A 57,671-nucleotide genomic window follows, 5' to 3' on the forward strand; every position below is an offset into this window, starting at 1 on the left:
ACTGTCAACGACCAATCCAAACTTTTTCCAAAAATTCTTTCAACAGGACAACAAACAAAAGGGCCGCTCAAATGCAGCCCTTTATAAAAACATTCGATTAGTTCATTCAGGTTCGTATTCGCGTATGCCATCGTCCTTGGCAAACAATACGCATGGTCCGTGAGAACCTCGCGGATCATATGCATATCCTTTGACTGCGAGCGCGTGTGTCATGTCGCGAATTCCAGCCAGACCATAAAGGTGATCGTGTAATTCAAGGAAGATGCGTTCGACACCTGTCAAATCGGCACTCTGGAGCAGATCGCGCTCAGCGCCTTCAATATCCATGACGAGAACATTGATACCGTTGCGAACGATAAATTCGTCAATATTGGTCGAGGATAGCTCTATAGCATGCTCATACGGCCCCTGCTTCTCATCCATGGATGACATCCAGAGATCGCGCCGCACATAGAAGCGAAAAGAGCAAGGTTCACCCGCAGTCAGGATGCCTTGCGAAAGCACAACATTATCGAGGCCATTGGCATCGATAACACGGCGAGCGAGCGCCGCGGTAGATGGGTTCGCCTCGAAGGCCCAAACCGACGTGTCAGAAATCCCGGCGATAATGGATGTGATAATCCCGATACCCGAGCCCAGTTCCAGCACGCGATCACCCGGCTTCACCGCCTTGAAAATGGACCGCGCTTCCTTGGCTTCATAGCTCCCGCTCGTCAAAGCCTGCCATATAACAGGCGAAACTTCGTCGGATGTGATCGGTACGTTAATCCCGTGTACTTTCAGCAATTCCTACGCCCCAAATCCCCAGTATCAGAGCATCGCGTTCGAACGAACGAACAGAGGACGCTCTGACTTATTGAATGCACTGCATCGCAACGTAACTTTGCAGTGCGATTAGCGCATGAACATAAACTGATTTGCGTTGCTTAAGCCAGCTATCTGGCCGCAACATGCTCAGCGATTTGAAGCCTGACCTACTGCCTTCGCATCCTGTCCACTGCGACCGTGAAGATGTTTGAGTTTTGAAGCGGGCATCGGCTTACCTATGAGGTAGCCTTGAACCTGATCGCATCCCAGCCGTTTCAGACACTCGAACTGCTCCTCGGTCTCAATGCCTTCTGCAATTGTTACCATTCTGAGGCTGCGCCCTACCCCCGTTACCAGTTCGACAATCGCAAGGGCATCCGGCCGTGTTGTCACCTCGCGCACGAACGACCGATCAATCTTGATCTTGTCGAATGGAAATCCACTAAGACTACCGAGCGAGGAATAGCCCGTTCCGAAATCGTCCATCGCGATCTGGATACCCAGTGCTTTCAACTGCCGAAGTGTGCTCAAGGTCTGTTCGTTTTTGTCCAGCAAAACCGATTCTGTAATCTCGAGCTCCAGCCGCTCCGCATGGAGTCCGCTTTGCTCAAGTGCGTCAACTACGCTCTCAATAAGGCTCAGGCTACGGAACTGAACAGGAGAGAGATTGACCGCAATCTTGAGTGGCTTATTCCATTGAGCGGCTTCCAGACAGGCTGTAGCGAGCACCCAGTCTCCAAGAGAGTGAATGAAACCAATTTTCTCGGCAACCGGAATGAATTCGACGGGTGATACAGAACCGCGGATAGGATGGGTCCAACGGAGCAGCGCTTCATAACCGCAGATTTCTCGCGTTATGGTGCAAGCCTGCGGCTGGTAGTAGACTTCCATTTCGCCATTCTCCAGTGCTTTCTGAAGATCGGCTTCGAATGACTTTTTTTCCCGCAAGCGCGTCTGCATCTGTGATTTGAACACACTTGCATGGCCGGGACCGAGTGCCTTCGCCTCATAGAGCGCTAGATCGGCGTGTTTGAAAAGTTCTTCCGTATCCGGTTCGCCCTGTGAGATTGCAACCCCGACGCAGGTTCCGATTTTTATTTCCAGTTCTCCGACATGGTAAGGCTGACTGATCGCCTCCATAAGACGATCCGAAAGCTCCAGAGCTTCTTCTTCCCGCAGCCCGGTTGAAAGCAGGGCAAACTCGTCTCCACCTAGCCGACACACCATGTCACCACGTTCGCCGAGCTTGGTAAGACGCCGCGCAACTGCCTGCAACAGCGCATCACCGACATCATGCCCAAGTGTATCGTTGACGTCCTTGAAACCGTCGAGATCAAGAAGAAGAATGATGGCTGACTGGCTTCCGGCCTGCGCAGCCTGTAGCCTTTTCTCCAGATCCTGCCGGAACAGGACACGATTGGGCAATCCGGTCAGAGCATCGTGATGCGCATCGTGCTCAAGCCGAAAATTCTGCGACTGCAGTTCACCCGTCGCCTGCCGGAGGTCGCTCGTCAGGCGCTGCATGCTGCCGTGGGCCCGATCAAGAAGCTTATTGTGACGAAGCAGGAGAATAACGAGCACCACGCCGCAAAGAATAAGACCTGCCGCCAACCCGGTATAGATGAGATGTAACTGACGAACTTCTGCCTGCGCGACATCGATAAGTCCGACATCATATTCAACTGCAGATGACGCCAGCGCTGTCATGGGGCCGTCAAGTGCGCTCATTGATTGCAGAAAGGTTTTGATCCCCTCGGCATCAAGCTTGTCCAATTGGACGTCGAGCGTTTGCAGGACGTCGCTCAGCTTCAAAAAAAGAGCCCGTCGCTGTGGATCGTTTTGAATGAAGGAACGCAGATTACCTTGCTGCAGCAACTCCAGTCGGCCGAGCATGATATCGAGACGAAGCCGTACTTCGTCATGCACGTCCTCGTTCAAATTCAGAGCATAACCAGCCAGAACATGTTCGAGCCGCATATACTCAGACACCGTCTGACCAACAGCCCAGGAGTCGTTATAACGCGAGAACTTCTGAAGCGCTGTCTGTCGTTCGGCAATGACATACGCAATGTACGCCGTTGCCACCACGAAACAACAGATAATAACGCCTAGAATTCGTCTCACACTTTGCCTCTATTCAACTATCAGCTTGGCAACCTGCCACGCGGAACGTGTGTAATAGGTCTGGCTTTGGAGCTGTGGGTCGCTGTCATACGGGTAGATTATAAACAATGGTCCTTTGTCGCGAACCGGCATGTAATTGCCATCTCGCTTCATGGCAAGAATAACATTGAACTTCTTGAAGTCCTCCATCGGCAGCGAGCTGACATAGTCATTCAACGCTACCGCTGTCACTTTCGTTCCCTTGGCGCCGACGAGCGTCATAAGCTTGTCCATCGATACGCCCTCGAAACGCACGCGGCCATCATACCATGGATTAGCCGTTTCTACGGTCACCAACCCGATAGCCTCCAGCATGTCCCGGTCGAATTGCGCCGTGTCGCCAACATTTTTATTCGCAATATTGCCGGATATGACCAGGATCGGCTTGCCCGTCGGCTTGGCCAACGGCTCCGCAGCGGCCCCGGATATCCACACGAAAGGCAACAGCAGACATAAAAAGAGTCGGATAAGTTTCATTACATTTCTCCATGATAAATTAGACCAATAGAGAGAATTGACTAAATCAACGTGAAGATCGCATGAGTCTTGTATTTTTTCATGTTCATATGCAATAAAAATGAAATATCGGCAGCACATGTGACGCAACGTAACTACGAATGATAGCAATTAGTGAATTGCCCTAATGTTAGATCGTTTTCATACGATAGTAACGCCTTTTATTATCTCATCGCAGATAATCGTGTTGAGGCTAAAGCCTGGTTCACCTCTCTAAAAGCAAAAAGAGCAGCGTTATTCACGCTGCTCTTTGAAGAAATTCGACGACTATCGTCTATTCAACCAGCCAATTGCCCTCCAGCCATTGGCTCCGGAACTCCGGTTGTGCTCGGAAAGCTGATCGGCAAGCCGCGCAAAACCCGCACTGCAAGGAAAGCAAAGCATTCAGCCTCTACAGCATCGCCGCGCCAGCCAAGCTTTTCGACGGGGACGAGTTCCACCTTCGCACGCTCAACCAGCATGCCCATCATGGTCGGATTGCGACGCCCACCGCCACTGACTGCGAGTCGTTTCGGCCGACGCGGTAGAATATCCAGAGCCTTGCCCACCGCAGAGGTCGTGAACGCGGTCAGGGTCGCCGCACCATCTTCCTCACCAAGTCCATCGGCCATCGCCTCGGTAAAATCGAATCGATCCAGCGACTTGGGATATGGAGCGGTCAGATAGGGGTGTTTGAGCAGTTCTGCCAGCCGCATCTCGTCTACTTTGCCCTTTGCAGCCAGTGCCCCATCGCGATCCATTTCGCCCAACCCCCGCTTCTTCATGAAGTCATTGATCGGCGCATTGGCAGGGCCAGTGTCGAATGCCACAAGCGCATCACCGCCATCCCACCATGTAATGTTGCCGACACCGCCGAGATTGAGTATCGCTGTATTGCCACTCGCATCGGCACTGCGCAACAACGCGGCATGATATACTGCCGCGAGCGGAGCACCCTGCCCGCCCGCACGTATGTCCGCTGTCCGGAAGTCGTAGGCTACTCGGGTTCCGAGCAGCTCGCTCATCAAGCCGCCATCACCAAGTTGCCGGGTGTCACCTAGCTTGCCTGCATGCGGCGCGCGATGCAGCACCGTTTGTCCATGAAAACCGACAACACCGATATCCGCCATCGACAAACCATTTTCCTCGACCAGTTCCCGCACAGCCACCGACTGCGCGCGCGTCAGCGCTTCCTCGGCCTCGGCAAATACAGCAGGCTCTGGCCCCTCAAAATTCCAGATGCGGGCCTCGGCTTGCGCCTGCTCCAGAAGATCACGAATCCAGCGCGGATAGGGTTTCAACGCATAGGCGCCGAATTCTGCAATAGTTTCACCATCGGTTCTCAAAAGAGCAACGTCGATGTTTCCATCAAGCACGGTGCCAGTCATCAGGCCGACCGCCCATATTGGCTGCATAACGTCTCCTATCCCAATGAAATTGCGTCGCCGACGCCCTGCCGCAGCGCAAGAATACCGCTGTCGGAATGGCGCGTCGGATGGATGCGGTTGGTGAGCAAGGTCCATGCCCTACCCGCTTCAAAATCGATCCACAAGCCAGTTCCCGTGAAACCAGTGTGACCGATCGTGTCCGTCGAATTGAAGTTGCCGCCTGACCAGCCTTGATAGGGTCTTTCCCAGCCATGCGTTCGGGTCGCGGACAATGGCTGGCGCATCAAGCTGATGACATTTTGAGAGGCGCCACTACCATCAAGCAAGCCAATTGCGAAATCGAGTATGGAAGCAGCCGTACCAAACAAACCCGCATGAGCAGCACCCTGCAATGCCGAACAATTGTCGTCATGCACTTCTCCGCAGAGTACGCGATTGCGCCAGGTGCAATCTTCCGTGGCCGCACTTGTTTCAGGCTCCGCCGAGAAAGCAAACCCATTGCCAGGATCCATCTCGCGAATGGTCTTGCCGTAAAGCCTTTCCATCGCAAAGCCGAGCAGGATGAAATTGATGTCCGAATAAACCGGCGTGGATTTTTGCCATTCGCGCTGCAGAATAAATGCGCGCAGCAGCTCCGGATCCCGCCCATAGGTGTAGATGGGTTCGACCGACGGAAATGGTGTCTGGTGACCAAGGCATTCGCGAAAGGTGACTTCGCGCTCCCAGGCGTCGTTATCATACTGCCTCAGATCTGGAAGCAAGCTGATCAACGGGGCATCGAGATCGATGGTTCCTTCCTCAGCCAGCGCCAAAATGCGGGGAGTTGTAAAAATCACCTTTGTCAGCGATGCGAGGTCGAACCATGTATCCGTTGTCATTGCACGTCGGGTCGGAATGACCTGTGCATAACCGGTCGCCCGGACGGCCCGATTCCCGGAGAGATCGACCATTCCAAACACCCCTCCCGGAATACGCCCTGAATCACACGCTTCCGTCAGCAGACGGAAAGCTTTTTCAAAGCGAGCCGTAAAGGCAGTATCGACAGGGTGGCGGACACTTAACTCTGCCATGATGATTATGCCTCAGTCCGGGCCATGTGATCACGGCCGTAAGTCTGCCAATGAGCCGGCATCGGTTCATAACCGAGAGGGCGAACGAGCGACGGTACTTGCCGTGTGTCGAGGGTGAAATGTTCATTGCGCCGATCAATGCTTGGAACGGCAGAGATCAGTCGCTTCGTATAGGAATGTTTCGGCGCAGAAAGAATTGATGCAGCATCGCCGATTTCCACGATCTGCCCGGCATAGACGACTGCAATGCGATGCGCGATGCGCTCTACCACCGCCATATCGTGCGATACGAACAGATAGGCAAGGCCGCGCTCCTTCTGGAGATCGATCAGTAGTTCCAGAACTTTGGCCTGCACTGAAACATCCAGCGCGGAAACGGCTTCGTCCAGCACCAGCACCGAAGGATTAAGCATCAGAGCGCGGGCGATGCAGAGCCGCTGGCGTTGCCCGCCCGAGAATTCATGCGGATATCGCTCCAGACTGTTTGCGGGCAGCCCAACCCGGTCGAGCAGATGCAGCATCTTCTGCCGCGTTTCCACCCCATCACGCCCGCCAACAGCGATAACCGGCTCTGCAAGGATGCTGTCGATACGAAGGCGCGGATTGAGTGATGCATAGGGATTCTGGAAAACCATCTGCACCGAAGAGGAGTTTCGGGCATCCATGGTGCCTTCTACACCGACTTCAAGCTTGCCGCGTGAAGCTTTGACAAGCCCAAGAATGGCCCGTGCAGTCGTCGACTTACCCGAACCGCTCTCCCCCACTACGGCGAGTGTTTCACCCGGCACAAGGTCGAAATCGACACTTTCGACAGCATGAACCGCACCGATTTTGCGGCCAAGGAAACCGCCCTTAACTGGAAACCGGACCGTCAGTCCCTCCACAGCTAGAATAGGCTTTGCACCGGGTTCTGCCGTGCGTGCATTATCGGTTCGTACCGCATTGCCGCTTTCAAAATGCGGCACAGCCTTGAGGAGGTGTTGCGTGTAAGGATGCTGCGGACGGTCGAGTACGGCACTCAGCTCACCTTGTTCGACCGCTTCGCCATGCTGCATCACCATGACCTTGTCGGCCATGCCCGCGACCAGACCAATGTCATGGGTGATGAAAATCATCGCCATGCCGGTTTCGCGCTTCAGCTCTGCGAGCAGTGCCATGATCTGCGCCTGTACCGTAACATCGAGCGCGGTGGTCGGTTCGTCGGCAATCATGAGACGTGGATTACAGGCGAGCGCCGTTGCAATCATCACCCGCTGCAACATACCGCCGGAAAGCTGGTTCGGGCAGTATTTAAGACGCCGTGCAGCGTCTGGAATGCGCACCCGATCAAGCGCGTCCCTGGCTGCAGAAGCGGCCTGTCTTCTGGTAAGCCCGCGGTGGAGACGGAACGATTCCTCAATCTGCGTGCCGATCGTGAGCACAGGATTGAGTGACGTCATCGGCTCTTGAAAGATCATGCCGATTTCTGCGCCGCGGATTTTCGTCAGCTCGGCTTCGTTCGCAGCAGCCAGATCAATGATGGTACCATCGGCACGGGTTAGCTTGATCCTTCCATCAATGATGCGACCTCCACCGAAATCCACGAGACGATTGATCGACAAAGCCGTTACAGATTTACCGGAACCGCTTTCGCCCACAATCGCCAGCGTTTCTCCGGCAGCGAGGTCGAAATTCACACCGCGTACAATCTCGTTGGCTTCGGGATTGCGGCCGAACCCGACACGAAGATTCGAGACGGACAGAAGCTTGCTCATGCGGCAACCCTCCGCATTCTCGGATCGAGAATGTCGCGCAGGGCGTCACCCAGAAGGTTGAAGCCAAGAATACCGATCATGATCGCCAGTCCCGGAAATGCCAGCAGCCATGGGGCGGTTTCCATGAGATTGCGCGCATCTGCCAGCATGAGACCAAGCGACGAAGCAGGTGGCTGCGTACCAAGTCCGAGGAAGCTCAAGCCCGCCTCTGTCAGCAGCGACCAGGCCAGCGCCAAGGTGATCTGCACGGTTAGGGGCGCAACCAGATTAAGCAGCAGATGGCGCGATAGGATATAACGGTTGCTGCTGTGAAACGTACGGGCAGCATCAACAAATTCACGCATTTTGATCGACAATGCCGGACCGCGCACAACCCGCGTGAAAATTGGAGTATAGACGATGGCAATGGCAGCAATACTCGTTCCTGTTCCCGGCCCGACAACTGCAATGATGAGAAGCGCAAGCAAAATTGCCGGGAATGCCAGAAGCACGTCCATCATACGCATGACGGTGCCGTCCCACCAGCGCCCGAACCAGGCCGCAGTCAATCCAAGAACAGTGCCAGCAAAAGCAGCAATTCCGACCGCAGAAAAGCCGACGACGAAGGATTGTGCGATGCCAGCCATCAGGCGGCTCGTTACATCGCGTCCGAAGAGATCCGTTCCCATCCAGTGGGCCGCACTTGGAGGGCGTAACCTGTCTATACGGTACTGCATCAACGGGTCATGCGGCGTGAAACCAAAATAGCCAAGGCAAGCTACAATCAGATAGACCAGCACAATGAGGCCGCCAATGCGGCCACTCGGATGAGCAAGAACGGACCGCACTATCTGCATCAGTTCTCTCCCAGACGAATGCGCGGATCGAGCGTGACGTAGAGGAGGTCAACCAGCAGATTAACGATCATGAAGTTGAAGGCGATGAAGAGAATACTGCCCTGCACCAATGCATAGTCGCGCTGCAAAATGGCATCAAGCACCATACGTCCCACCCCCGGCAAAGCATAAATCTGCTCAACCAGCACGGCCCCGCCCAGAAGATAACCAAATTCCACGCCGCTCAACGTCACGACCGGGATAAGTGCATTGGGCAACGCATGCCGCCAGATGACAGCGCGGGCCGAAGCACCTTTGCTGCGGGCTGTGCGAACATAATCATCGCTGAGAACATCCAGCATTGCCGAACGTGATATGCGTGTGACCGACGCCGCAAATGCGAAGCCGAGCGTTACGGCGGGCAAGATCATCTGCAAAAAATTCTGCCACGGATTTACCCATAGCGGCGTGAACTCGCCCATGGCGGGCAATACGCCGAAGCCTGCCGAAAGAATATAAATAAACAGGAGACCGAGAACGAAGCTTGGAGTGGACTGGCCAATCATCGCAAAAATACGGACCGCGAGATCGGACATTTTCTCATTGCGCGTGGCCGCATAAACCCCAGCTGGAAGGCCAACGAGCAAAGCAATGATCATCGACATCAATGCCAGTTGTAGCGTCAGCGGAAAGCGCTCCAGAATAATTGTCAGAACCGGCTTTCCGAATGTGACAGACACTCCCAGATTACCCTGCAACACATCACCGAGCCAGCGCCAGTACTGTGTAGTCCAGCTTTGATCGATGCCGAAATATTGCGCCAGTGATTGCCGTTGTTCGGGGGTCAGCAATCCAGCCTCCGTTCCGAGCATAGCCGTGATGGAATCGCCCGGGACCATGCGGATCGAAACGAAGACAAGGATCGACACCCCCAGCATGACCAGGGGAAATGTCAGCAGCCGACGTGTCAGATAATTCATGTCAGATTACTCACGGCCTGCCATTAAGGAAGGCAACTGAAAGCCACGCCTTCCTGATGAAAGCGTGGCGGATTTCATGACATCACTGCCCAATCTGCAGCTTGGTTACGCCGAATAGCGAACCGGTGGCGCGAGGCTCAAAACCGGTAACGTTCTTCTGGTGAGCGACATAGTTGTTGGCCGTATAAAGCCAAACCCACGGAGAAACTTCCGTAATGTGCTTTTCGAAATCGGCAAAGATGACCTTGCGTTTTTCAGGATCGGTCTCAGCTCGTCCCTTTTGCATCAGATCATCGAGCGTATCGTCGATGTACTGTGCGACCTTTTGAAGATTGCCCGCCTTGGTCCAGTAACGACCATACATCGTATATGGATCAGCCGAACCGCCGTTCAAAGCCACAGCCATGTCGAAATCACCCTTCAGCCATGTATCGACATAGACGTTGAGTTCCATCATCCGAATATCGAGCTTGATGCCTATTTCAGCAAGCTGCGACTGGAGGACCTGAGCTTCAGCCGCAGCGGTTGCCGGCTCTCCGTTTGCAGCAATGATGGTTGCCGAAAAGCCCCCCGTATAACCGGCATCCGCCATCAGCTTCTTCGCTTTTTCGATATCGCGCTTGTAGCAGAAGAGCGTGTTCGGATCGCTTGCATAGGCGGGCATGGTCAAGGGCCCCGTCACCTTGCCTTCACCAAGCAATGCTGTGTCGAGCACATCCTGGCGATCAACGGCGCAGGAAATGGCCTGACGCACGGCCAGCTCTGTCATTGGTTTGCGCGAAGGATTTAGCTGCAGCACGTGATAGGCTAGCGCCGGTGTGCGCACCAGTTCCAGCGCGCTCTCACGCGGCACCATCGTTGCGACCAGCGGGTCGTTGAGGAGAGCAAAGTCAACCTGCTTGGCGCGAAGTGCCGCAAGAATTGCTGTTTCATCTGGCAGAACACTGATGTCTATACCATCGACCGCGACTTTGCCGCCCGCCCAGTTGGGATTGGCTTTCAGCACTTCCTTGGAATTCGGCTCCCAACGCTCAAGAATGAATGGCCCTGATCCAACGGTCTTCGTGCCGACATTGCCAGCCTTGATCTCGCTTTCGGGAACTACCGCTGCATTGATGCTGGCAATGGCTGCCAATAACGGAACATCCGGTTGAGAAAGCTTGAAGACAACCGTTTCAGCGTCTGGCGTTTCAATAGCAGCTATAGAACCGAAATTGGCACGTGCCACTGCGCCTGTCTTTTCATCCAGAATGCGTTCGAAAGATGCTTTCACATCGGCTGGCGTTACCGGCTGTCCGTTCTGGAATTTCGCATTCTTGTCGAGTTTGAATGTGAGGACCTTGCCGCCATCGGAAAACTGCCAGCTTTGTGCAATGGCTGGCGCGATTTGAAGGTCCGAACCAAGACGAACAAGCGGCTCATAGATAAGTTCCAACAGGCGAATCGATGAAAATGCGGGTTGTTTGTGTGGATCGAGGCCGGTGGCATCCTGCGACCAGGCCATCCGGAGTGTTGCGGCAAATGCCGTCGAAACACCCAATCCACCAAAACTCCCAATGCTCATCGCTATTGCGGCGGCACCCGCAACAAGGCTCTTCTTGAAACTCGCTCCCATTTTCTTCCCTCGCAAATTACTGCAATGCTAATGTCCGACTGCTTCCCCGCTTCGGCTCACACTTTATTGGCATTTATTGCCTGTCTAAGAAATCCCCCAGCATTCTTTAATGCCGTTCTTGCTTCATCCACTGGCATTCCCGTGATGACTACGAGAATCGCGAGCTTAACGTCATTGTCCGTCACGGCGAGAACGCGTTTCGCCTCGCTCGCCCCACAACCGGTCGCCTGCATGACAATCCGCGACGCGCGCGCGACAAGCTTCTTGTTGGTGGCGCTGACGTCCACCATGAGATTCTCATATGTCTTACCGATTCGGATCATGCTCGCAGTGGTCAGCATATTGAGAACGAGCTTCTGCGCCGTACCGGATTTAAGACGCGTCGAACCAGTCAGTATTTCAGGCCCGACAACGGGCGATATGGCGATTTCGGCCATGGTGGCGATGGTTGAATTGGGATTGCAGGACAAAGCCACCGTTGTGGCGCCGATCGATGCCGCATAGGCCAAACCGCCTATCACATATGGCGTGCGTCCGCTGACAGCGATTCCCACAACGACATCGTGCGGAGCCAAACCGATAGCACGCAGATCAGACTCGCCTAACGACGGATCATCTTCCGCACCTTCAATTGCATGTTGCAAAGCATCTACACCACCAGCGATAAGCCCTATCACCATACCTTCCGGCACACTGAAAGTCGGCGGGCATTCCGATGCATCGAGAATGCCAAGACGTCCGCTTGTCCCAGCCCCTATATAGATCAGCCGACCGCCCGCCTGAAATGCTTCGACAATTTTATCGACGGCCTGCGCGACCTGCGGCAGCACCTTTTCAACAGCAGCGGGAACCAGACGGTCCTCGTCGTTGATACGACGCACGATTGCTAAGCTCGACAAGAGATCAATATCCATCGTGGATGGATTTCGCTCTTCTGAAACCAGCCGATCAAGCTCAGATAACAACGCCTGTTCCGTCATGCCTCTGCCTGTTTATCCGGCGGCATTCAGGATGCGGCCGCCTTATGGTTAATGAATGTTAAGATTATAAATTCCGATAGTCAATTATAAGTTGGAATAAATTATTCCTTATCGGCAACAAAGGCGATAGTACGAGCAAGAATAATCGCGCCTGAAACGGCATCGCCATCGGCAGGCTTCAGCCGCCTGCGGACATCCGGTGCCAGCCATGGCTCCAGGGGAGTAGCAAGCCCGCCAAGCATGGTAACGCACGGCGCTCCTTTTTCGAAAAGCGCCCGCACGATAGTGTCTATATGGCCCGCAGCGGCCTGGACGATACGGCGCGCCGCCGCATCACCCTGGTCCGCATGGCGCATAACCATCGGTGCCAAAGACGCATATTCCGTGGCCGTAGCGCGGTCCATCCAGACCACAGCTTCCATCGGGCTCTGATTAAAACGCCGCATGACTTCGTTGAGCAGTGGCGTTCGTTCGATCCGCCCGTCATGGGCCTGAAGTGCTTGCTGAATTGCTGACAACCCCAGAAAAGCACCACTGCCCTCGTCTGAAATGGGAAAGCCGTAACCTCCGACACGAATATCAATACCATTCACGAAGCCGAGGCCGATTGAACCGGTTCCAGCAATCACAATAGCCCCGTCGTTGCCGGAATGCGCACCGAGACAAGCGCCCTTGCCGTCGCTCATGAAATGAATACTCGAAAAAGGGTGCGGTATGGCCTGGAGCGCTTCAAGCGCGCCCTGTCTGCCTATCCCCGCGAGCCCTACACCCACATGCGTTCTCGCCAGCCTCTCCGCATCCAGCCCGGCCTCGCTAATCGCTGCGTTGAATGCCCGCGCGATAGATTCCCAAGCCTTCTCTATGCCAAGCCGCGTTGTTGCCGGGCCGGACAATCCCTGCCCCAGAATATTGCCAGCCTCATCTTCCAGCCGGGCCCTGCAGCCCGTGCCGCCGCCATCCACACCAAGATAGAAGCGATTTTTTCCTATCCCGTCCGACATCATTCTGACAGCCGTTCTATATCTGCACCGCAAAGCTTCAGTTTGCGGTCAAGCTGCTCATATCCGCGATCCAGATGATAGATGCGATTGACGACAGTTTCCCCCTCTGCAACCAAGGCCGCCAGCACAAGGGAAACTGACGCCCGCAAGTCGGTCGCCATCACCTGCGCGCCATGAAGCGGACGCCCGCCGCGCACCAGTGCGGTTGTTCCCTGTAGTTTGATGTCCGCGCCAAGCCGCATCAGTTCGGGCACATGCATGAACCGGCTTTCAAACACCGTCTCACGAAGGAGCGATGCTCCTTCGGAACAAGCTGCCAGTGCCATGAACTGGGCCTGCAGATCGGTCGGAAAACCGGGATAGGGTTCGGTCGTCAGATCGGCGCCGCGCAAGGAGCCGTTGCGTGAAATAACCAACCCGCGATCGCTTGGCCATGCACTAACTCCCATGGTTTCAAGCACCTGCACAACAGAAGCGAGGTGTTCAAGACGGGCATGCGTCAGTTCAAGCGTGCCGCCGGTAATAGCCGCCGCTACAGCATAAGTGCCTGCCTCGATGCGATCCGGTATGCCATGGTGACGTGCGGGCCGCCACGATGTATCGCCTTGAACCAAAATGCGATGCGTACCTGCTCCTTCAATCTGCGCACCCATAGTGCCCAGACATGCAGCAAGATCAGCAATTTCGGGTTCGCGAGCTGCGTTCAGTATTTCAGTTTCGCCACGAGCTGAGGTTGCCGCCATCATCGCCGTCGCCGTCGCACCGACGGAAGGCGCAGGCAAAACAATGCGACTCCCGATCAGGCCATTATCGCTCGAAGCGACAATCCAGCCGCGATCAATGGAAATATCTGCGCCAAGTGTTGCGAGCGCTTTCAGATGCATATCGACAGGACGCGCCCCGATGGCGCACCCGCCCGGCAAGGAAACACGAACTTTGCCAAGCCTCGCCAACAAAGGTGCCAGCACCAGAACCGTCGCCCGCATCCGCCTTACTGTGTCATAAGGCGTCTCTCCTACCACAAGATCTGTCGCAGTTATTGTCGTTGAATGCGGCGCGCGGGAAACCTGTGCCCCATGCGACTGCACCACATTGAGCATATTTTCGACATCACTGACCGCGGGAAGGTTTGTGAGTTCAACAGAATATGGGCTTAGCAGGGAAGCTGCGATTTGAGGCAGCGCGGCATTCTTCGCACCGGAGATATTGACCGCCCCCTGCAGGGCTCGTCCGCCGACAATTCGCAATCGTTCCATGTCTCGCCACCACATTCTCTCTTGCAGAGAGTTAGTTCATTCCGCACTATTTAACAGATTGGAATTTTATATTCCAAATCAATTTGGGTTGTCTTATGAACCAAGGCAACCGAATATCGCACCCTCCGACGCCGGAATGGGGAATAATCGCACATGTCGATCCTGCAAAAAATCAACGCCAAACTGAATGAACTGACTGTTGCAGACCGAAAGATCGGCCAGTTCATCATCGACCATCCTGAACAGGTGTTGCGGCTTTCCTCCTCTGCACTGGCGGAAGCAACTGGACGCAGCCAGTCGAGCGTCGTCAAATTTAGTCAGAAATTCGGCTTTGACGGCTATCAGGAACTTAAGCTTGCCGTCAGCGAAGCTCGGGCTAAAGAGTGGCAGGTTCCGGCGGGGATGGTCCACGGCACAATCGAGACCGGCGACAGCTATATCACGGTGCTGCAGAAGCTGATCGGCAGCAAGCTGCAATCAATGCAACAAACGATTTCCGCCAACGATGAACAAGGCATCGACGGTGCATTGCAAGCCCTGATCAGCGCCCGGCGTATCCACTTGGCTGGTGTCGGTGCATCATCGCTCGTCGCACGCGATTTCTCCTACAAGCTGATGAAACTTGGCCGCAACGTGATGCATGATAGCGATAGTCATATCCAGATGGCCAATGTCTCGACCTTGCACGAGGGTGATGTTCTGTTTGCCCTTTCCTACTCTGGAACGAGCATCGAAACCCTTCGCATTGCCGAACAGGCCAAGAAGTGGGGAGCGACCGTAATCGCTGTTACTGGCATCAACGAGAACCCGCTCAATAAAATCGCCGATATTCGCCTGTACACAGTCGCCGACGAAGAACGCGTTCGTTCATCATCAATCACGGCGCGTGACGCGCAACTGGTTCTGACGGATTTGCTTTTTATTCTGCTGTTCCAACGCCAACAGGATGCTAATGATTATGTACATAAAAGCGAAGCTGCGGTGTCTTCGTTGAAAATATGATCCGCGAGATCAGTCAATGATAGCGGCGGCCACGAGGCTTGCAAAAGCGGCAACAAATGCCACTGCGACTGCACCGACCTTCGTGAACAGGTTAAACGCATCGCCCGGCGTTTCACGGTTTGACATGTTGAGATAAACGAGCGCCGCTACGATGATACCAATCGAAAAAACGAAAGCGGAAACCCACTGCCATAACTCAGGCATGAAACCTCACAAACGATGAACCAACTTTCAAAACTGCGGACCGTTTACCCAAACTTTATTACCGCAGTGTGATCTCACTTAATGTTTCCGGTTCAGGCACGCAATGTATCACAGGCTTTCGAGCCATGAAATCATCAATTTGTGATTGCTCGATTCTCTCTCGCATTCGCCGCAGCGTTGCATTTTCACAATCGGAGGCTGTGACGCTGTCTCGATTGCCCTGAAGCAACTGTCAGCGCGGTCTACTGCACAGGCTTTTAAATGTAAGGCCCGAGAGTTGACTTTCAGACCGCGAAAGCCGTGATATATCTGCAAAGAAGCGAGCGTTGTTCAAGCACAGGCTTTGCACAGAAACAAGATCACAAAGGTATGCATAATGGCTTCACCGTCATCTTCTCCGCGAATCGAACACAAAGAACGCCTTGAGCGATTGGCACTGTTGCAAGGCAAGCTGAGCGAACGCGGAATTGGCGGTCTTCTGCTCGGACCGACTGCGAGTTTGCGTTATTACACCGGGCTTGTCTGGCATATCAGCGAGCGTTTTCTGGGTGCCCTCGTCACACCGTCGGAAGTTATTTATATCGTACCCGGCTTTGAACAGAGCCGCGTCGAGAGCCTGCCACACCTCCCGGGAGAAATCCGCGTATGGCAGGAGGAAGAGAGCAGTGCTGCACTGATAGCATCACTCATTCCGGAAGGTACCACGCTTGCGGTAGATGATGCCGTCCCGCTGTTCGTCTACAACGCTCTGAAGCGTGAATTTTCTCCCGAGCGTCTGCTCGACGGCGGAGAATTGATTCGGGAACAGCGCCTTCGCAAATCAGCCAATGAAATCGCAATTATTCAGTATGCGATGGATCTGACGCTTGAGGTTCATCGCCGGGCGCATGCGCTGATCAAGCCTGGCATTGCGGCAAGCGAAGTGGTGCGCTTTATTGATGAGCAGCACCACGCACTCGGCGCTACCGGCGGTTCGACATTCTGCATCGTCTCTTTCGGGGCGGCGACTTCGTTGCCGCATGGCGCAGATGGAGAACAATTCTATCAGCCGGGCGACGTTATCCTTGTGGATACCGGATGCCGCATCGATGGCTATCATTCGGATCTCACACGCACCTACATGCTGGATCAGCCTAGTGCGGAGTTTTCGCGCATATGGACGATCGAGCGCGAAGCGCAACAAGCCGTTTTCGATGCTGCGAAGCTTGGTGCGGCCTGCTCAACACTCGATGATGCTGCACGCGCAACGCTGGTGAAGCATGGACTGGGGCCCGATTATGCGTTGCCGGGCCTTCCGCATCGCGCCGGTCATGGCCTTGGTCTGGAGATTCACGAGGCCCCTTACATCGTCCGCGGTAATTCGCTCCCACTCGCTGAGGGCATGTGCTTTTCCAACGAGCCCATGATCGTGGTTCCGGACCAGTTCGGCATTCGTCTGGAAGATCATATCCATATGACGGCGACCGGACCGAAATGGTTCACCCAGCCGGCAAAAGGCCCAACCGAACCTTTCGCATAAAGCTGCAATCATTGCTATCGATTGCTGGGTATTCCTGCCCAGCTTTCCGATTGCTTTTCGCCAACACCAATCAGATCGATGGCTCGGGTCGCGATCTGATTGGCCACTTCATCGACTGACTGCGGTTTGAAATAGAAGGCCGGAACCGGCGGCATCACAATAGCGCCCATTTCTGTCACCGTGCACATATTGCGCAGATGAACCAGATGCAGCGGCGTTTCTCGTGCGATCAGGACCAGTCTGCGCCGTTCCTTCAAGTGAACATCGGCAGCGCGGGTGAGCAAACTATCGCTATGGCCCGTTGCGATCGCCGCGAGCGTGCGCATGGAACATGGCGCAACAATCATGCCGGCAGTTGCGACTGATCCGCTTGCGATCAGAGCACCAATATCGCTGACGGAATAACTTCTGTGCGCCAGCCTATGCAGAAGCGCATAACCGTCAGGGCCCAACTCATGACGCAAAGTCTGTTGCGCGGCGTCCGATACGACAAGATGGCTTTCGACGTCGCTCAAAGAGGAAAGCTGCTCCAGCAATTTGAGTGGGATAAGAGCGCCTGATGCGCCGGAAATGCCAACAACAACCCGCTTCATTGCATTTTTCCCTTATCTAATCCAAGCTCGTTCCACATCGCATCCACTCGCGCGATAACATCGTTGCTCATACAAAGCACCGTGCCCCATTCCCGTTCGGTTTCTGCGCCGATCTTGTTGGTCGCATCAAGGCCCAGCTTTCCGCCCAAGCCCGAGCGCGGCGATGCAAAATCGAGATAATCCACCGGCGTATCAGCAAGTGTAACGAGGTCGCGGCTCGCATCGAAACGGGTGGAAAGTGCCCACATCACATCATCCCAGTTGCGGACATTTATGTCCGGATCGACTGCGATTATAAGCTTCGTATAACTGAACTGCGGCAGCATCGACCAAAGTCCCATCATGACCCGCCGCGCCTGACCGGGATAGCGCTTGTCGATCGAAACCACCATTGCACGATAAGAACACGCCGCCGGCGGGAGCCACAAATCCGCAATTTCCGGGAACTGTTTTTGCACTATCGGCACGAACAGCTCATTCATCACTTCGCCGAGTCTGGACGGCTCGTCCGGTGGGCGGCCGGTATAGGTGGAGAGATAAACCGGATTCTTCCGCATGGTCATCGCGGTCACCTGAATGACCGGGAAACCCTCGACGCTGTTATAGTACCCGGTGTGATCGCCGTACGGGCCCTCCGGCGCGGTAACTGATGCGGAAACTCGCCCTTCAAGAATAATTTCAGCGTTGGCCGGTACCGCCAATGGCACAGTACGCGCATCGACGACGGATAGTCTGCGCCCGGCAAGCAGGCCCGAGAAAGCAAGCTCGCTCATTCCTTCGGGCAAGGGCATGACGGCGGAAAGAATCGTCGCAGGATCTGCTCCGATAGCCACCGCAACCGGCATATCCTCCCCTCGCCTTTGCCACATACGGTGATGGCGTGCACCGCCACGATGAGCGAGCCAACGCATGATCAGCTTGTCCGGGCCAAGCTTCTGCATCCGGTAAATTCCGACATTTATGTCCGATGGATCATCCGGTGCCCGCGTGATGATCAGCGGCCATGTAACAAGTGGTGCAGGCTCTCCCGGCCAGCACCACTGGATCGGCAGTAAATCGAGATTGACATCCTCGCCTTCCAGTATCGTTGCCTGAACAGGTGCGCGCCGGACGTGACGAAGACGCATATTCAATGCAGCCTTTGCCAGAGGCAGCTTGCTCCATATTTCACCTGCAGAGCGTGGCGGCTTCGGCGCACGCAGCTCTGCAAGCATCTCGGCGAGGTCAGGAACTTCCTCGGAAGAACGTCCAAGTCCCAATGCAATCCGCCGTTCGGATCCAAAAAGATTGGCCACCAGAGGCATTGAATGCAGGCGCCCATCAGCGTCGACCGGTTGTTCGAAGAGCAAAGCCGGACCATCCACCTCGAGAACGCGCTTGTGGATCTCCGTTATCTCCTGAACCAGCGATACCGGACGCTTGATCCTGACAAGATCGTTACGGTGTTCAAGTTCCGACAAAAAGCTCTGCAGGCAGTCGTAGTGTGGTGGAGAAGAAGGGGGCGTTTTCATCCCCGACTTTTGAATATCGAATTCTTTCGCCGTCTTTGATCTGAATCAAACTGCCCGCTCATTGAATCGCATAATTCTAAAATCATCTTGTAAAGCTCATCGGAGCGGAGTGATGATGAAAATACCTCCGGCTGTGGCTGTTCCAGCCCGGCTTGTTCCGCCGTTTCTGATCGCCCCTTTTGTCTCGCGTATTTTCTTTCAGGTGATGCGCGCACATCCGGGTCTATTCGAACGCCTCGGAGACTATGCGACAAAGCGTTTCCGTTTTCACCCCTCCGATATACCGTTCGCCTTCGTGATCGAGCCGGATAAACCACGCATCACAATCGTGCGCGAAGATGAAGTCACGGAAGCCGACGCAGGTATCGAAGGCCCGCTGGTTATGTTGCTCGCGCTTCTCGAAGGTAAGCTTGACGGGGATGCGCTGTTCTTCTCCCGGGATATCACCGTGACGGGTGACATGGAGGCCATGCTGGCGCTTCGCAACGCGCTAGATGACTGCAACATTGACCTTCCAGCCGACCTCGGCACAAGTGCCGGGCCGCTTGCCCCGGTCGTGCGTGGCATCGCAAATTATGTACGCAGCAAGGCCTTGGGCAAGGAAGCTACCGGATGGAACTGATTTGTCCGGCAGGCACGCCATCGGCCTTACGTGAAGCAGTAGGTGCGGGAGCCGATGCAGTTTATTGTGGCTTTCGCGACGAAACGAATGCACGCAACTTTCCCGGCCTTAACTTCAGTCGTGACGAACTGCGCGATGCGATCCAGTTTGCCCACGCTCGCAAAACACAGGTTTTTGTCGCGATCAACACGTTCATGCGCGCGGGCGACGAAAACATTTGGTATCGGGCCGTAGACGATGCCTCTGCCCTTGGCGCAGACGCGGTCATCCTCGCCGATTTCGGTTTGATGGCCTATACGGCCGAGAAACATCCAGCGCAGCGGCTTCATGTATCCGTACAGGCTTCCGCTTCCAATTCCGATGCAGTTCAGTTTCTGGTCGATGCATTCAAGGCAAAGCGTGTCGTGTTACCACGCGTTCTGACTATTGCAGACATCGCGAAACTTGGCCGCAAAATCGATTGCGAAATGGAAGTCTTCGTATTCGGTGGCTTGTGTGTGATGGCAGAAGGACGATGTTCCCTGTCTTCTTATGCCACGGGCAGATCACCCAACATGAATGGCGTTTGTTCGCCGGCGAGCCATGTCCGCTACCGTCAGGACGGACAGGAACTCGTTTCCGAGCTCGGTGACTATACGATCAATCGTTTTCCCGTGGGCGAACCCACCGGCTATCCGACACTTTGTAAAGGCCGGTTCAATATTGCAGATGAGCAGGGTTATGCATTCGAAGACCCGGTTTCGCTGGACGTTATGAACCATATAGACGAGTTACGAGCAGCGGGCGTCTCAGCGCTCAAGATTGAAGGTCGCCAGCGTGGCAAGGCTTACGTTGGCGAGGTCGTCTCCACACTTCGCCAGACACTCGCGGCAAGCCCCGAAAGCCGCGCTGCCTTGCTGTCCCGCCTCCGTCTGCTGAGCGAAGGCCAGCAGACGACTTCAGGCGCATACGACAAACGCTGGAGATAGATATGTCAGCAGCCAGTCTCAGCCTCGGTCCCGTACTCTTTCTGTGGGACGGCCCAAAATGGCGGGATTTTTATTTCCGCATCGCCGATGAAGCCCCGATATCCCACGTTACCGTAGGTGAAATCGTATGCTCCAAACGGTTCCATTTTCTGACACCTTATATGGACACTGTGATTGAGCGATTGCAGCGCGCAGGAAAAACGGTAAGCCTCGGCTCACTGGCACTTGTCATGCTTGAAAGGGAAGCAAAGCAGGTCCGTCAAACGATCAAGGAAGCTAAGCTGCCGGTGGAAGCAAACGATCTATCGGCACTGGGGCTCTTGTCCGGCACGCCGCACACAATCGGCCCGCTGGTCAATGTATACAACGCAGCAACTGCAAAAGTTCTTGCAGCACGCGGCGCGCAATCGATCTGTCTCCCGCCAGAACTACCGCTCAGCTCGATATGCGAGATCGTCAAAGCTGCACCTGATATTGCGTTCGAAATATTCACGTTCGGACGAGTACCACTGGCCATTTCAGCCCGATGCGCTCATGCGCGGTCCAAGGGACATATAAAAGACAATTGCCAGTTCGTCTGCGGTGAAGAACCCGATGGGTTGCCGGTCAAAACACTGGATAGCCAACCTTTCCTGGCGCTGAACGGCGTACAGACACTCTCACATACCTGTCAGTCTCTGCTTGAGGATTTACCTGATCTGCAAGAAGCCGGAATCAGGCGTTTCAGACTATCTCCACAGGATTGCGATATGGTGGGAGTAGCTCAAATCCATGCAGAGGTATTGAACCGCCTTATCAGTTCCGATGAAGGGATAGCACGCTTGCGAAAGGTTTATCCGGACGTGCCACTCTCGAATGGATTCCTGCACGGGAATATCGGAGCGGCCTGGATTAGCCGCCAGCGCTCAATTGCTGCAAACTAGATCGAGGTAGTTTCCACTTTCGGGAGGCGCGTTAGCTCTCGCCTTCGGCTATCGATTTCAGATGCCGGAGGTCCCGAACAAGCAATGTTTGCCTGCCACCTTCAACCCAGCCCTTGGCCTGCCACTGGCTGATGATACGCGATACCGTATGCAGGGTCGTCCCGGTCAATTCAGCGATATCCTGTCGCGAAACCGGAAAGTCGATCCGCACACCGCCGCTTTCTTTTACCCCTGCTTCACGGACAAGCCTCAGCACAGCATGGGCTACACGTGGTTCGACTTCCTGTGTCGAGATTTCCCTGATGCGGTTATGTGCAGCATCCAGCCTGCGCCCGATCGTCTGCATCGTATTGACCGCAAGCGCAGGGCTGCGTGCCATGAAATCGGTCATCATTTCCATCGGCCAGGCAAGCACAGAACTATCGACGGCTGCCAAAGGTGTGCCGGGATAATCCTTGCGCCCCAGCGCCACCGCGAAACCGAAAAGTTCTCCAGGGTTGACGACCCGCACAATAATCTGCTGGCCGTCCGCTGTAACTTGCATGACTTTCAGCCGTCCGCGCAACAATACATAGAAATGGCTTGCATCGTCACCTTGATTGAAGACGGCAGCTCCCTTGGACACAACACGCTGTGTAGACTGACTAAGAAATTGATCAAAACTCGCATCATCCATACCGGCAAAGACCGACAGGGAGCGGACATGTGTTTTATCAAGGGGGGTAGCCATCACATCCTCATTGCCGCGCCGCCGCCCGGCAGAAAAACTTGGCGTCAATATCAGCGGGTTCGCTGGCATCGCTACCAGACCAAACCCGGAATGAAAACATTAATCGCGTTTCCTGAAGGTCGATGCGTCAATAGCGAGCTTTTGCAAACGGGCGTAGAGGCTGCGGCGCGGTAGCTGCAACAGGACTGAAGCAGCCCCCACGTCACCATTGCACCGATCCAACGTCTCGCGAATAACACTGTCTTCGAAATGGTCAAGTTGCTCCGACAGTGAAAACGGGCTGGGTTCACCAATGGACTCTCGCCCTAGCCCCAACACGACCTGCTTGGCATAATTACGCAATTCCCGAACATTTCCCGACCATTCGTCTGAATTTAACCGCGCTTCCATCGCCGCATCGATAGTAGGTCGGGGCTGCCCGAACTGGTCTGCTGCTTCATCAAGAAAGTAGGAAAAAAGCAAACCGATATCCTTCCGCCGCTCACGCAGAGGAGGAACCCGCAGTCTAACTGTTTCAAGGCGATAAAGCAGATCGGAACGAAAACGACCGGCGGCCACGGCTTCTTCCAGATTGCCTTTCGCAGCCGCGACGATCCTCAGATTAACCGCGCGCGGTTCTCCCGAAAGTGACGGCAGTTCACGCTCTTCGACAACACGCAGAAGCTTGCCCTGAACGGACGGCGACATGCTGTCTATCTCATCAAGAAACAGTGTGCCACGATCGGCATCGACTATTCGCCCACGCTGGATGCGGCTGCCGAAAAGAACCTCGTCCGCGATGGCGTCGGGCAAAGCCGCACAATCGATGGCAACAAAACCGCGAGCGTGACGCGCGCTCCAGCGATGCAGGAGACGGGCCACCAACTCCTTGCCAGTTCCCGTTTCACCTTCGATCAGGACATCGACATCAACGCTGGCAAGCTGGCGGATTGTGTCACGTAACCGCATCATGACCGGGGTTTCACCAAGCAAGGGATAATCCTGCTCGGCCTCGGCCGCGGCCCGGCGAAGACGGCGGTTTTCCAACACCAGTCGACGCATTTCCAGCGCACGGCGCACACTTGATATCAGATGATCGGCGGCAAATGGTTTGGCTATGAAATCGAACGCACCCTTCTTGAGAGACGCCACCGCCATTCCGACATCACCATGCCCCGTCATCAAGATGACCGGCAGTTCCGGATCGCGCGCCAGCAATGCTTCCATCATCGCATGTCCATCGACGCGCGGCATGCGGATATCAGTCACAACGATGCCCGGATAATCGGGCGTCAAACCGGCCAAAGCGAACTGACCGTCGCCGTGCGCTTCAATATCGAGCCCTGCGATCTCAAATGAATCGGCTAGAGCCGTTCGGAAAGCGACATCGTCATCGACCAGCATAACCCGCAAAGGTTCACTCTCCGTCATCGCCGTTTCCCTTGTTTACCCGCTTCAAAGTAGCAGCAAAAGCCGCACCGCCGAGTTGCGAAGGAACGATACGCAGCGTTCCTTCCAGTTCAGCCATGAGATCCCTTGCAATACCGAGGCCCAGACCAAGCCCGTCCGCCTTTCCTGTTACAAAAGGGCTGAATATCTCATTGCCCAGCTGGGGATCGATACCCGGTCCGTTATCGTCCACGACAAGGGAAATCTGATCACCTTCCTCACGAACGGTGAATGAAACATGCGGGTTTTCGCTGTTCACCACCGCATCCAATGCGTTCTGCAGCAGATTTACCAGTACCTGCTCAGATCGAACACGACACGCAACTATCACGATGTCGGACCGCCCTGGAATATCGAGCCGAACCTTGGCGTTCCGGAAACGATCTCCCATAAGCAGCATTGTGCCATCCACAAGCTCATTCAGCCGAAGCGGACGAACAATACCGCTGCGACGACGCGCAAATCGACGCATTTCCTGTGTGATGGAGCCTATACGCGCCGTCAGTTCCACGGACGTATTGAGATTATTGGCAACCTTATCGAGCTTACCATTCGCAAGATGATGCTGTGCATTTTCGGCGAGTGTTCGAATAGTTGCAACCGGCTGGTTGATCTCATGCACCAGCCCGGCGGTGATCGATCCAAGCGACGCTAGCCTGTTTGCCTGTGCCAGTTCCTCCCGCGCATCGCGGAATCGTTTGTCGGCCAGTTCCCGCTCCGTCATTTCTGCACTTAACGCAGCCGTTCGTTCTTCAACCGCAGCCTCGAGTTCAGCACGATAAGCCGCAGCACGCGCCGCACGGCTTATTCTCCAGTAAATGGCACCAGCAATCACGACGAAAACAAGCATCGACGCCACCGTCACCAAGCGTGCAAGGTCGTTTGCCGCACGTAGCGCTGGTGCAGTCGGTACCGTATGAATCAGTTTCAAGGCTGTTTCAGCAATCGGCTCATCGACTGCGACCGAATATTGACCGGAAGGCCCGATCATCATCCCGTCCACTGCAAAGCGATAATTGCTCTGTTTCATATCCGCAGCATTAAACTGCCCACTCTCGACCAACTTCGCACGTTCTGATGTTGAGATCGGCTGAAAGGAGCGAAGCTCTTCGACCTTGTCTGTGGAGGCAAGTATGATCCCGCGAGGATCGACAACAAACGTTTGACCGGGATCGTTCGACCATGTCTGCACCAGCCTATGGAACTCGAATTTTATGACGACCACGCCGACGGGATTAGCCTGATCGCCGACGCGTCGCGCCAGGAAGAGGCCAAAGCGACCGCTCAAATCGCCTATGGCATAGTATTCTGCCGAGCCTGTCGCCATCGCTCCCTTGAAATAAGGACGGAAATCGTAATTGCGGCCGACAAAGCTTTCCGGCGTATTGGCATTCGATGACGCGATAACAGTTCCATCACGCGCTATCACGTAGATGATTGGTGAACCCACCTGTTGCGCAAGAAGCTCCAGCTTCTGATTAAGGCGAGCCGTTGCATCTTGCGAACCGTCCGCGAGCACATCTCGCAGATCGCTATATTCCTTCAGAACGACGGGTAGTAACCGGAACTTGGCCAATTCGCTGTCTATAAGACGAGCTTGCTGGCGCGCTATGAGCGTTGTCTCCTGACGAAGGCCATCAAGCGCCCCGCTTTCAGCCCACAGCCGGGCGGAAAACCACACGCCGATTGCCAGCAAGAAAGCGAGGGCAACCAAAAAGAGTTTTGCAAATTTTGAGCGCGCCTTCATTTGTGCTGATTTATGCAAAATGAAATAAGGAGTCACGCAGAATCTTGCACAAGATGCACAGGCGAATACCACTAAATCGACTAATATTCTTTTTATTTCAATAATTTAATCTTTTTAATCCGTCTCTATGGCGGTCGTGGCTTCGCCATAGCATGTTAGCGCCACTTCGAAAAATGGGAGTTTCGAAGGGAGGAGTCTAGCCGTGCACCACATCAACATAGCCTCAGCATCGCAACCATTTCAGGAGCCGCTCGCAGAGGCAGGCTCCCAGATATTGCGCGTTTGATGCTGAAACGAAGCACCGCTGACATTATTCAACAGCGCCAACACAAGACTTCTCACACAGGCCCAAGCGGGTGCGGAGAGGCGAGTTGATGGCAACGGAAAAACACCCCGAAACCGTTTCGCCGATCCGGTTCCACAACAAGGGTGAAAATTAAAAAATCGAAGATTTGAAGGAGTAACCCATGGTCTCAATTACAAACGAACGGAGTGACGTGCGGAGCACCAACAGCCGCCTGAAGTCCATTATTGGCGGCTCGACCGGCAATCTGGTCGAATGGTTCGACTGGTATGTCTATGCAGCATTTGCACTCTATTTCGCACCACACTTCTTCCCGTCGGAAAGCCAAACTGCACAGCTCATGAGCGCCGCCGCAGTCTTTGCCGTTGGCTTCGTCATGCGCCCCATTGGCGCCTGGATCATGGGTGTTTATGCTGACCGCAAGGGTCGCAAAGCGGGCCTCGCCCTATCCGTGACATTGATGTGCGCGGGTTCGCTGATCATCGCGCTTACGCCGGATTACCAGACCATCGGGCTTGCAGCTCCCGCTCTTCTCGTGCTTGCACGTTTGATGCAGGGCCTGTCCGTCGGCGGTGAATATGGTGCCAGCGCCACCTATCTTTCGGAAATGGCAGGCAAAGACCGCCGCGGCTTCTTCTCCTCCTTCCAGTATGTCACCCTGATTTCGGGACAGCTTCTCGCGATCCTGCTTTTGATCGTGCTGCAGTCGACCATGGAAACCCCGGCATTGGAATCCTGGGGCTGGCGTATTCCGTTCTTTATCGGCGCATTACTTGCTGTTGTCGTGTTCTGGCTGCGTCGCGGCCTTGCGGAAACAGAAAGCTTCAAGAATGCAAAGGCCAATGACGCTCCGAAATCCGGCTTCTGGATGCTTATCAAGCATCATCCGAAGGAAACCGCTCTCGTCATGCTTCTGACTGCTGGCGGCACGCTCGCATTCTATGCCTACTCGATCTACATGCAGAAATTTCTAGTGAATACGTCCGGCTTCAGTCGCGAAGTGGCAAGCCAGATCAATGCCGTGACATTGTTCGTCTTCATGTGTCTGCAGCCTATTGCAGGCGCTTTGTCGGACAAGATCGGACGCAAGCCGTTGATGATCGCTTTCGGCGCCGCAGGTGTTCTTTTCACCTACCCTATCTTCACGACGCTGGAACAGACCCGCGACCCAATAACGGCTGGCCTGCTGGTCATGGGCGCGCTCATCATCGTTACCGGCTATACCTCGATCAACGCTGTCGTGAAGGCAGAGCTTTTCCCGGCGCATATCCGTGCGCTCGGCGTAGCCTTGCCTTATGCGCTGGCCAACACTCTCTTCGGCGGCACTGCCGAATATGTGGCGCTGAGCTTCAAGAATGGCGGCTGGGAACGCGGCTTCTACTGGTATGTCACCATCATGATTGGCATTTCCCTGATCGTTTACCTGCGTATGCGGGACACCAGCAAGGACAGCATGATCAAGGAAGACTGATAAACTTGCCTCCCAAGCAAGGAAATGCCGGGCTCAAAGCCCGGCATTTTTTATTCCTCTCCCTGCATGGTCCGAAACCGCCCCGGGCTTTGGCCCATCCATTTATGGAATGCCCGATAAAAAGCACTCGGTTCGCTATAACCAAGCTCAGCGGCCACTTCCGCCACGCTCAAGCTGTTTTCCCGCAAAAGCTTTTCGGCAATCACGAACCGAAGCTCGTCCTTGATCGTGCCGAAACTTTGCCCTTCCCCTCGTAACCTGCGCCGCAAGGTGGGCGCGGACATACCAAGCCCATCCGCCAGGTTTTCAAACGTTGGCCAGTCAACTGTTGGCAAGGCACTCAGTTGCCCACGCACTCTTGCGGAAAGATCATCATCATGACGATAACGGATCAGAATGTTGGCGGGAGCTTCACGCAGAAAACTTTCCAGCGCCACATCACTCCGAATGATCGGCAGTGATAGATAAGACGAGGAGAAAACGAGCCTGGTCACAGGTTGATCGAATAGCACCGGCGCGCCGAAGAATTTATGATAGTCCTGACGGTGAACCGGAGCAGGACAAGCAAAGTCGAGCGTGCGCAACGGAATACGCCGCCCGATCAGCCAGCAGGCAACCCCCATCAGGATCAGCCAGTAAGCACGATAGGCAAAAGCGGGTCGCGGTGCCCCCGTATCGGTCAAAACGACATGCACCATGCCATCGCGGATACGCAATTCGCCCCGCGGATCATCCAGCACTACATTGAGAAACTGCAAGGCCCGCCGCAAAGCCCTTTCCAGCGTACCCGCATGCAGGACTGCATGACAAAGCAGGTTGAAGCTGCCCGGGCGCATCGGCCTTGCCGCAAGCCCGAAGAATTCGTCATTAATCGTTTCGGCGATCAGCCACCACAGACGACCGTATTCCACATTGGTGACGGGTTCGGTCACTCTTTCAGGCAGGCCGATCTTTGCCGTCAAAAGCGCAGTATCTATCCCCCGGATACGCACGCTTTCCAGCGCATCTTCAACAAAGCCCGGTGCGATATTGTGACGTTCCATAAGCGCTCTATTGCAAAACCGATCACACATTAATGCATCTAATGTCATTGTTTGCAATGCCGGAGCGATTAACCTTTAAACACGATTAGCCACGAGGAGGTGGCTATCAGGGAGGTTACACCGGAATGAAGGAAACGCCTGTTTCAGCGCGGCTGGCACGCTATGATGATGCTGTTGCGCAATTTCGCATAGAAGATGCCGTTGCAATGCTCCACGGCAATCCTGAAACCGGCATCAATGCCTGTGTCGAATGCTGCGATCGCCATACTGGCAGCAACCGCATAGCCCTGCGCGCCATTGCGGCAAGTGGCGAACTTTCAGAATTCACTTTCGAGGATCTGCGCGATATGGCCGCTCGTGTCGGCAACGTGCTGAAAGATGCCGGTGTTGGCGCCGGCGATGTGGTCGCAGGCTTGCTGCCACGCACGCCGGAACTCATTGCAACCATTCTCGGCACGTGGCGCATCGGCGCGATCTATCAACCGCTGTTTACCGCCTTTGGTCCAAAAGCAATCGAACATCGCCTGAAGACCAGCAACGCAAAAATGGTCGTCACCAACACGGCCAATCGCGCTAAGCTGGCCGAAGTTGAAAACTGCCCACAGGTAGCAATCGTTCTCGCATCTGGTGAAAATCTGCCCGCAGGTGATCTCGATTTTCGTGCGACGACAGCTTCCGCTTCGGTTGATTGTACGCCAGTGCTTGGCAAGGGCAGCGATCTGTTCATGATGATGTCGACGTCCGGCACCGCTGGTCTGCCCAAAGGTGTACCGGTTCCGCTTTATGCCCTGATGGCATTCGGTGCATATATGCGCGAAGCCATCGGTCTGCGTTCAGACGATATTTTCTGGAACATCGCCGATCCAGGTTGGGCGTATGGCCTGTATTATGCGGTGACGGGCCCCTTGCAGCTCGGAATGGCAACCACGCTTTATGAAGGCGGGTTCACCGCGGAAAGCACCTACGACATCATCAGTCGTCTTGGCGTTACCAGCCTTGCCGGTTCGCCGACTGCATTCCGTCTGTTGATGGCTGAAGGACCGGAAGCAGCAAAGCGCGTCAAAGGCCGCCTGCGCGTCGTGTCGAGCGCCGGAGAACCACTTAACCCGGAAGTTATTCGCTGGTTCGACGCATATCTTGGCGCACCGATCTACGATCACTATGGCCAGACCGAACTCGGCATGGTGGTGAACAATCATCACGGGCTTGAACACTCCGTTCGGCATGGCTCAGCCGGTTACGCAATGCCCGGCTATCGTGTGGCCGTTCTGGATGAACAAAGCAATGAGCTCGGCCCCAACCAGCCTGGCATTCTTGCTGTCGATATAGCGAAATCGCCACTTCTCTGGTTTTCCGGCTATTACAAGCAGGAAACGCCAGCCATCGCGGACGGGTACTATCGCACCGGGGATACCGTGGAATTCGAGCCGGACGGTTCGATCAGCTTCATCGGCCGCGCTGACGATGTTATAACATCCTCTGGCTATCGCATCGGTCCATTCGATGTCGAAAGCGCCCTTCTTGAGCATGTCGCCGTGAACGAAGCAGCGGTCGTCGGTGTGCCTGACCCGCAGCGAACGGAAATTGTGAAGGCATTCGTTATCCTAGCGCCCGGTTTCGAAGGTACGCAGGAACTGAAGGATGAACTGGCATTGCATGTGAAGAAGCGGCTCTCCGCCCATTCCTATCCGCGTGAAATCGATTTCCTGAGCGAACTTCCCAAGACGCCAAGTGGAAAAATCCAACGTTTCCTCCTGCGCAAGGCGGAAATCGACAAACAGCAACAGACGACGGCCTGAGGACAATAATATGCAGATTAAGGATCGGGTATTTCTGATTACCGGCGCAAGCTCTGGCCTCGGTGCTGCGGTTGCGAAAATGGCAGTCGATTCCGGTGGCAAAGTCGTACTTCTCGATGTGAATTCGGAAGCGGGCGAAGCACAGGCCAAGACGTTAGGTGCGGTCGCAAGATTTCACCGCACCGACGTCACCAGCGATGCGGATGGCAAAGCCGCTATCGCTGCCGCACTTGAGGCTTTCGGGCGCATCGATGTACTCGTCAATTGTGCCGGTGTAGCACCGGGTGAAAAGGTTCTTGGTCGCGACGGCGCGCACAAACTGGAAAGCTTCGCACGCGCGATCTCGATCAATTTGATCGGAACGTTCAATATGCTGCGGCTTGCCTCCGAGGCCATGGCGAAGAATGAACCTAGCGAAGATGGAGAACGCGGCGTCATCATCAATACGGCGTCGGTTGCAGCCTTTGATGGCCAGATCGGACAGGCCGCCTATTCTGCATCCAAGGGCGGCGTTGCTGCCATGACCTTGCCGGTCGCTCGCGAACTTGCACGTCACGGCATTCGTGTCATGACCATCGCTCCGGGAATTTTCGCAACACCCATGATGGCCGGCATGCCGCAGGAAGTACAGGATGCCCTTGGTGCCTCCGTACCATTTCCGCCTCGCCTCGGACGTCCGGCAGAATATGCGGCTCTTGCCCGCCACATCGTGGAAAACCAGATGCTCAACGGCGAAGTCATCCGTCTGGATGGCGCGCTGCGCATGGCAGCAAAGTAACGAGGAATAACCATGTCCAACAGCGATCCTATTGTCATTGTCGGCGCTTCCCGTACTCCTATGGGCGGCTTTCAGGGCGATTTCACCAACGCCCAGGCAACTGACCTCGGTGCAGCCGCCATTCGCGGTGCGCTCGCAGGAGCGGGCCTTGCACCGGAAGCGGTCGAGGATGTCTATATGGGCTGTGTCCTGCCTGCAGGTCAGGGACAGGCTCCAGCGCGACAGGCCTCGATCAAGGCCGGATTGCCGGTTTCTACAGGTGCAACGACCGTCAACAAAATGTGCGGCTCGGGCATGAAGGCAACCATGCTTGCGCATGATCTGCTGCTGGCTGGTTCTGCCGACGTGATCGTATCGGGCGGCATGGAAAGCATGACCAATTCGCCCTATCTGCTGCCCAAGGCGCGTGGCGGATACCGGATGGGGCACGGCCAGATTCTGGACCATATGTTCCTTGATGGGCTTGAAGATGCTTACGACAAGGGCCGTCTCATGGGCACCTTCGCCGAAGATTGCGCGCAGGCCTATCAGTTCACCCGCGAAGCTCAGGATGAATTCGCTATAGCCTCGCTGACGCGTGCACAAAACGCCATCAAGAATGGTCTCTTCGCTGCTGAGATTACGCCGGTGACTGTGAAGGCTGGGCGCAACGAGCTTGAAATTTCTATCGATGAACAGCCCGGCAAGGCGAAACTGGACAAGATTCCGACACTGCGCCCAGCGTTTCGCGAAGACGGCACCGTGACTGCCGCCAACTCCTCCTCTATCTCCGATGGTGCTGCAGCGCTCGTTCTCATGCGTGCCTCCGAAGCAGAAAAGCGCGGGCTTACCCCGCGTGCGGTTCTGGTCGGCCATGCGACCCATGCCGATAAGCCGAACCTTTACCCCACGGCCCCTATCGGTGCCATAAACAAACTTTCTGCGAAAATTAGCTGGAACTTGAAGGATGTCGATCTCTTCGAGATTAATGAAGCTTTTGCAGTCGTTACCATGGCTGCGATGCGCGACCTCGACCTGCCGCACGACAAAGTCAATATTCACGGCGGAGCCTGCGCCCTCGGCCATCCTATCGGTGCATCGGGTGCGCGTATCCTTGTCACCCTTCTCGCAGCCCTTGAAACCCACGGCCTGAAGCGGGGCGTAGCTGGTATCTGTCTTGGTGGTGGTGAAGCGACCGCCGTCGGCATAGAGAGGATCATCTGATGCTCTTGACCGATACCCAGGAGCAGATTCGCGACGCCGCCCGTCAGTTTGCTCAAGAACAGCTTGCGCCAGGCGCCGCCGCTCGCGACAAGGCACACGCTTTTCCGCGCGCAGAACTTTCAGAAATGGGTGAGCTTGGCTTTCTCGGAATGCTGGTGCCGGAAGAATGGGGCGGCTCCGATCTCGGCACGGTTGCCTATGCGCTGGCACTGGAAGAGATCGCCGCTGGCGATGGCGCCTGTTCAACCATTGTTTCCGTCCATTCATCCGTTGGCTGCGTTCCGATCCTGCGTTTCGGCACCGACGAACAGAAACAGCGATTTCTGCCCAAGATGGCTTCCGGCGAATGGATCGGCGGATTCGCATTGACTGAACCACAGGCAGGCTCCGACGCGTCCGCGCTCAAAACCCGCGCACGCCGCGACGGTGATCATTATGTCCTCGACGGATCCAAGCAGTTCATCACATCGGGCAAGAATGGCAGCGTCGTCATCGTGTTTGCCGTTACCGATCCATCGGCAGGCAAGAAGGGCATTTCGGCTTTCATCGTGCCGACCGACACTCCGGGCTACGAGGTCGTTTCCGTCGAGCACAAGCTCGGTCAGCACTCGTCAGACACGTGTGCTCTTGCCTTTACAAACATGCGCATTCCAGTGGAAAACCGACTGGGCGACGAGGGCCAGGGCTATAAAATCGCGCTCGCCAATCTGGAGGGCGGGCGTATCGGCATTGCGGCACAATCAGTCGGCATGGCGCGCGCGGCATTCGAAGCAGCTTCTGGTTACGCCAAAGAACGCATAACATTCGGCAAGCCGATCATCGAACATCAGGCGGTCGCTTTCAGGCTCGCTGACATGGCGACGAAGATTGAAACGGCCCGTCAGATGGTGCTTCATGCAGCCGCATTACGTGAGGCTGGCAAGCCCTGTCTGACAGAAGCCTCAATGGCCAAACTCGTTGCTTCGGAAATGGCCGAACAGGTCTGCTCGGCTGCAATCCAGATTCATGGCGGCTACGGCTATCTGGCGGATTATCCGGTGGAACGTATTTATCGCGATGTTCGCGTCTGCCAGATCTATGAAGGCACCAGCGATGTGCAGCGTCTCGTTATTGCGCGAGGATTGTAACGGCTAGTCAGGATAGTGTTTGCAAGTCGCTGTGAAAATCGGCCAAAAGATTATGCGCCGTTACAAAAGGTAACGGCGCATAATGTGAGGCCAGATGACTGTTCGCCCGATTGTAAACTATCCGGATAAACGACTGCGCGCTGTAGCGGAGCCAGTCACACTGTTCGACAGTGCTTTGCTGGAGCTGGGCATCGATCTTCTTGATACGATGCGTGCAGCACCCGGCATCGGAATAACGGCGCCGCATATCGGCATATCGAAGCGTTTGGTAGTTTTGGAACTGCCTCCGGAAACAGGCCCAAAATTCTATGTGAACCCGGAGATCGTTTGGATCTCGGACGAGAAAATCCACCATCAGGAAGGCAGCGTCTCAATGCCAGGCGTTGTCGACGACGTCGAACGCCACGCTCGCATTAAAATTCGCTATCAGGATCTGAACGGCAACGAACAAACCGAGGAATCGGAAGGCTTGCTCGCTGTTTGCCATCAGCATGAAATAGACCAGCTTGACGGTATTTTCTGGATTCAGCGCCTTTCGCGATTGCGCCGAGACCGCCTCGTCAAACGCTATGAGAAATCGCAGCGCCGGGCATAACTGCGCTGCGAAATTAGCTTAATAGAGCAGGCGGGCACGAATGGTGCCAGGAATTTCGCGTATGGCCTGTAGTACGGTTTCGCTGGCTTCGCCTACACCATCAGCTTCCATGACAAGATAACCCACTTCGCCGTCGGTCTGCAGAAACTGGCTGGCGATGTTGATGTTATGCGTCGAGAAAACATTGACGAGACTGTTGAGAATACCGGGGCGATTTTCATGCACATGCATGAAACGGGTGCCCGTCGGACGCGGCGGCAACTGCACTTGTGGAAAGTTGACGGCACCCAGCGTGGAGCCGACATCGGAATATTCGACCAGTTTTCTGGTGACTTCCGTACCGATACGTTCCTGTGCTTCTTCTGTTGACCCGCCGATATGTGGCGTAAGAATAACATTCTCCAGCCCCTGAATCGGTGAAACAAATCTGTCGTTATTGGAAGCTGGCTCAACAGGGAACACATCGATAGCAGCGCCTGCGAGATGACCTTCCTGCAATACTTTTGCCAAGGCTTCCAGATCAACGACCGTGCCACGTGCATTGTTGATGAGGAAGGCACCCTTCTTCATCTTGCGCAGTTTTGCTTCAGTAATGAGCTTCGATGTGGACTTGTTGGACGGCACGTGCAGGCTGACGACATCCGAAATCTTGAGCAACTCGTCGAGGCTCGCTGCCGGTTTGACATTGCCATATTGCAGTTTATCGGAAGTGTCGAAGTAACGTACGGTCATGCCGAGGCTCTCGGCAAGATTACCAACCTGCGAACCGATATTACCATAACCGATGATACCAAGCGTCTTGCCACGCACTTCGCGGCTACCGGTTGCCGTCTTATCCCAGCCCCCTGAATGTGCGGAGACCGAACGGGAGAAGATCCGGCGCATCAACATGATGATCTCGCCAATTACCAGTTCGGCAACAGAGCGGGTGTTCGAAAACGGCGCATTGAAAACGGGAATACCGCGCTTGCGTGCGGCTTTCAGTTCAACCTGGTTGGTCCCCACCGAGAAGCAACCGACTGCGATCAAACGGTTTGCGGCAGCAAAAATCTCTTCGGTCAATTGCGTTCGGGAACGAATGCCGACGATATGCGCGGAAGAAATCGCCTCGATCAGATCGGCTTTATCCAGCGCCTTCGGCAAATGCGTGACATTGGTGTAACCGCAGGCTTTGAAGTAATCGACCGCAGTTTGATTGATGCCTTCCAGTAGAAGAACATTGATGCGGTCGCGTGCGAAAGAGAGACGTTCGGTCATTTTGGGGATTTCCAGGCTGTAACAGCGAATAGTCAGTTTACGACATGAATGAACGCACAGCCGTCGTCAACAGGATGAACTGAAAGAATTTAATCTGATTACAAATTCACGAAGAAAGTGAACGGACTGGCGTCTTCTGGAACGCTGGACGAACCGCATCTGACTGACACGGCTAATAACCCAAGCTTATATTTGACTCACCTGCCAACTGGGCCAATGATGTCTTGTGCAATAGTAACCGGAGGGAATGCTCCCTATGAGCGAAACAATTACCCTTGATACACATGAAGCCATTCGGGACTGGGTAGCTGCCCGCAACGGGAATCCAGCATTTATCAGCACGTCCACGGACCCCAATGCAGCGCCAGTCTTGCGAATTGTTTTTGAACCTGAATTCGTTGCCGATGTCGAACGGCCATTGGATGCTGGTGGCCTTGAAGTTGTTGAATGGGAAGACTGGTTTCGCGTCTTCGATCAGGAAAAGCTGGTCATGCTGGTAGCGCATTCGAAGCCAGGGAAACTTGATAATTTCCACCAGATACTCAAAGCCTGACGACTATCCGGGAACGGCTGCAACCGTGTCTTTTCGAACCGGCAGCAGAAGATTGGAAATCTACACTGATAATAAATGGCCATCAGACGGACCGACTTTGAGGCAGTCCGTCTGATTGATTTTTTAGTTCTTCAGTTTCTTGGCAACGATTTCTGCGACCAGCGCCAGCGAAATGGCACCCGCGTCCGGATGACCGATGCTCTTTTCGGCCAGTGGCCTTGCGCGACCGAGTTTCGGAGCAAGCGGCGCCGTTGCTTCAGCAGCTGACTTGGCTGCGTCTGCAGCTTCACTCCATGCGTCGACCAGCGGTTTTCCAGATACAAATGCGCTTTCGAGCGTTTCAACGAAAGGTACAAACGCATCCACCAGCGTCTTGTCACCGGGTTTCGCACGACCAAGGGTCATCACTGCATCAAGCGCGCGCCTACCACCACGCACGACCGCACCATCGTCGACAGCGCCATCATCGGAAAGCTCTGCGCTCCATGAACGCAACAGAAGTCCCCATAGTGCTCCGGATGTCCCTCCAGCACGATCTGCCCAGGCATCGCCCGCAACAGCCAGCACGCTTGCTGTCCCGGCTCCGGCCTCGACGGCTTGGTCGGCTGCCCCCTTCGCTGCTGCAGAGCCACGCCGCATGCCCTGCCCGTGATCCCCGTCGCCCGCAAAGGCATCGATGCGGCCGAGTTCTTCCTCGGCTTCGACCAGCGCGTCAGCAACAGCGTGCAGAATGCCTTGAATACAGGCACCACCCGCGCGCCCAGCCTCATCCGCCTGAGCAAAATCGGGTGCGGCATCCTCATCCGTGACAACCTCAGTCGCAGGCTCGGCGGCAATGGCTTCCCCTCGACGCAGAACCGGCGTATCACAAGCAGCCGTCCAGTAGCGCTCGAGTTCGTCGTCAAGCCACAGAAGGGTCAGCGAACAGCCCTGCATGTCGAGGCTCGTAACAAACTCACCTGCCTCTGGCGCAACCACATCGAGACCGGATTTTTCCAGAAGTGATGCAACAGCCGTCCAGAGGACGAACAATTCCTCGTATTTCGTCGCACCTAGACCGTTCAGGATAACGCCAACCCTCTGCATTCCCTTTGGACGTTCTGCCAGAAGCTTTTCCACCAGCAGGCTTGCCAAACCGGAAGCAGGCAGGATTGCTTCTTCCTTGATCCCCGGTTCGCCGTGGATACCTAGGCCGAGAGCCATCTGGCCTTCCGGGACGGTAAAGAGCGGATGCGGCGCACCCGGCAGCGTGCAGCCTTTGAAGGCAACCCCGAAGGACACAGTGTTTGCATTGGCGTGACGTGACAGCCGTTCAACTTCGTCCAGTGACAGACCGGCTTCGGCAGCCGCGCCCGCAATCTTGAACACAACCAGATCGCCCGCAATTCCGCGCCGCTTCTCATGCATATCCGCCGAAGCACTGGCTACGTCGTCGGTTACGGGTACTATGCGGACGTCGATGCCCTCGGCGCGCAGGCGTTCGGCGGCCACACCAAAATTGAGGACGTCCCCGGCATAATTGCCAAAGCCCAGCAGGATACCGCCACCCTTGTGCGCCTGTCGGCAGACACGTGCCACCGCTGCCGTGGAAGGCGAAGCAAATACGTCACCGGCAACGGCTGCATCCGCAAGGCCCGGCCCTACATATCCGGCAAATGCCGGGTAGTGACCAGAGCCGCCTCCGACGACCACAGCAACCTTGCCTTGAGGCACCATGGAGGAACGAACAACTCCGCCGCGCACGTGGCGCACATAACGGTTATAGATACTGGCAAACCCTGCAAGAGCGGTGGAGGCAAACTCCTCCGGCGCATCGAAAATCGTCGTCATTGAAACAGTCCTTGGTCTGGGTCATTAGCCGCGTGGCAGGATGCGGCGCAGATAGTCACGATTTGTAGCCGAAACGGAAAGCCCGTCGCCACCATAATGTTCGCATAGAAATGGGCTAGCGAAACCGTGATCCAGCGCCATACGGATAGCTGCACGATAATTGATAATCCCGCTTTCAAGCGGAGCTGGATGCGTGATTATCACACCGGAGGCCGGGTCTTCTGTACGGGTGTAGTTCTTGACGTGCCAGAATTTTGCGTAAGGTGCCACCTTCTCCATCATCTTCTGCCAGTGCTCGACCGGACGGTGCAGACGAATGAGATTACCCAGATCAGCGTTGATACCAACATTGTCGAGCGCCACCTCCTCCACAAAACGGACAGAACTGTCCGCAGTGCCAAGATAAGTGTCCTCATACATTTCAAGCGACAGCTCTATACCGAGCTCTTCCGCATGGCGACCGAGTTCACGAATTCGTTCAACAGCCTTGTTCCAGACAGCCGGATCGTCCGGGTTCTTCGCCCCATCGACTGTCCAGAACCAAAGCGCCTGTTTCTGTGCATCCGTCAGAGGTTCAAAAAGCCCGAAGGAAACGCAGCTTGCACCTATCTCCTTTGCTGCGTCGATAACCCTGTGCCCGTAGGCCAGATATTCGTCGCCACTTTGCGCGTCGATCACGCTGCGGCGCGAGGTTGAAATTGCAGGAATCGTAAAGCCGAGAGACTTGACCACCGCCATGAATTCACCGCGACGAGCGAGTGACAAATCAGCCAGCCGCAACCAGCTGTCAGTCGGGTCAAGCTCTGTAAAGCCTGCATCCGCGACATCAGCCAGGGTGCACGCCCAATCCTCAGCTGACTGTTCCTGTACCGAGCTGCCATTCGGCAGGATATTTGGATACTGGATCATCGCTGCTGCAATAGGCCAGGTTTCGCGCGTCCATTTGGAAGTCGTCTCTTTCAACTTGCGTTCCAGTTCTTTTGCTTGATCCGTCGACATCAGGCGACCTTGCCATTGCCGGAGGAGATTTCGGGCTTCCGACTACGCAGCTTGCCAATGACCCAGAAGATAGCGGGTGAAGCAAGCAGGAAGACCCCGAGTGTCATCAGCGAAGCAACCAGACCATTCGACCAGAATATCGAAAGCTCACCGCCGGACATCATCATCGACTGACGGAATGCATCCTCTGCCTTGTCTCCGAGAACCATGGCGAGAACCAACGGCGCCAGCGGATAATCGAGTTTCTTGAAGATATAGCCAAGCACGCCGAATGCGATCACCAGCCAAACGTCGACTATCGAATTGGCGACCTGATAAGCGCCGGAAAAAATAACCGCTACAATGATCGGCCCGATAATCGAGAACGGCACGCGCAGGATCGACGCGTAAAGCGGCACGGTTGCAATCACCAGAATGACGGCGACGATGTTGCCAAGATACATGGAGGCAATCAGGCCCCAGACAAAATCCGGACGATCCGTGAACAATGTCGGGCCGGGGGTGAGGCCCCAGATCATCAGCCCACCCATCATTACGGCAGCTGTTGCCGAACCTGGTACACCAAGTGCAAGCATGGGCAGCAGCGCGGATGTACCGGCAGAGTGGTCGGCAGTTTCCGGCGCCACGATACCGCGCGGGTCGCCCTTGCCGAATTTCGATTTGTCGCGGGCAGAGCGACGAGCCACGCCATAACTCATAAAGGATGCAGCAGTTGGGCCGGCCGGCGTTATCCCCATCCAGATCCCGATAAGTGTAGAACGGGCGAGTGTGAACCAGTAGCGCGGCATTTCCAGAAGCGTGCGACCAATTTCACCGAGACGCACACGTGCCTTGATACCGTCGAACCGAAGCCCCTCCTCCGTCGTCAACAGCAATTCGCCGATCCCGAACAGGCCCATCACTGCGATCAGAAAGGAGATCCCCTTGATGAGTTCAGGTATGTCGAACGTCAAACGCAGATTGCCGGAGATCGTATCCATACCGACCGAAGCAAAGGCAAAACCGATCATCATCGAAACGAGAGTCTTGAAGGGTGATTGAGCCCCCATGGATATGAAGCTGGCGAAGGCCAGAAAATAAACGGCGAAGTATTCAGGTGACGAAAACCGCAGGGCGAAATTGGCGACCCAGCTCGAAAGCAAGGTAATCATCACCACACCGGCCAATGCGCCGATGCCAGCCGAAACGAATGCGAGCGTCAATGCACGGCTCGCATGTCCAGCCTTCGCCATTGGATATCCATCGAAGGTGGTGGCAACGGATGAAGGCTCACCCGGAATATTGAACAGAATGGACGTCGTTGATCCGCCGAACAGCGCGCCCCAATACATGCAGGACAGCAAAATAATTGCGGAGATGGGGTCCATCGTAAACGTCAGTGGCAAAAGCAGGGACACGCCGTTTGGCGCTCCCAATCCAGGCAGGACACCAACCAGAATTCCAAGCGTCACACCCAGCATCATCAGCAGAACGTGATTGAAGCTGAGTATGTGGGCGAAGCCATCCATCAGGAGACTGAAGTTTTCCATGTCTTTCCTCCAAAGACATCGGACCTTCCGGTATCAATAGATCCCGAAGAAAGCCTCGACCGGACCTTTAAGGAGCGGAACCTTGAAGCCGATTTCAAAAATGACGAAAAAGAAGAGGGAAACGGCAATACCGGCTGGCAGGGAAGCCCACCACTTATAGCGTCCCTGAAACATCATCGCTCCTGCGATGTAGAGTGCAGTGCCGACATAAAGTCCCAGAACCGTCGATATGGCAGCGAAGCCGACCAGCGGCAAGGCGAAGCCAAGAACCGGTTTCAGCCGGGAGACCTCGACGAAAACTTCACCGCTACCGCGATGTTTTACAAATGCCGCAACGAAATTGAAGGCACTTCCGAACATAATCAGCAGCCCGATGTAGAACGGGAAATAGCCGGCATCGGGGCCCATTTCCGTCCAACCCGTGCCAGCCTGTTGCGAGCCGTAACAAACCGCAGCCCCCAGCGCGCCCGTAAGGAGAGCAACGCCCGCCTCGACGATGAAGCGGGAAACGCCGCCTTCACCTTTCTCACTCATGGGATGAGCTCCTTCGATGAATGGTGCAGACGCCATCGGCGTCCGCACAAATACACAAAACGTCAGTTGGCAAGCCAGCCTTCACGCTTCAGCACAGCCGTTACCGCTGTTTCATCGTTCTTGATAAAGGAAGAAAGATCAGTACCGCTCATATAGGCGGCGGATTGCGAACTATCGGCGAGATACTTCGCCCATTCCGGCGTCTCGGCAACCTTCTTGAGTATGCCTGCATAGTAGTCGACGACTTCCTGATCGACCCCTGCCGGAAGCCATACCGTGCGCGGCATGGAGTAATTTTCGATAGCGATGCCTGCTTCCTTGCAGGTTGGAATGTCACTCCACCCCATATCGCCGACAATCTTACCTTCGCCCTTGAGCTTCTGGCCCTTGAAGACGCATAGTGGTTTCACCATACCTGCCTGCCATTGACCGAGATTCTCACTCGGATTGTTGACATTAGCCGCGATATGCTCGCCCGCGAGCTGGACGGCAGCTTCACCACCGCTCTTGAACGGGATATAGCCGAGCGTCGAACCTGTGGCATCATTGATCATCGATGTCAGAATCTGGTCAACGTCCTTGGACTGACTGCCGCCAACCTTCATGCTCGCGTCGTCCTTGGCCTTGGCGACAAACTCGGCAGCGGTCTTGAAGTCGGATTTTCCGTTGACCCAAAGAATGAATTCGTCCGAGGCAAGCGCCGAAACGGGAACCAAGTCTGCCGATTTGTAGGGAACCTTGGCACGAACTGGCAAAAGATAAGCGTTGTTGGTCCCGAAAGCGAGCTTGTAGGGATCGCCCTCGTAGCCAGCAGTATAGACAAAGCCTTCTGCCCCGCCTGCACTTCCCTTATTTGTAACGACGATCGGGGCACTCATCAGGTCATACTTGCCGATGATGGACTGAATCGTGCGTGCGAATATATCCGTGCCGCCTCCCGGCCCGGCGGTTACGACGAATTCCACAGGCCGCGTTGGTTCGAATGCCTGCGCAGACGATGCTATGACTGCCACTCCTGCCGCGAGGCAAGCAATGTGCAAAGACTTCTTCATGGTCTATCCTCCCAGTTAAGCGGCACAGGCCTCCCCCCATGCCGATAGTGTTAAAATGTCGAAAATCAGGCCGCGTCTGAAAGTGCCGCTGCTCTTTTCGCCATTCGTGCCGCAAGCAGGATCGCTTCGCGCGTGGCTCCCACGTCGGCGACACCCTTCCCGGCAATATCATAGGCTGTTCCGTGGGCAGGCGTGCAAAGTGGGAACGGCAATCCACCCATCATCGTTACCCCTTTGTCGAAGCCCATCAGCTTCATCGCGATCTGACCTTGATCGTGATACATGGTCAGTACTGCCTGAAAGCCATCCTTCAGAGCACGCAAGAACACCGTATCAGCCGGGAACGGCCCATCCACATCGAACCCTTTAGCCTTGGCTGCCTTAACGGCAGGTTCGATGATGTCGATTTCTTCCGTGCCGAAACTGCCGCCATCGCCGGCATGTGGATTGAGCCCGGCCACAGCAATCTTCGGGTTGTCGTATCCCGCCTTCTTCAGGCATGCCCAGGCCAGCTCCAGCTCGGCAAGGATTCCTTCAACAGTCAGAGTCGAGGCCACATCCTTGAGCGGAATATGCGACGTCACACGCGCATTCCAGACTTTCTCCAGAACGTTAAACTCACGCACCTTGCCAGTGAAATTCAGCACATCAGCAACAAAGCGGATTTCATCGTCGTAACCAGGATAGGCAAACCGCATGGCTTGTTTGTTAAACGGAGTAAAACAAACAGCCTGTGCGTGACCTGCAGCGGCAAATTTCAGCGCTGTGCGGAAGTTTTGGGTCGCAAACGTCCCGCCCACCAGCGTAGCTTCACCGCGCACAACGTCCTTCGGGTCGAGATTCTTCAAGTCAACGAAGACATGCTTGCCGACCGGCAAACTCGGCGCCTTTTCGAGGCTGGCGTCCTGCAGATCAAGCTCGACACCTGCGATGCGCGCGCCCTGATCCAGAATGCGGCGATCGCCAAAGACGATAAGATGCGCCTCTTCTCTGACCTCCGGCAAACCGAGAAGACGCGCCGTCAGCTCCGGACTGACACCGGCCGGATCCCCCATTGCAAGCGCAATCACGCTCGGTTCAGCGCCAGTAACGGTCATTAGCATCCTCCTCGTCTGCATTCTGTATGCAGCATGCATATGCCAGTCTTTTGACTCGTGCAAGCATTTTGTATTCTGTATGCAGCATTTTATATTGACGACTGAGAGCAGGCCAGCCATCTTCGCCAAAGTTGGTGAGATGAGGATTCGAACCCACTCTTTGAGAAAAAGGTCGATGGACGAAATTCAGAAAACCGGGCAAGCCGACAACGGCTCACAAGCGTTCCGCCGCACGGCCTTGCACGACATGCTGGTCAACCATCTGCGCGACATGATTATTGAAGGGCAGCTGGAACCTGGCACGCGCCTGCATGAAGGCCAGCTCGGAGAACAACTCGGCGTGTCCCGGACACCGCTGCGTGAGGCGATCAAGTATCTGGCCAGCGAAGGTCTGGTCGAGCTTGTTCCAAGCCGCGGCGCGGTTGTCAAACGTTTCAGCGCCGCCGACGTGAAAGACATGCTCACCGTCCTGCGCACGCTGGAGGAGCTTGCTGGAAAGCTCGCCTGCGAGCTGGCGACCGACAAGGAGATCGCTGAGGTGCGTGCGCTGCACGACGAAATGATCGAACGCTATAATCATGCTGACCGCCTCCAGTATTATAAGCTCAATCAGCAGATTCATCTGGCCATTGTCCGCCTTGCAAAAAACCCCACGCTGGCTGACATTCACCAGATGCTGCAGACACGATTGAAACGTATCCGTTTCGTCGGCCACGAAGGTGCGGAGAAATGGGCGGCAGCTGTATCCGAGCATGAAGAAATGATTCTGGCCTTGGAAGCTCGCGATGCAACGCGGCTTTCCGAGGTACTGGGGCGCCATTTGACGAAGGCCTGGGAGCGCGTACGCGACTCGATGTAGAGACTGTCTGCCGGATAATTTTGTCTGCAACAGCTTTAAGCAGATTACTGTTTGATCGAAAACACCGAATGAGGTCTACCTCAATCGAGCCGGATCGCGTTATACATCGAGATGGGATCACTTTTGCTTATCTGATGCAGCGGTACAGACTATGGAACTGAAATGGCTTGAAGATTTCATCAGTCTCGCTGAACACAGGAGCTATTCCCGCGCTGCGGGAGACCGCTACATTACGCAATCTGCTCTCAGCAAACGCATCAAACAGCTTGAGGATTGGGTTGGCCTGCCCTTGGTCGACCGTTCGTCAAACCCCATAGGCCTGACAAAGGCCGGAGAATGCTTCCTTCCCCGAGCACAGGATGCTCTCGAAATGCTGCTCGGTGCTCGCAAGAGCGTTAGCGATGGCTATAGTGCCACCTGGGAAATTATTTCTTTTGCAACCCTCAACACACTATCGCTTACATTCTTCCCGCATTGGATGGCGCAGATCGAAGCGTCCGGCGCTTCTTTTCGCGCACGTTTTGCCGATCCTCACTCATCGTTCGTCGGTAATATTTCGACGCTCGTCAGCGGGCATTGCGACTTCTTCCTGACCTATGCGCATCCTGCCGTTCCCCAGATGGATGATCTTGGCAACTACCCCTTTCTGGCATTGGGGACAGAGAGGGTCATTCCAGTATCCGCTCCTACGCCAAATGGGAACGCCCTGCACAGCCTCAAGGATAAATCGCTGCCGACGGCCTTCCTCAGTTATCGCGGTAATTCGTTCTTTTCTCTTGCCCTGCCTTGGTTGTTCGAAAAACATGGCTTTCAGTTAAGCACAGTTTACGAAAACGGAATGTCGGTGGCACTCAAGGCAATGGCGGTCTCCGGACACGGCGTGGCATGGATACCCGAAAGCCTCGTCGACGATGAAATGAAGCGCGGAGTGCTTGTCCGTGCTGGCGAACCGGACACTGATCTGTTGATTGAAATCCGCGTTTACCGAACACCCCAATTCAGGAACAAACAGGCTGAGCTCTTCTGGCGTCGTGCCTCACAACTGGTTTCCCAGAAAAACGGACACAACGCCGGAAACCTCACTCAAGAACCGAGTTAGAACAGGTCACGACCGAGGGAAAAGTCCAACAATTGCATTCAGATTGGCTGCACCATCAAGGTCGTACAAATCCGAATAGATCTGATCTGTCTTCGGAACCGCCGAACAACAATCAAGAAATTTTCGCGTCCGATCACCTGCACCAAAAGGCTGTTGCAGGGTACCGACCGCGAAGCTGCGCGATGCGCGCAACACTCGTCCGTCCTTCAGTGTAACAGTGGCAACATGGGGCAGCTTTTCCGCAGACGCCCGTTCTTCCTCTAGCGAATAGCTGCGCATATTAACGACACCAAGCAGCGGATCATCCTTGAAGGCAGTAACAGTCTGCGGCGTGAAATCCGCAAGTGCGAGATATCCCTGCCGCAGGGTGCGTGCTACGCAATACTGCATGGAGAAGCGGGCCTGCATCTGGTCCGTCGGTTGCGTATAGGCAAGATTCCGGTAATTCGCGATCCCGACCAATGTGTCTATCGCGACCACATCTTCGGCAGCGAACCCGTGTTCTGCCTGAAGATCAAGCAATCCATCGATGATCATATGCGTGGAACCACAGCAGGGATGTCGTTTGGGCATGACACCTGCCGTTTCGATCACATGCGGTCTGTCGGCAAGAATATCTTCTATGTTCCAGCCAAGGCGCGGGTCACCCGCAAACAGTTCGCGAATACCCTGTTCACCTTCCAGAATATCGTGTCGTGCCTTCATTCCGACTTTTGCAAGCAAGGCGGCTTCTACCGCATTGCGCGCCGCCATGCCTGCATGAAACGGCTTGATCAGCGTGCCGAACTGGCCCTTGGTGCCGGATGCAGAACTGGCAGCGATCGTGATGGCCTGAGCCGTCGCCAAAATGTCGAGACCAAGCATATGGGCCGTGGCGACAGCCGTGCCGATACTGCCCACCGTGGAGGTTCCATGCCAGCCGGCTGTATAATGGGCTTGTCCCAATCCCTCGCCTACCAGCGCCTGTGCCTGCAGGCCCGCAAGATAAGCGTCGACAAGATAAGCGCCTGCGGTTTTATCCAGATCGGCAAGCGCCGTGATTGCGGGCACGATCACTGCCGAGGCATGGCTCATGCCCGGCAAGAAATTATCGTCGAAATCGAGCGCATGCGCCGCAGTACCGTTGACCAGCGCCGCGAGCATCGGGCTGCCTGCGCCGCCCGTAATCAAAAGGGCGCTTCCGCCGGTGTTGAATTCGGCAAAGGCCGCCGCCACGCTTTGCGTGCTGTCATCCTCGCTGCCTGCCACCATGCAGGCCAACGTATCCAAAATTGCGTCTCTGGCCAGTTCACGCGCATTCTCGCTCAACACTGGCTTTAGACATGCCAAAGCAATCGCGGTTGCGACTGTCATCTCGTCTCGCTGCATAGCTTCACCCTTGAAATGCGTCGAGAATGAGCTTCAGGAGACGTCCGAACTTGTGCCGGTTCAGTTGGCGTCCAGCGATGTCCGTGTCCACGCGATGCACGATCACCATGTCGAGCGCTGGCAGCACAATGCAGAAATGTCCACCTGCACCGAAACCTGCATAGCTGCCTTTCGGGGTCACCACGCCGGGAAAAAACACACCGTCGCGCTCCAGCCACCACATGTAGCCATACGCGCCGCGCGCGCCCGCATGGGAATAAGGCATGACGCATTCCTGCGCCCAGCCTTCCGGCAATATGGCTTCACCATTCCAGCGGCCATCGCGCAGATAAAGCTGGCTAAAACGCGCCAGATCACGGGTCGAAAGGCGAAACGGATAGGCGGCATGACGACTTTCTGTAAAACGATCATGCCAGCCGTCCGGCTCGTCCCCGTAAAGTGAGAAATCCTCAAATCCGAGTGGCTTTGCAATACGCTCGTCGAAAGACTGGTGCACGGTCTTGCCCGTCAACTGTTCAAAGATCGTGCCAAGCGCATTGAAATCCCAATTGTTGTAACACCAGAAGGTGCCGGGCGCGTGGGAATGACGCTTTTCCTTGATCATTCGCATCCATGGCGTCTCGTACCCCGCTGGATGGTAGATGCCAGAACGGGCGGTCAGGAGATCATAGACCGTCGCCTGTTTCTCCACTTCGCTCAAGCCTTCATTGTCATCAATGCCAAGCTGCTCCAACGTCAGGCTGAGATCAATGGTGCCATCGGCCACATCCTGCCCCATCAGCGCAGCAAGAATACTCTTGCGGATGGAGTGGCAGAGGTATTTGTGCGTGATGTCGCCATATGTATGGACGATCTTGTTGCCCTGAACGATCATCAGCGCATCGGTTTCCTGGCTGTCGGCACAAGCGTCGACGGCGCCAAGCCCAGCTTCCGACCAACCCGCCGCGGCGGGGCTCTTCAAACGTTCCCATTCCTGTCCCGGATTGGCCACCGAATGATAGTTCATACTCGTATTTCCTTAGACTGATTATGTGCAACAGCTTCCACGCTGGCATGCAGGAACTCCTGCGTATATTCGGCTTTGGCGCGCGAATGGCGCAGATCGTCCGCCGTCAATTCTTCCAGAATAATGCCTTTGTGCATGACCCCGACGCACTCGCAGATATGCGCCACCACAGCGAGGTCGTGCGAAACCATGAGGTATGTGAGATTTCGCTCGCGGCGCAACACCTTGAGCAGATTGAGAATTTCCGCCTGCACGGAAACATCGAGCGCGGATGTCGGCTCATCCAGAAGCAGCACGTCCGGTTCGATGATAAGTGCACGGGCTATGGCGACACGCTGCCGCTGGCCTCCGGACAATTCATGCGGATAGCGATAGAGGAAGCCCGGACCGAGCCCCACCGCTTGCAATACGTCGCGAATGCGCTCGTCCTTTCGGTCCATGCCGTGAATGGCAAGCGATTCCGCCAACACCTTGTGCACCTGCTTGCGTGGGTGCAGCGAGGCATATGGGTCTTGAAACACCATCTGCACGCGACGGAAAAATGCTTTATCGCGTTCGCCCCCCATCTTCTGTCCGTCAAAGATGAAGTCGCCTTGATAATGCGGGATGAGACCGGCAAGAGCGCGCAGGATTGTCGATTTGCCGCAACCGGATTCACCAATCAGACCATAGGCCGCACCGCGTTCGATATGAAACTTCACCTTCCTGACGACGGTGGCACGCTTGCGTCCCTTGCCGAAGCTGATGGAAAGGTCGGAAACATCCACGAATGGAGAATTCGCTGCATGTATCATGAATTTCCTCCCACCAGCGTCGGTTCGGTCAGCCAGCTTTTGTCCCGTTCCGGCACCTTCAGCATATCGACCGGATGGTCGAGCCGCGGAAGGCTGGCCAGCAGAGCCTGCGTATAGGGGTGGCGCGCCTTGTGCAGCTCCTTCGCCGGCAGATCTTCCATGATACGCCCCGCATACATGACCAGCACCCGGTCGCAGAAGTCCGCCACCAGATTGAGATCATGGCTGATGAACATCAGCCCGGTGCCTGAACGGCTGACCAGTTCGTCAAGTATGGTTAGAACCTGACGCCGCACGGTCACATCGAGCGCGGAGGTCGGTTCGTCGGCGATAATCATGTCAGGTTCAGGGATCAGCATCATGGCGATCATCACGCGCTGGCCCATGCCACCCGAAATTTCGTGCGGAAACAGACGCATGACACGCTCCGGATCGCGAATATGCACGGCCTCCAGCATAGCAAGTGTCTTCTGTCGCGCTTCTGCCGATTTCACACGATGGTGCAGACGGTAGGCTTCCATGATCTGATCGCCGATACGGATCAGCGGGTTGAGCGAATATTTCGGGTCCTGAAGGATCATCGAGATACGGTTGCCGCGCACGCTGCGCATCTGGCGTTCGCCGGCTGACAACAGGTCAATTTCGCCGAAACGCAGGGCCTTGGCACGGATCTGTGCCGTCTTTGGCGTGAGCTTGAGAATCGAACGCCCGGTCATCGATTTGCCGGAGCCGGATTCGCCCACGATGCCGACTTTCTCGCGCCCGATGGAAAAGCTGATGCCGCGAACGACATCGATATTGCGATCGGCACCGGGAAACGACACCCACAGATCATCGACTTCTAGCAATGGTTTTGTCATTGATCTTATCCGTTTCTAGGGTCGAGGACATCGCGCAAGCCGTCGCCAAACAGGTTGAATGCAAGGCTCGCAAGCAGGATTGCGGTACCGGGCACAGCGGCAAGCCACCAAGAGGTCATCATAAATTCGCGACCACTGGACAACATCGCACCCCATTCAGGGCTTGGCGGCTGTGCACCAAGGCCGAGAAAGCCGAGGCCCGCAGCGGTGAGGATGATCGACGACATGTTGAGTGTGATGCGGATCACTACCGAGGGAATGCACATGGGAACGACGTGCTTCGCAATCACCCGCATAGTGGAAGCCCCTTGCAGGCGAATGGCGGCCACATAATCCGACGAGCGAATGGTCAATGTTTCCGCGCGGGCGAGACGCGCGATCGGCGGCCATGCGGCGAGTGAAATGGCGATGACGGCATTTTCGATACCCGGCCCGAGTGCTGCGGCAAAGGACAGCGCAAGCACGAGACTGGGAAAGGCGAGGAAGATGTCGACAATGCGCATCAGCGCCATATCGACCCAGCCGCCCATATAGCCCGCAGTAGTACCGACGATAAGGCCGATAGGTGCGGCGATGACGGCGGTCAGCGTTACGATGTAGAGGGTGATGCGCGAACCATAGACAAGGCGACTGAAAATATCGCGACCCAGTTCGTCCGTACCGAAGAAATGGTCCCATGACGGCGGTTGAAGCCGGTTGGCGAGATTGTTGGCGCCGATATCGTGTGTTGCGATCAGGGGAGCGAAAATCGCTACCAGAACCAGAAGGACGATGACCGCGAGACCAAAGACGGCGGACGTGTTGGCCATCAGCTTGAACCAGGAACGGCGCAGCTGCTGTATATTGGCCTGAAAGGCAGAAGTGGGTACGGGAGCGGTCAGCCAGGCCCGCAGGGAACCGGAAGTTTGCGCCGGCGACGTGCTGGTGTGCGTGTTCATCGGCAGTTTCCTATCGTGTGCGGGGATCGAAGACGCGATACAGAAGGTCGCTGATCAGGTTGATACCGACGAACAGAATGCCGACGATAAGCGTGCAGCCGACCACTGCGTTCATGTCACCAGCCAGAAGTGCATTGGTGAGGTAACGCCCGAAACCCGGCCATGCGAACACCGTCTCGGTCAGCACCGCGCCTTCCAGCAGGAAAGCATAGGAGAGCGCCACGACCGTCACGACCTGAACCGCAACATTGCGGAAGGCATGGCCCCAGACAGTACGCGCCCAGGACAATCCCTTGACGCGTGCAGTGATAATATACTCCTGATTGAGTTGCTCGATCATGAAACCGCGCGTCATGCGGCTGATATAGGCCATCGAGCCGAATGCAAGGATCAGCGCGGGCATGATGATATGGCTTACGGCGTTCCCAAAAGCATCCCACTGGCCCTGCATCGCGCTGTCGAGAAGCAGGAAGCCGGTCGTCGGCTCGACTGAGTATTCATAAATGAAATCTATCCGACCTGGCCCGCCGATCCAGCCCAGCGTGGCATAAAAAATCAGCAGCGCCATCAAGCCGAGCCAGAAATTCGGCGTGGAATAGCCGAGCAGGCTGACCATGCGCACGGCATGATCCAGAGGAGAATTGCGGTACATGGCAGAGAAAACACCGAGCGGAATACCCAGCGCGGTTCCGATGACGATAGCTACAGTCGCCAGTTCGATGGTAGCCGGGAAGACGCGCGCAATATCTTCCAGTACCGGACGGCCGGAAGTCAGTGCGTTGCCGAAATCGAACATCAGCGCGTTCTTGAGATAAAGGCCGTATTGCACGATCAATGGCTGGTCGAGCCCCAGCTTTCTGTACATCGTGTCATAAGCTTCCTGGGACACATTATCGCCCAGCATGGCGATGACCGGATCCAGCGGCAAAAGGCGACTGATGAAAAAGGTCAGCGTGATCAGTCCCAGAAGCGTAATTGCCACTGAAACGACCAAACGCGCGGTGGCGGCGAGAAACTGAAGTACGGGTCCGGCCTCCCGATCGTGGTCCGCCGCCTCCACGTCTTCAATGATTTCGTGCGTCGTCATCTGCAAATTCCCGAAAGAGAAAAACGGGATGCCGGGTCGGGATCGCGAAGCGAACCACAGGCGACCATGCGGTCATCCATCGAAACGGTGTGCACCCAGCCACTTCCAGACTAGCCGCCGGGCGCACTATTCCTGTTATTTTGCGGCCAGATCGTAGTAGACGCGGAAGCCGTTCCAGCTCCAGTTCTTCATGGCCTTGTTGACGCCAGCGACGTTGTAGATCTGGAAAATGAAGGCATGTGGCCCCTTCTCCATCATCTCATTCTGGAGATCGATATACATCTGCTTGCGCTTGGCCTCGTCCTTCTCGAACAGGGCAGCGTCGACTTCCTTGTTCACGGCTTCGTTGAAATAGCTCGCGCGCCAGCTCGGATACATGGTCTGCTTGGCTTCAGCCCGATTGTCGGGATTGAATATCTGGCGTGAAGCATTGCCATGCGCGTCTGGAACCGTGGTCTGCCAGCCCATCAGCGAGGTCTGGAACTCACGACCGCGGATACGGCTGAACAATTGCGCATTGGCCATGCGTTCGATCTTGATTTTCACACCTATCTTAGCGGCCGCGTCCTGAATACTCTGGGCAATCGGAGCTGCATAAGGCGCCGTACTGATGAACATCGTCGTCTCGAAGCCGTTCTCGTACCCAGCTTCCTTCAGGAGTTCGCGAGCCTTTTCGACGTCGAGTTTGAAAGGCTGGCCTTCCTTCTCGTCCAGCGCGCCAAACGCACCGAGCTGCACGAAGCTTGCACGCGGCACACCGACATTGTTGATGACCGTCTTACCGAGTCCCTCATAGTCAATAAGATAGCGCATCGCGAGGCGCACCTTCTCATTGGCGAAGATCGGATCGGCATTGTTGAAGTTCCAGTAGAACAGCGAAGGCTTCAGCGAGCGTGAGGCGGTCACCTTGTCCTGCGTTTCCAGATCGCGCAGATCTTCAGGCGTCAGATCGCGAGCGATGTCGATGTCGCCCTTTTCGAGCAGCAGCCGCTGGGTTCCCGCTTCCGAAACGTGGCGGATGAGCACCTGCTTGAGTTTCGGCGCTTCACCCCAGTAATTGTCGGTGGCCTGAAGGATAACCACTTCAGCAGGATTCCACCGCATCAGCTTGTAGGGACCAACGCATTCCGACCGGGTGGCCAGATATTTGTTGCCCATGTCGTTATCGACCTGGTTCTGCATCAAAACCTTCTGGTTCAGAAGGCTGGCGACGCGATTGGCGGCGATCGCCGCCAGGATGAGATTGACCGGATAAGGCTTGTCCAGCTTGAAAACGACGGTGTTGTCGTCCGGCGCCGAAATGGTCTGATCAACATTGTCCTTGGTGAAACCGTATTCTGTCAGCGTCGCTGCATTGCCGAAACCGAGCTTGACCGCGCGCTGGAGAGACCACGCCATATCACCCGCCGTCGCTTTGTCGCCATTGTCGAACTTCAGGTCATCGCGCATGTGAAATGTGATCTGCAATCCGTCGTGCGAGACCTCCCAGCTCTTGGCGAGTTGCGGCACGATCTTGGTCTCGTCAGACGGATCGAAATCGACCATGGGATCGCAGATATTCTGGATAATTTCATTGGTCGCAGCTTCACCGATTTGGGCCGGATCAAAAGTGCTGATAGCGTCGATATTCCAGGCCATGACGAGCGCGTTCAGCGGTGAGGCGGCTTCGGCCGGGAACGTTGCAGCGCCCATACCGGCGGCAAGTGCAAGCGCCGTGGTGCAGCGCAGGATGGATGTCGTCTGTTTTTGCATTGTTATCCCCTTTTATGGTTGGGCATTTTCGAGAGGTGCCCCGCGCGCGGACGCGGGGCACGAAAAGCATTTTCTTAGCCAGTCACTCGGCCGGACGCGGCTGCAGCGGCGGGTTGACCTCCGGCGGGATCGGGCAGGTGTAGGGCGTCTTTGCCGTGCGAGCCTGGTGATCAGCCTTGGCGTCATGGAGGATTTTCTCGTTCTGAAGGACATCGAGTGCAGTGCCCGCCATCACCTTGGCAGCATAGACCATGCCCTTATGGGCAGCCGGCATCTTACCTTGTGCGGTGATCTGCCACGAATGACCGGGCGAACCGATGGCATGCGTTGCCACGCGTGCCTGAACGGTCGGCACGACCCAGCTCACATCGCCGAGATCGGTGGAGCCGATCATCGGTACGCCCTTTTGTTCGCGTGGCAGAATGTAGTCGCAAAGCGGTTCGTTTTCCGCCAGGGGCTGGCCGACGCGCAGATAGTCGGTTTCGATGTCTTCCTTCGAAAGCGTTGTCTGGATCTTTGCCGCAAACGAACGATCCGCGTCGTCGAACGGCACACCGCCCAGACGCTCCATGTTGGAATGCATTGCGATTTCCAGCGGCGTATTGCCAAGCAGGTTCGAGACCGCGCTCATGATGGAGATATCGACGGTCGTTTCCGTCATCATTGCAGCGCCCTCTGCAACCTTCTTCACCCGACCATTGAGGGCGAACATGCCCGGCAGATCGGTGGCGCGGATGGCATAGCGCACCTTTGCCTTGGCCTGCACGACGTTCGGCGCGATGCCGCCCGCATTGAGATAAGCGTAGTGAAGACGGCAATCCGAAGGGATGTGTTCGCGCAGATAGTTGCAGCCAACACTCATCAGTTCCACTGCATCCAGAGCGGAGCGTCCCAGATGCGGTGCAGCGGCAGCATGGGAGGCCCGCCCGGTAAATTCAAAGTCCATGCGGGTATTGGCGAGCGACTGCGCATCATCGACCTGTGTGAACGAAGCCGGATGCCAGCAGATGGCAATATCGACATCGTCGAAAGCCCCTGCCCGCGCCATGAACGACTTGGCCGCGCCGCCTTCTTCTGCAGGACAGCCATAGTAGCGCACGCGTCCCTTCTTGCCGGTCTGTTTCAGCCAGTCCTTGACTGCGGTCGCCGCCAGAATAGCGGCGGAACCCAGAAGATTATGGCCGCAACCATGACCATGTCCCGTACCGGGGATCGGGCGTGGTTCTGCTATGCCCGCTTCCTGACTTAGACCCGGCAACGCATCATATTCACCCAGAATGGCGATGACCGGTCCACCCTCGCCCGCCTCGCCCAATACTGCAGTGGGAATGCCAGCCACACTCTCGGTGATGCGAAAGCCCTGTTCCTTCAACATTTCGGTGTGCTCGGCACAGGACTTGTATTCGGTATAGGCGATCTCGGGCATGCCCCAGACACGATCGCTCAAGGCTTCAAAATCAGCCTTCTTCGCGTCCACCAGATCCCAGATCTCTTCACCATTCTTCACGGTGTACTCTCCCAACAATGCTTTTAAAGATTCTCATCGATGAAACGGGCAAGCGCGCCAAACACGCGACGGCGGTTTTCGATACGCGCAAAGCCATGCCCCTCATGCGGTACACGCAGATATTCGATGGGCTTGCCGAGGCCGCGCAGACACGAATAGACCATTTCGCTTTCGCACGGCGTAACGCGGGGATCTTCCAGACCGTGTGCGATCATCAGCGGCGCAGCAATATTGCCGATGCGATTGATGGGCGAGTACCGCTCCAATTCATCACGCATGGTTTCGGCATCGCCATATTCGATGGCGCGTAGCTCCTTGCGCCACGGTCCTGTGGTCTGCAACAAGGTGAGGAAATTGGCGATCCCGTAATATTCAACGCCGAGCTTCCACAGGTCGGGATATTCCGTCATGGCCGACAGGACCATGAACCCGCCATAGGACCGGCCAAACACGCCAATACGGCTTTCATCTACATCGCTACGTGCCGCGACCGCCATACGTACCGCCTTGAGATCGGCAACGCTGTCCATACGCAATTCGCGATCATCCAGGTGTTGGTAGGCGCGGCCATATCCCGTGCTGCCGCGAATATTTGGCGCGATGACCATGATGCCCCGCGCCAACATGTACTGGATGTCCGCACGAAAGTCCGGCTTCCACTGGGCTTCCGGACCACCATGCACGATGACCATGACTGGATAACCATCAGGGCCTGCGGCACGCTCCGGCTTGTAGACGAAATAAGGAATGTCCAACCCGTCGAAGCTTGCAACGCTCGTTACCGTCGGTTCTAGAAAGCCTGGCAATTTCATTTTGGCCTTCGGCGCGTCTGTCAGGCGTACGAAAGCACCGCTTTCAACATCGCAGCGCCAGATGTCGCCCGAGGTCGCAGCACCTTCGACGGGCATGATCAGCGACGTGCCGTCCGGTGTCCACGCGACGGAAGCGACCACTGCGGCAACGGGCATTTCAAGCCGTTTGAGCACCGCCCCGTCCCGGCCAATCAGAACCACATCGTTCCAGCCCTGACGATTCAGGACGAGCGCTATCCGGCTCTGATCCGGCGATATAGCGAGCGCTTCGACATCCTGCCCGTCAAAAGCGGCCAGTTCGGTCAGCCGTGTCGCATCGTGAGGTTTGACCACGACGGAGAGATATTCGCACTCCTGATCGGCAATCATCAGAATGCCGGAGCCGTCCTTGAAGAATTTTGGCGCCTGATAGCGCGCTCGGCCTTCATGCGGCAGGATGTTTTCGTAAGCACCTGTTTCGAGATCGAGGCGGCAGAAATCCTGATCCATCATGGCGCGCTGGCAATCATTGACCAGCAACGACTTTCCGTCGGGCGCAAAGGCGGCAGGCGTGCGCCAGCCAGTGCCTTCGTAAACGCATTTAGTCTCGCCGGTTGCAACGGTCATCACATGAATATCCATGTGCGAACGGTCGCGATAATTTGCGCCATAGGCGATCTGCGTGCCATCGGGTGACCAGCAACCCCAAGCATGAACCACCGTTGCATCAGTGGTCAGAAGACGCGGCTCACCGTCGGCATTCTCGATCAGCCAAAGCTGATGGCGTTCGTCGCCACCCCAGTCGGTGGTGATGAGCAGATCGCGGTTCTTTGGATTGAAGGCGAGATTGCCGACCGGTTCCGACAGATCGGTGAGCTGGCGCGGTGTACCGCCCGCAAGCGGGCGTACCCAGACCTGCGCCGTGCCACTCTCGTCGCTGAGATAGACCAGAAGTTCACCGTCCGGCGAGACGGCGGGCTTCACCGCCTTGCAGATATCGATGTAGTGCGTCATCGAGAGCGATATGTCAGCGGCCTTTGTATCGAACATCGAACTTTCCTTCATTCCAGGCATTGATGAGCGCGTTCACGCCAATTGCCGCGCCAGCCGGGCAGATGCGACTGCCAGCGCATCGGCCATAGGGCCTACCGTCGACTGATGATTGGCGAGCGTGACAATAGTGAAGCTGGCTTCCGGCCACGCTTCCTTGAGTTTCCAAGCCGTCATCATCGGCGTTACCGTGTCGTATCTCGCCTGCACGATTTCGGCCGGCAGATGACGAATACGATCGATATTCTCGATGAGATAATTGTCAGGGAGGAAAGCGCGGTTAATGCAATAATGGGTGAAAATGCGTGATACAGCCAAGGCCGCTTCCGGCTTCAGAAGTTTGGAGACGTGGTTCGTGTCCGGTTCGAAGGTTTGCGTGCGCGCCGAAAATCCGCGCAGGCTCTGAGCTGCGGCTTGTTCCTGCGTCGGGTCACCGGACGTTAGCCGCTTGTAATAGGCGGCGAGCAGATCGCCGCGTTCATTTTCCGGTACGAATTCGGCAAATGTCTGCCAGTGATCAGGGAAAATGGCCCGGCAGCCGTGAAACCACCAATCGACATCCTCCTGCCCGCCAAGAAATATGCCGTGCAGTCGAAAGCCGAGGCAGCGCTGCGGATGTGCAATGCCATAGGCAAGCGACAGACATGATCCCCAGGAGCCACCAGTCACAAGCCAGCGTTCGATACCCAGTTTTTCGCGTAGCGCTTCAATATCCGCGATCAGATGCTGTGTGGTGTTTTCAGCAATTTCAGCGACAGGGGTGGAACGCCCCGCACCGCGCTGATCGAAGGTAATGACACGATAGGTGTCGAGATCGAAACTGGCAATCTGCTTGGCCGAGACACCCGCGCCGGGACCGCCATGCAGAAAAACGACGGGGATACCTTTCGAATTGCCATATTCCAAAACGGAAAGCTCATGCATGTCGCCGACTTGCAAACGGAACGTATGCGTCGGTTGCACGACACCTGCCGCTATAACAACATCGCCTTGCAGCTCCAAATCATTGATTTGCAGCGCATTTCTTTCAGAAGGACAAGACCCATCCTTCGGAACGCGCTTCGCATCCGTCATTCATTTCCCCATTTTTTGCGCTCGTTTGAAAGGCGCGTCAGCCACCGTTGCTCCAAGCTGATCTTCATGCATTTTCAACAGCGTGAAGAAAAACAGGAGAACAACTTCCCATGACTGGTCGTTTTGTTATTTGAAATTTATAGGCAGCAAATTTATGCGCTGGCTAATGCAATTTTAGACTTGCCATTCCAATTTGGAATGGCAAGTCTAAATAATTTCCACGAAGAAGTTTTGGGCTCGTAACTTTGCTTCATTCGGATAAAGCTGATCCCACGATACCCGCTAAGATCAGCACTACCGAACATCGGGGCGAAGAAAAATTGGCAAACGAGCCCCGATCATCCGACAACGGTCTGAATGAAATAGATCAGACGTTTTCTGGCAAGCTCTGCGATCATAGACGAGTGCTTCGATCCTAACGGTAGATTCCAGTCTGAATCTCACCGTTCAAATCGCACCAGGCACGATACATGCCGGGACTGTTGAACGGCAGACTGACGTTACCTTTACGATCAACGGCAACAAGACCACCGGAGCCGCCAATTTCACCGAGTTCGCGGACAACGGCACCAGCCGCTTCGCTGAGCGATTGTCCAGCCCAGCGCATCCGCGCATCGATTTCGTGACCTACGGCCCAGCGAATGAAATATTCTCCGTGACCGGTGGCAGAAAGCGCAACTGTCTGGTCGTCCGCCCAAGTTCCGGCACCTATCACCGGGCTGTCCCCAACGCGCCCCGGCGTTT

General features: G+C 55.6%; 51 protein-coding genes (1 of these 51 only partly in view). 14 read left to right on the forward strand and 37 right to left on the reverse strand.

What is annotated here, in order from left to right; all coding sequences use genetic code 11:
- Positions 1–102 precede the first annotated feature (102 nt).
- The 12 genes from CQZ93_RS22090 to murA all read right to left on the reverse strand — a co-directional run bounded on the left by CQZ93_RS22090 (position 103) and on the right by murA (position 14,324).
- Positions 103–786 carry an FkbM family methyltransferase gene (locus tag CQZ93_RS22090; protein WP_105544674.1) on the reverse strand — a complete coding sequence of 228 codons (684 nt, stop codon included), beginning with the start codon at positions 784–786 and terminating at the stop codon, positions 103–105.
- 168 nt (positions 787–954) lie between these two features.
- Positions 955–2,931 (reverse strand): putative bifunctional diguanylate cyclase/phosphodiesterase, encoded by a 1,977-nt coding sequence (locus CQZ93_RS22095; protein ID WP_105544675.1) that lies wholly within the window; start codon positions 2,929–2,931, stop codon positions 955–957.
- A 9-nt stretch (positions 2,932–2,940) separates the two neighbouring features.
- Positions 2,941–3,447, reverse strand: a complete 507-nt coding sequence (locus CQZ93_RS22100; protein ID WP_105544676.1) for a putative pterin-binding protein — start codon at positions 3,445–3,447, stop codon at positions 2,941–2,943.
- A gap of 317 nt (positions 3,448–3,764) precedes the next feature.
- Complete coding sequence (locus CQZ93_RS22105) at positions 3,765–4,880, reverse strand: anhydro-N-acetylmuramic acid kinase (RefSeq protein WP_105544677.1); 1,116 nt, start codon at positions 4,878–4,880, stop codon at positions 3,765–3,767.
- Between the two features lie 8 nt (positions 4,881–4,888).
- The gene (locus tag CQZ93_RS22110; RefSeq protein WP_105544678.1) at positions 4,889–5,923 is read right to left on the reverse strand and encodes a serine hydrolase domain-containing protein; all 1,035 of its coding nucleotides are present in this window, start codon (positions 5,921–5,923) and stop codon (positions 4,889–4,891) included.
- Between the two features lie 5 nt (positions 5,924–5,928).
- Entirely contained in the window at positions 5,929–7,677 is a 1,749-nt protein-coding gene (locus tag CQZ93_RS22115; RefSeq protein ID WP_105544679.1) for an ABC transporter ATP-binding protein, read from the reverse strand.
- Positions 7,674–8,513: an ABC transporter permease gene (locus CQZ93_RS22120; protein WP_105544680.1), complete on the reverse strand. Its 840-nt coding sequence runs from the start codon at positions 8,511–8,513 to the stop codon at positions 7,674–7,676. Before CQZ93_RS22120 ends, CQZ93_RS22115 begins: the two co-directional genes overlap by 4 nt.
- A complete protein-coding gene (locus CQZ93_RS22125) occupies positions 8,513–9,472 on the reverse strand; it encodes an ABC transporter permease (protein WP_105544681.1) in 960 nt (319 codons plus the stop codon). The genes CQZ93_RS22120 and CQZ93_RS22125 overlap by 1 nt, the downstream gene beginning before the upstream one ends.
- 82 nt (positions 9,473–9,554) lie before the next feature.
- Positions 9,555–11,087, reverse strand: coding sequence for an ABC transporter substrate-binding protein (locus CQZ93_RS22130; protein WP_105544682.1), 1,533 nt, complete (start codon positions 11,085–11,087; stop codon positions 9,555–9,557).
- Between the two features lie 56 nt (positions 11,088–11,143).
- Positions 11,144–12,067, reverse strand: coding sequence for an N-acetylmuramic acid 6-phosphate etherase (gene murQ, locus CQZ93_RS22135; protein ID WP_105544683.1), 924 nt, complete (start codon positions 12,065–12,067; stop codon positions 11,144–11,146).
- 101 nt (positions 12,068–12,168) lie between these two features.
- Positions 12,169–13,071 (reverse strand): glucosamine kinase nucleotide-binding domain-containing protein, encoded by a 903-nt coding sequence (locus CQZ93_RS22140; RefSeq protein ID WP_181153448.1) that lies wholly within the window; start codon positions 13,069–13,071, stop codon positions 12,169–12,171.
- Positions 13,068–14,324, reverse strand: coding sequence for a UDP-N-acetylglucosamine 1-carboxyvinyltransferase (murA, locus tag CQZ93_RS22145; protein WP_105544684.1), 1,257 nt, complete (start codon positions 14,322–14,324; stop codon positions 13,068–13,070). Before murA ends, CQZ93_RS22140 begins: the two co-directional genes overlap by 4 nt.
- Before the next feature lie 153 nt (positions 14,325–14,477).
- On the opposite strand from murA, the gene CQZ93_RS22150 reads away from it, so the two are divergent.
- Positions 14,478–15,326, forward strand: coding sequence for a MurR/RpiR family transcriptional regulator (locus CQZ93_RS22150; protein ID WP_105544685.1), 849 nt, complete (start codon positions 14,478–14,480; stop codon positions 15,324–15,326).
- A gap of 9 nt (positions 15,327–15,335) precedes the next feature.
- Here CQZ93_RS22150 and CQZ93_RS22155 read toward each other — a convergent pair whose 3' ends face one another.
- A complete protein-coding gene (locus CQZ93_RS22155; RefSeq protein WP_105544686.1) occupies positions 15,336–15,530 on the reverse strand; it encodes a hypothetical protein in 195 nt (64 codons plus the stop codon).
- Positions 15,531–15,906: 376 nt separating this feature from the next.
- Here CQZ93_RS22155 and CQZ93_RS22160 point away from each other — a divergent pair, with 376 nt between their 5' ends.
- Positions 15,907–17,049 (forward strand): M24 family metallopeptidase, encoded by a 1,143-nt coding sequence (locus CQZ93_RS22160; RefSeq protein WP_105544687.1) that lies wholly within the window; start codon positions 15,907–15,909, stop codon positions 17,047–17,049.
- Positions 17,050–17,063: 14 nt separating this feature from the next.
- Here CQZ93_RS22160 and CQZ93_RS22165 read toward each other — a convergent pair whose 3' ends face one another.
- Both CQZ93_RS22165 and CQZ93_RS22170 read right to left on the reverse strand, forming a co-directional pair.
- Complete coding sequence (locus CQZ93_RS22165) at positions 17,064–17,642, reverse strand: UbiX family flavin prenyltransferase (protein ID WP_105544688.1); 579 nt, start codon at positions 17,640–17,642, stop codon at positions 17,064–17,066.
- On the reverse strand, positions 17,639–19,153 hold the full coding sequence (locus CQZ93_RS22170) for a UbiD family decarboxylase (RefSeq protein ID WP_105544689.1): 1,515 nt from the start codon (positions 19,151–19,153) through the stop codon (positions 17,639–17,641). The genes CQZ93_RS22165 and CQZ93_RS22170 overlap by 4 nt, the downstream gene beginning before the upstream one ends.
- A gap of 112 nt (positions 19,154–19,265) precedes the next feature.
- Here CQZ93_RS22170 and ubiT point away from each other — a divergent pair, with 112 nt between their 5' ends.
- From ubiT to CQZ93_RS22185, 3 genes are read left to right on the forward strand one after another with little or no spacing between them, the layout of a single operon-like run.
- Complete coding sequence (gene ubiT, locus CQZ93_RS22175; protein ID WP_105544690.1) at positions 19,266–19,775, forward strand: ubiquinone anaerobic biosynthesis accessory factor UbiT; 510 nt, start codon at positions 19,266–19,268, stop codon at positions 19,773–19,775.
- A complete protein-coding gene (ubiU, locus tag CQZ93_RS22180; protein WP_105544691.1) occupies positions 19,766–20,743 on the forward strand; it encodes a ubiquinone anaerobic biosynthesis protein UbiU in 978 nt (325 codons plus the stop codon). The genes ubiT and ubiU overlap by 10 nt, the downstream gene beginning before the upstream one ends.
- A gap of 2 nt (positions 20,744–20,745) precedes the next feature.
- Entirely contained in the window at positions 20,746–21,666 is a 921-nt protein-coding gene (locus CQZ93_RS22185) for a U32 family peptidase (protein WP_105544692.1), read from the forward strand.
- A 31-nt stretch (positions 21,667–21,697) separates the two neighbouring features.
- Here the strand turns inward: CQZ93_RS22185 and CQZ93_RS22190 are convergent, their stop codons facing one another.
- From CQZ93_RS22190 to CQZ93_RS22200, 3 genes are all read right to left on the reverse strand, one after another.
- The gene (locus CQZ93_RS22190) at positions 21,698–22,396 is read right to left on the reverse strand and encodes a Crp/Fnr family transcriptional regulator (RefSeq protein ID WP_105544693.1); all 699 of its coding nucleotides are present in this window, start codon (positions 22,394–22,396) and stop codon (positions 21,698–21,700) included.
- A 99-nt stretch (positions 22,397–22,495) separates the two neighbouring features.
- Positions 22,496–23,806: a sigma-54-dependent transcriptional regulator gene (locus CQZ93_RS22195; RefSeq protein ID WP_105544694.1), complete on the reverse strand. Its 1,311-nt coding sequence runs from the start codon at positions 23,804–23,806 to the stop codon at positions 22,496–22,498.
- A complete protein-coding gene (locus CQZ93_RS22200) occupies positions 23,793–25,571 on the reverse strand; it encodes a sensor histidine kinase (RefSeq protein ID WP_105544695.1) in 1,779 nt (592 codons plus the stop codon). The genes CQZ93_RS22195 and CQZ93_RS22200 overlap by 14 nt, the downstream gene beginning before the upstream one ends.
- Before the next feature lie 467 nt (positions 25,572–26,038).
- On the opposite strand from CQZ93_RS22200, the gene CQZ93_RS22205 reads away from it, so the two are divergent.
- Positions 26,039–27,346: an MFS transporter gene (locus CQZ93_RS22205; RefSeq protein WP_105544696.1), complete on the forward strand. Its 1,308-nt coding sequence runs from the start codon at positions 26,039–26,041 to the stop codon at positions 27,344–27,346.
- Between the two features lie 50 nt (positions 27,347–27,396).
- On the opposite strand, the gene CQZ93_RS22210 is transcribed toward CQZ93_RS22205, so the two are convergent.
- Positions 27,397–28,389 carry an AraC family transcriptional regulator gene (locus CQZ93_RS22210; RefSeq protein WP_105544697.1) on the reverse strand — a complete coding sequence of 331 codons (993 nt, stop codon included), beginning with the start codon at positions 28,387–28,389 and terminating at the stop codon, positions 27,397–27,399.
- 125 nt (positions 28,390–28,514) lie between these two features.
- Here CQZ93_RS22210 and CQZ93_RS22215 point away from each other — a divergent pair, with 125 nt between their 5' ends.
- The 5 genes from CQZ93_RS22215 to CQZ93_RS22235 all read left to right on the forward strand — a co-directional run bounded on the left by CQZ93_RS22215 (position 28,515) and on the right by CQZ93_RS22235 (position 33,891).
- Positions 28,515–30,188 (forward strand): acyl-CoA synthetase, encoded by a 1,674-nt coding sequence (locus CQZ93_RS22215; RefSeq protein ID WP_105544698.1) that lies wholly within the window; start codon positions 28,515–28,517, stop codon positions 30,186–30,188.
- Positions 30,189–30,198: 10 nt separating this feature from the next.
- Positions 30,199–30,966: a 3-hydroxyacyl-CoA dehydrogenase gene (locus tag CQZ93_RS22220; protein ID WP_105544699.1), complete on the forward strand. Its 768-nt coding sequence runs from the start codon at positions 30,199–30,201 to the stop codon at positions 30,964–30,966.
- A 12-nt stretch (positions 30,967–30,978) separates the two neighbouring features.
- Positions 30,979–32,169 (forward strand): acetyl-CoA C-acyltransferase, encoded by a 1,191-nt coding sequence (locus CQZ93_RS22225; protein WP_105544700.1) that lies wholly within the window; start codon positions 30,979–30,981, stop codon positions 32,167–32,169.
- Positions 32,169–33,296, forward strand: coding sequence for an acyl-CoA dehydrogenase family protein (locus CQZ93_RS22230; RefSeq protein WP_105544701.1), 1,128 nt, complete (start codon positions 32,169–32,171; stop codon positions 33,294–33,296). Before CQZ93_RS22225 ends, CQZ93_RS22230 begins: the two co-directional genes overlap by 1 nt.
- 94 nt (positions 33,297–33,390) lie before the next feature.
- Positions 33,391–33,891 (forward strand): peptide deformylase, encoded by a 501-nt coding sequence (locus CQZ93_RS22235; RefSeq protein ID WP_105544702.1) that lies wholly within the window; start codon positions 33,391–33,393, stop codon positions 33,889–33,891.
- A gap of 18 nt (positions 33,892–33,909) precedes the next feature.
- Here CQZ93_RS22235 and serA read toward each other — a convergent pair whose 3' ends face one another.
- Positions 33,910–35,148, reverse strand: coding sequence for a phosphoglycerate dehydrogenase (gene serA / locus CQZ93_RS22240; protein WP_105544703.1), 1,239 nt, complete (start codon positions 35,146–35,148; stop codon positions 33,910–33,912).
- Between the two features lie 256 nt (positions 35,149–35,404).
- On the opposite strand from serA, the gene CQZ93_RS22245 reads away from it, so the two are divergent.
- Entirely contained in the window at positions 35,405–35,701 is a 297-nt protein-coding gene (locus CQZ93_RS22245) for a hypothetical protein (protein WP_105544704.1), read from the forward strand.
- Positions 35,702–35,824: 123 nt separating this feature from the next.
- Here CQZ93_RS22245 and CQZ93_RS22250 read toward each other — a convergent pair whose 3' ends face one another.
- From CQZ93_RS22250 to CQZ93_RS22275, 6 genes are all read right to left on the reverse strand, one after another.
- Positions 35,825–37,531, reverse strand: a complete 1,707-nt coding sequence (locus tag CQZ93_RS22250; protein ID WP_105544705.1) for a dihydroxyacetone kinase family protein — start codon at positions 37,529–37,531, stop codon at positions 35,825–35,827.
- 24 nt (positions 37,532–37,555) lie between these two features.
- The gene (locus CQZ93_RS22255) at positions 37,556–38,530 is read right to left on the reverse strand and encodes a sugar phosphate isomerase/epimerase family protein (RefSeq protein ID WP_181153449.1); all 975 of its coding nucleotides are present in this window, start codon (positions 38,528–38,530) and stop codon (positions 37,556–37,558) included.
- Positions 38,530–40,059 carry a tripartite tricarboxylate transporter permease gene (locus tag CQZ93_RS22260; RefSeq protein WP_105544706.1) on the reverse strand — a complete coding sequence of 510 codons (1,530 nt, stop codon included), beginning with the start codon at positions 40,057–40,059 and terminating at the stop codon, positions 38,530–38,532. Before CQZ93_RS22260 ends, CQZ93_RS22255 begins: the two co-directional genes overlap by 1 nt.
- A gap of 33 nt (positions 40,060–40,092) precedes the next feature.
- Entirely contained in the window at positions 40,093–40,593 is a 501-nt protein-coding gene (locus tag CQZ93_RS22265; protein WP_105545264.1) for a tripartite tricarboxylate transporter TctB family protein, read from the reverse strand.
- 62 nt (positions 40,594–40,655) lie between these two features.
- Positions 40,656–41,645: a Bug family tripartite tricarboxylate transporter substrate binding protein gene (locus CQZ93_RS22270; RefSeq protein ID WP_105544707.1), complete on the reverse strand. Its 990-nt coding sequence runs from the start codon at positions 41,643–41,645 to the stop codon at positions 40,656–40,658.
- 65 nt (positions 41,646–41,710) lie between these two features.
- On the reverse strand, positions 41,711–42,742 hold the full coding sequence (locus CQZ93_RS22275) for a 4-hydroxythreonine-4-phosphate dehydrogenase PdxA (protein ID WP_105544708.1): 1,032 nt from the start codon (positions 42,740–42,742) through the stop codon (positions 41,711–41,713).
- 175 nt (positions 42,743–42,917) lie between these two features.
- Between CQZ93_RS22275 and CQZ93_RS22280 the strand changes: the two genes are divergently transcribed.
- Together CQZ93_RS22280 and CQZ93_RS22285 are read left to right on the forward strand one after the other, a co-directional pair.
- A complete protein-coding gene (locus CQZ93_RS22280) occupies positions 42,918–43,601 on the forward strand; it encodes a GntR family transcriptional regulator (protein ID WP_105544709.1) in 684 nt (227 codons plus the stop codon).
- 151 nt (positions 43,602–43,752) lie between these two features.
- A complete protein-coding gene (locus CQZ93_RS22285; protein WP_105544710.1) occupies positions 43,753–44,700 on the forward strand; it encodes a LysR family transcriptional regulator in 948 nt (315 codons plus the stop codon).
- A gap of 6 nt (positions 44,701–44,706) precedes the next feature.
- Here CQZ93_RS22285 and CQZ93_RS22290 read toward each other — a convergent pair whose 3' ends face one another.
- The 11 genes from CQZ93_RS22290 to CQZ93_RS22340 form a co-directional block, all read right to left on the reverse strand.
- The gene (locus tag CQZ93_RS22290; protein ID WP_286154238.1) at positions 44,707–46,053 is read right to left on the reverse strand and encodes an MmgE/PrpD family protein; all 1,347 of its coding nucleotides are present in this window, start codon (positions 46,051–46,053) and stop codon (positions 44,707–44,709) included.
- 19 nt (positions 46,054–46,072) lie between these two features.
- Positions 46,073–47,074 (reverse strand): serine hydrolase domain-containing protein, encoded by a 1,002-nt coding sequence (locus CQZ93_RS22295; protein ID WP_105544712.1) that lies wholly within the window; start codon positions 47,072–47,074, stop codon positions 46,073–46,075.
- A complete protein-coding gene (locus CQZ93_RS22300) occupies positions 47,071–47,868 on the reverse strand; it encodes an ABC transporter ATP-binding protein (protein ID WP_105544713.1) in 798 nt (265 codons plus the stop codon). Before CQZ93_RS22300 ends, CQZ93_RS22295 begins: the two co-directional genes overlap by 4 nt.
- Entirely contained in the window at positions 47,865–48,728 is an 864-nt protein-coding gene (locus CQZ93_RS22305) for an ABC transporter ATP-binding protein (RefSeq protein WP_105544714.1), read from the reverse strand. The genes CQZ93_RS22300 and CQZ93_RS22305 overlap by 4 nt, the downstream gene beginning before the upstream one ends.
- Before the next feature lie 5 nt (positions 48,729–48,733).
- The gene (nikC, locus tag CQZ93_RS22310) at positions 48,734–49,666 is read right to left on the reverse strand and encodes a nickel transporter permease (protein WP_105544715.1); all 933 of its coding nucleotides are present in this window, start codon (positions 49,664–49,666) and stop codon (positions 48,734–48,736) included.
- 10 nt (positions 49,667–49,676) lie between these two features.
- Complete coding sequence (locus CQZ93_RS22315; protein ID WP_105544716.1) at positions 49,677–50,753, reverse strand: ABC transporter permease; 1,077 nt, start codon at positions 50,751–50,753, stop codon at positions 49,677–49,679.
- 135 nt (positions 50,754–50,888) lie between these two features.
- Complete coding sequence (locus CQZ93_RS22320; RefSeq protein WP_105544717.1) at positions 50,889–52,505, reverse strand: ABC transporter substrate-binding protein; 1,617 nt, start codon at positions 52,503–52,505, stop codon at positions 50,889–50,891.
- A gap of 82 nt (positions 52,506–52,587) precedes the next feature.
- Entirely contained in the window at positions 52,588–54,012 is a 1,425-nt protein-coding gene (locus tag CQZ93_RS22325) for a M20 family metallopeptidase (RefSeq protein ID WP_105544718.1), read from the reverse strand.
- A gap of 23 nt (positions 54,013–54,035) precedes the next feature.
- Positions 54,036–55,853 (reverse strand): S9 family peptidase, encoded by a 1,818-nt coding sequence (locus tag CQZ93_RS22330; protein WP_105544719.1) that lies wholly within the window; start codon positions 55,851–55,853, stop codon positions 54,036–54,038.
- A 36-nt stretch (positions 55,854–55,889) separates the two neighbouring features.
- A complete protein-coding gene (pip, locus tag CQZ93_RS22335; RefSeq protein WP_105544720.1) occupies positions 55,890–56,927 on the reverse strand; it encodes a prolyl aminopeptidase in 1,038 nt (345 codons plus the stop codon).
- A gap of 415 nt (positions 56,928–57,342) precedes the next feature.
- Positions 57,343–57,671: the final stretch of an isoaspartyl peptidase/L-asparaginase family protein gene (locus CQZ93_RS22340; RefSeq protein ID WP_105544721.1), read on the reverse strand. 604 nt of this gene lie beyond the right edge of the window; the window shows 329 of its 933 coding nt (coding positions 605–933); its start codon lies off the right edge, out of view — the gene reads right to left on this strand; its stop codon occupies positions 57,343–57,345.

Source organism: Ochrobactrum vermis (assembly GCF_002975205.1).
Classification (GTDB): Bacteria; Pseudomonadota; Alphaproteobacteria; order Rhizobiales; family Rhizobiaceae; genus Brucella; species Brucella vermis.

Excerpts from the sequence above, each read along its gene's own strand:
- CQZ93_RS22100 (WP_105544676.1), bottom strand. The coding sequence starts at position 3,447 with ATGAAACTTATCCGACTCTTTTTATGTCTGCTGTTGCCTTTCGTGTGG.
- CQZ93_RS22105 (WP_105544677.1), bottom strand. The coding sequence starts at position 4,880 with ATGCAGCCAATATGGGCGGTCGGCCTGATGACTGGCACCGTGCTTGAT.
- CQZ93_RS22110 (WP_105544678.1), bottom strand. The coding sequence starts at position 5,923 with ATGGCAGAGTTAAGTGTCCGCCACCCTGTCGATACTGCCTTTACGGCT.
- CQZ93_RS22115 (WP_105544679.1), bottom strand. The coding sequence starts at position 7,677 with ATGAGCAAGCTTCTGTCCGTCTCGAATCTTCGTGTCGGGTTCGGCCGC.
- CQZ93_RS22120 (WP_105544680.1), bottom strand. The coding sequence starts at position 8,513 with ATGCAGATAGTGCGGTCCGTTCTTGCTCATCCGAGTGGCCGCATTGGC.
- CQZ93_RS22125 (WP_105544681.1), bottom strand. The coding sequence starts at position 9,472 with ATGAATTATCTGACACGTCGGCTGCTGACATTTCCCCTGGTCATGCTG.
- CQZ93_RS22130 (WP_105544682.1), bottom strand. The coding sequence starts at position 11,087 with ATGGGAGCGAGTTTCAAGAAGAGCCTTGTTGCGGGTGCCGCCGCAATA.
- murQ (WP_105544683.1), bottom strand. The coding sequence starts at position 12,067 with ATGACGGAACAGGCGTTGTTATCTGAGCTTGATCGGCTGGTTTCAGAA.
- CQZ93_RS22140 (WP_181153448.1), bottom strand. The coding sequence starts at position 13,071 with ATGATGTCGGACGGGATAGGAAAAAATCGCTTCTATCTTGGTGTGGAT.
- murA (WP_105544684.1), bottom strand. The coding sequence starts at position 14,324 with ATGGAACGATTGCGAATTGTCGGCGGACGAGCCCTGCAGGGGGCGGTC.
- CQZ93_RS22150 (WP_105544685.1), top strand. The coding sequence starts at position 14,478 with ATGTCGATCCTGCAAAAAATCAACGCCAAACTGAATGAACTGACTGTT.
- CQZ93_RS22155 (WP_105544686.1), bottom strand. The coding sequence starts at position 15,530 with ATGCCTGAGTTATGGCAGTGGGTTTCCGCTTTCGTTTTTTCGATTGGT.
- CQZ93_RS22160 (WP_105544687.1), top strand. The coding sequence starts at position 15,907 with ATGGCTTCACCGTCATCTTCTCCGCGAATCGAACACAAAGAACGCCTT.
- CQZ93_RS22165 (WP_105544688.1), bottom strand. The coding sequence starts at position 17,642 with ATGAAGCGGGTTGTTGTTGGCATTTCCGGCGCATCAGGCGCTCTTATC.
- CQZ93_RS22170 (WP_105544689.1), bottom strand. The coding sequence starts at position 19,153 with ATGAAAACGCCCCCTTCTTCTCCACCACACTACGACTGCCTGCAGAGC.
- ubiT (WP_105544690.1), top strand. The coding sequence starts at position 19,266 with ATGATGAAAATACCTCCGGCTGTGGCTGTTCCAGCCCGGCTTGTTCCG.
- ubiU (WP_105544691.1), top strand. The coding sequence starts at position 19,766 with ATGGAACTGATTTGTCCGGCAGGCACGCCATCGGCCTTACGTGAAGCA.
- CQZ93_RS22185 (WP_105544692.1), top strand. The coding sequence starts at position 20,746 with ATGTCAGCAGCCAGTCTCAGCCTCGGTCCCGTACTCTTTCTGTGGGAC.
- CQZ93_RS22190 (WP_105544693.1), bottom strand. The coding sequence starts at position 22,396 with ATGGCTACCCCCCTTGATAAAACACATGTCCGCTCCCTGTCGGTCTTT.
- CQZ93_RS22195 (WP_105544694.1), bottom strand. The coding sequence starts at position 23,806 with ATGACGGAGAGTGAACCTTTGCGGGTTATGCTGGTCGATGACGATGTC.
- CQZ93_RS22200 (WP_105544695.1), bottom strand. The coding sequence starts at position 25,571 with ATGAAGGCGCGCTCAAAATTTGCAAAACTCTTTTTGGTTGCCCTCGCT.
- CQZ93_RS22205 (WP_105544696.1), top strand. The coding sequence starts at position 26,039 with ATGGTCTCAATTACAAACGAACGGAGTGACGTGCGGAGCACCAACAGC.
- CQZ93_RS22210 (WP_105544697.1), bottom strand. The coding sequence starts at position 28,389 with ATGGAACGTCACAATATCGCACCGGGCTTTGTTGAAGATGCGCTGGAA.
- CQZ93_RS22215 (WP_105544698.1), top strand. The coding sequence starts at position 28,515 with ATGAAGGAAACGCCTGTTTCAGCGCGGCTGGCACGCTATGATGATGCT.
- CQZ93_RS22220 (WP_105544699.1), top strand. The coding sequence starts at position 30,199 with ATGCAGATTAAGGATCGGGTATTTCTGATTACCGGCGCAAGCTCTGGC.
- CQZ93_RS22225 (WP_105544700.1), top strand. The coding sequence starts at position 30,979 with ATGTCCAACAGCGATCCTATTGTCATTGTCGGCGCTTCCCGTACTCCT.
- CQZ93_RS22230 (WP_105544701.1), top strand. The coding sequence starts at position 32,169 with ATGCTCTTGACCGATACCCAGGAGCAGATTCGCGACGCCGCCCGTCAG.
- CQZ93_RS22235 (WP_105544702.1), top strand. The coding sequence starts at position 33,391 with ATGACTGTTCGCCCGATTGTAAACTATCCGGATAAACGACTGCGCGCT.
- serA (WP_105544703.1), bottom strand. The coding sequence starts at position 35,148 with ATGACCGAACGTCTCTCTTTCGCACGCGACCGCATCAATGTTCTTCTA.
- CQZ93_RS22245 (WP_105544704.1), top strand. The coding sequence starts at position 35,405 with ATGAGCGAAACAATTACCCTTGATACACATGAAGCCATTCGGGACTGG.
- CQZ93_RS22250 (WP_105544705.1), bottom strand. The coding sequence starts at position 37,531 with ATGACGACGATTTTCGATGCGCCGGAGGAGTTTGCCTCCACCGCTCTT.
- CQZ93_RS22255 (WP_181153449.1), bottom strand. The coding sequence starts at position 38,530 with ATGTCGACGGATCAAGCAAAAGAACTGGAACGCAAGTTGAAAGAGACG.
- CQZ93_RS22260 (WP_105544706.1), bottom strand. The coding sequence starts at position 40,059 with ATGGAAAACTTCAGTCTCCTGATGGATGGCTTCGCCCACATACTCAGC.
- CQZ93_RS22265 (WP_105545264.1), bottom strand. The coding sequence starts at position 40,593 with ATGAGTGAGAAAGGTGAAGGCGGCGTTTCCCGCTTCATCGTCGAGGCG.
- CQZ93_RS22270 (WP_105544707.1), bottom strand. The coding sequence starts at position 41,645 with ATGAAGAAGTCTTTGCACATTGCTTGCCTCGCGGCAGGAGTGGCAGTC.
- CQZ93_RS22275 (WP_105544708.1), bottom strand. The coding sequence starts at position 42,742 with ATGACCGTTACTGGCGCTGAACCGAGCGTGATTGCGCTTGCAATGGGG.
- CQZ93_RS22280 (WP_105544709.1), top strand. The coding sequence starts at position 42,918 with ATGGACGAAATTCAGAAAACCGGGCAAGCCGACAACGGCTCACAAGCG.
- CQZ93_RS22285 (WP_105544710.1), top strand. The coding sequence starts at position 43,753 with ATGGAACTGAAATGGCTTGAAGATTTCATCAGTCTCGCTGAACACAGG.
- CQZ93_RS22290 (WP_286154238.1), bottom strand. The coding sequence starts at position 46,053 with ATGACAGTCGCAACCGCGATTGCTTTGGCATGTCTAAAGCCAGTGTTG.
- CQZ93_RS22295 (WP_105544712.1), bottom strand. The coding sequence starts at position 47,074 with ATGAACTATCATTCGGTGGCCAATCCGGGACAGGAATGGGAACGTTTG.
- CQZ93_RS22300 (WP_105544713.1), bottom strand. The coding sequence starts at position 47,868 with ATGATACATGCAGCGAATTCTCCATTCGTGGATGTTTCCGACCTTTCC.
- CQZ93_RS22305 (WP_105544714.1), bottom strand. The coding sequence starts at position 48,728 with ATGACAAAACCATTGCTAGAAGTCGATGATCTGTGGGTGTCGTTTCCC.
- nikC (WP_105544715.1), bottom strand. The coding sequence starts at position 49,666 with ATGAACACGCACACCAGCACGTCGCCGGCGCAAACTTCCGGTTCCCTG.
- CQZ93_RS22315 (WP_105544716.1), bottom strand. The coding sequence starts at position 50,753 with ATGACGACGCACGAAATCATTGAAGACGTGGAGGCGGCGGACCACGAT.
- CQZ93_RS22320 (WP_105544717.1), bottom strand. The coding sequence starts at position 52,505 with ATGCAAAAACAGACGACATCCATCCTGCGCTGCACCACGGCGCTTGCA.
- CQZ93_RS22330 (WP_105544719.1), bottom strand. The coding sequence starts at position 55,853 with ATGTTCGATACAAAGGCCGCTGACATATCGCTCTCGATGACGCACTAC.
- pip (WP_105544720.1), bottom strand. The coding sequence starts at position 56,927 with ATGACGGATGCGAAGCGCGTTCCGAAGGATGGGTCTTGTCCTTCTGAA.